The organism is Pseudomonas sp. KK18 (assembly GCF_037094675.1).
Taxonomy (GTDB): Bacteria; Pseudomonadota; Gammaproteobacteria; order Pseudomonadales; family Pseudomonadaceae; genus Aquipseudomonas.
In genome coordinates, this window is sequence record NZ_CP146605.1 from 1,602,050 (window position 1) to 1,656,345 (window position 54,296).

General features: G+C 60.4%; 57 protein-coding genes, 2 tRNA genes, 1 pseudogene and 1 riboswitch (1 of these 61 cut by a window edge). Of the genes and pseudogenes, 32 read left to right on the forward strand and 28 right to left on the reverse strand.

All coding sequences use genetic code 11. From position 1 onward, the window contains the following. Positions 1–104: 104 nt before the first annotated feature. Positions 105–917, reverse strand: a complete 813-nt coding sequence (locus V6607_RS07100; protein WP_008437810.1) for a helix-turn-helix transcriptional regulator — start codon at positions 915–917, stop codon at positions 105–107. A gap of 95 nt (positions 918–1,012) precedes the next feature. Here V6607_RS07100 and V6607_RS07105 point away from each other — a divergent pair, with 95 nt between their 5' ends. Both V6607_RS07105 and V6607_RS07110 read left to right on the forward strand, forming a co-directional pair. Continuing rightward, positions 1,013–1,903 (forward strand): SDR family oxidoreductase, encoded by an 891-nt coding sequence (locus tag V6607_RS07105; protein ID WP_102604154.1) that lies wholly within the window; start codon positions 1,013–1,015, stop codon positions 1,901–1,903. Positions 1,904–1,930: 27 nt separating this feature from the next. Continuing rightward, a pseudogene (locus V6607_RS07110) lies at positions 1,931–2,178 on the forward strand (GNAT family N-acetyltransferase); the annotation flags it as partial. A gap of 49 nt (positions 2,179–2,227) precedes the next feature. Here V6607_RS07110 and V6607_RS07115 read toward each other — a convergent pair. After that, positions 2,228–2,578, reverse strand: coding sequence for a BrnA antitoxin family protein (locus V6607_RS07115; RefSeq protein ID WP_134325880.1), 351 nt, complete (start codon positions 2,576–2,578; stop codon positions 2,228–2,230). 3 nt (positions 2,579–2,581) lie between these two features. Further along, on the reverse strand, positions 2,582–2,863 hold the full coding sequence (locus tag V6607_RS07120) for a BrnT family toxin (protein WP_008437813.1): 282 nt from the start codon (positions 2,861–2,863) through the stop codon (positions 2,582–2,584). Positions 2,864–3,438: 575 nt separating this feature from the next. Between V6607_RS07120 and V6607_RS07125 the strand changes: the two genes are divergently transcribed. The 4 genes from V6607_RS07125 to V6607_RS07140 all read left to right on the forward strand — a co-directional run bounded on the left by V6607_RS07125 (position 3,439) and on the right by V6607_RS07140 (position 7,325). Continuing rightward, complete coding sequence (locus V6607_RS07125; protein ID WP_008437814.1) at positions 3,439–4,245, forward strand: polysaccharide lyase family 7 protein; 807 nt, start codon at positions 3,439–3,441, stop codon at positions 4,243–4,245. Between the two features lie 222 nt (positions 4,246–4,467). Beyond that, a complete protein-coding gene (locus V6607_RS07130) occupies positions 4,468–5,241 on the forward strand; it encodes a 2OG-Fe dioxygenase family protein (protein ID WP_134325881.1) in 774 nt (257 codons plus the stop codon). After that, positions 5,238–6,161, forward strand: coding sequence for a lysine exporter LysO family protein (locus tag V6607_RS07135; protein ID WP_134325882.1), 924 nt, complete (start codon positions 5,238–5,240; stop codon positions 6,159–6,161). The genes V6607_RS07130 and V6607_RS07135 overlap by 4 nt, the downstream gene beginning before the upstream one ends. 24 nt (positions 6,162–6,185) lie before the next feature. Then, the gene (locus tag V6607_RS07140) at positions 6,186–7,325 is read left to right on the forward strand and encodes an amidohydrolase family protein (protein WP_256662394.1); all 1,140 of its coding nucleotides are present in this window, start codon (positions 6,186–6,188) and stop codon (positions 7,323–7,325) included. Positions 7,326–7,421: 96 nt separating this feature from the next. On the opposite strand, the gene V6607_RS07145 is transcribed toward V6607_RS07140, so the two are convergent. The 10 genes from V6607_RS07145 to V6607_RS07190 all read right to left on the reverse strand — a co-directional run bounded on the left by V6607_RS07145 (position 7,422) and on the right by V6607_RS07190 (position 17,756). Then, positions 7,422–7,495: transfer RNA gene (locus V6607_RS07145), tRNA-Gly, on the reverse strand. A gap of 137 nt (positions 7,496–7,632) precedes the next feature. Continuing rightward, positions 7,633–8,517 (reverse strand): alpha/beta hydrolase, encoded by an 885-nt coding sequence (locus V6607_RS07150; RefSeq protein WP_134325883.1) that lies wholly within the window; start codon positions 8,515–8,517, stop codon positions 7,633–7,635. 305 nt (positions 8,518–8,822) lie between these two features. After that, entirely contained in the window at positions 8,823–9,515 is a 693-nt protein-coding gene (locus V6607_RS07155; RefSeq protein ID WP_003212044.1) for a pseudouridine synthase, read from the reverse strand. Further along, positions 9,515–9,727 (reverse strand): cysteine-rich CWC family protein, encoded by a 213-nt coding sequence (locus V6607_RS07160; protein WP_003212042.1) that lies wholly within the window; start codon positions 9,725–9,727, stop codon positions 9,515–9,517. The genes V6607_RS07155 and V6607_RS07160 overlap by 1 nt, the downstream gene beginning before the upstream one ends. Before the next feature lie 73 nt (positions 9,728–9,800). Continuing rightward, on the reverse strand, positions 9,801–13,430 hold the full coding sequence (gene uca, locus V6607_RS07165; protein ID WP_134325884.1) for an urea carboxylase: 3,630 nt from the start codon (positions 13,428–13,430) through the stop codon (positions 9,801–9,803). Positions 13,431–13,735: 305 nt separating this feature from the next. Continuing rightward, complete coding sequence (locus tag V6607_RS07170; RefSeq protein ID WP_003212037.1) at positions 13,736–14,368, reverse strand: urea amidolyase associated protein UAAP2; 633 nt, start codon at positions 14,366–14,368, stop codon at positions 13,736–13,738. Between the two features lie 9 nt (positions 14,369–14,377). Beyond that, positions 14,378–15,103, reverse strand: a complete 726-nt coding sequence (locus tag V6607_RS07175) for an urea amidolyase associated protein UAAP1 (RefSeq protein ID WP_003212035.1) — start codon at positions 15,101–15,103, stop codon at positions 14,378–14,380. Continuing rightward, positions 15,100–15,864 carry an ABC transporter ATP-binding protein gene (locus V6607_RS07180; RefSeq protein WP_003212032.1) on the reverse strand — a complete coding sequence of 255 codons (765 nt, stop codon included), beginning with the start codon at positions 15,862–15,864 and terminating at the stop codon, positions 15,100–15,102. The genes V6607_RS07175 and V6607_RS07180 overlap by 4 nt, the downstream gene beginning before the upstream one ends. After that, entirely contained in the window at positions 15,861–16,676 is an 816-nt protein-coding gene (locus V6607_RS07185) for an ABC transporter permease (protein WP_134325885.1), read from the reverse strand. Before V6607_RS07185 ends, V6607_RS07180 begins: the two co-directional genes overlap by 4 nt. A 12-nt stretch (positions 16,677–16,688) precedes the next feature. After that, positions 16,689–17,756 (reverse strand): putative urea ABC transporter substrate-binding protein, encoded by a 1,068-nt coding sequence (locus tag V6607_RS07190; protein ID WP_134325886.1) that lies wholly within the window; start codon positions 17,754–17,756, stop codon positions 16,689–16,691. 61 nt (positions 17,757–17,817) lie between these two features. Next, positions 17,818–17,918: riboswitch (guanidine-I (ykkC/yxkD leader) on the reverse strand. Between the two features lie 302 nt (positions 17,919–18,220). On the opposite strand from V6607_RS07190, the gene V6607_RS07195 reads away from it, so the two are divergent. After that, positions 18,221–18,577, forward strand: coding sequence for a hypothetical protein (locus tag V6607_RS07195; protein WP_003212026.1), 357 nt, complete (start codon positions 18,221–18,223; stop codon positions 18,575–18,577). A 160-nt stretch (positions 18,578–18,737) separates the two neighbouring features. Next, positions 18,738–19,187, forward strand: coding sequence for a DUF3757 domain-containing protein (locus V6607_RS07200; protein WP_134325887.1), 450 nt, complete (start codon positions 18,738–18,740; stop codon positions 19,185–19,187). Here V6607_RS07200 and V6607_RS07205 read toward each other — a convergent pair. Further along, positions 19,181–20,293 carry an enoyl-CoA hydratase/isomerase family protein gene (locus tag V6607_RS07205; protein ID WP_102368292.1) on the reverse strand — a complete coding sequence of 371 codons (1,113 nt, stop codon included), beginning with the start codon at positions 20,291–20,293 and terminating at the stop codon, positions 19,181–19,183. The genes V6607_RS07200 and V6607_RS07205 overlap by 7 nt on opposite strands. 135 nt (positions 20,294–20,428) lie before the next feature. Here V6607_RS07205 and ung point away from each other — a divergent pair, with 135 nt between their 5' ends. Beyond that, entirely contained in the window at positions 20,429–21,121 is a 693-nt protein-coding gene (ung, locus tag V6607_RS07210) for a uracil-DNA glycosylase (protein WP_003212020.1), read from the forward strand. A gap of 68 nt (positions 21,122–21,189) precedes the next feature. On the opposite strand, the gene V6607_RS07215 is transcribed toward ung, so the two are convergent. From V6607_RS07215 to V6607_RS07235, 5 genes are all read right to left on the reverse strand, one after another. Next, the gene (locus V6607_RS07215) at positions 21,190–22,227 is read right to left on the reverse strand and encodes an AbrB family transcriptional regulator (RefSeq protein WP_003212018.1); all 1,038 of its coding nucleotides are present in this window, start codon (positions 22,225–22,227) and stop codon (positions 21,190–21,192) included. After that, entirely contained in the window at positions 22,220–23,734 is a 1,515-nt protein-coding gene (locus tag V6607_RS07220; protein ID WP_003212016.1) for a tripartite tricarboxylate transporter permease, read from the reverse strand. Before V6607_RS07220 ends, V6607_RS07215 begins: the two co-directional genes overlap by 8 nt. Position 23,735: 1 nt before the next feature. Further along, the gene (locus V6607_RS07225) at positions 23,736–24,194 is read right to left on the reverse strand and encodes a tripartite tricarboxylate transporter TctB family protein (protein ID WP_008437838.1); all 459 of its coding nucleotides are present in this window, start codon (positions 24,192–24,194) and stop codon (positions 23,736–23,738) included. Between the two features lie 130 nt (positions 24,195–24,324). Next, complete coding sequence (locus V6607_RS07230) at positions 24,325–25,311, reverse strand: tripartite tricarboxylate transporter substrate binding protein (RefSeq protein WP_166742143.1); 987 nt, start codon at positions 25,309–25,311, stop codon at positions 24,325–24,327. A 28-nt stretch (positions 25,312–25,339) separates the two neighbouring features. Beyond that, complete coding sequence (locus V6607_RS07235) at positions 25,340–26,620, reverse strand: OprD family porin (RefSeq protein ID WP_008437839.1); 1,281 nt, start codon at positions 26,618–26,620, stop codon at positions 25,340–25,342. 236 nt (positions 26,621–26,856) lie between these two features. Between V6607_RS07235 and V6607_RS07240 the strand changes: the two genes are divergently transcribed. Together V6607_RS07240 and V6607_RS07245 are read left to right on the forward strand one after the other, a co-directional pair. Further along, the gene (locus V6607_RS07240) at positions 26,857–27,528 is read left to right on the forward strand and encodes a response regulator (protein ID WP_003212008.1); all 672 of its coding nucleotides are present in this window, start codon (positions 26,857–26,859) and stop codon (positions 27,526–27,528) included. Then, the gene (locus V6607_RS07245; protein ID WP_003212006.1) at positions 27,521–28,906 is read left to right on the forward strand and encodes a sensor histidine kinase; all 1,386 of its coding nucleotides are present in this window, start codon (positions 27,521–27,523) and stop codon (positions 28,904–28,906) included. Before V6607_RS07240 ends, V6607_RS07245 begins: the two co-directional genes overlap by 8 nt. On the opposite strand, the gene V6607_RS07250 is transcribed toward V6607_RS07245, so the two are convergent. Together V6607_RS07250 and V6607_RS07255 are read right to left on the reverse strand one after the other, a co-directional pair. Then, positions 28,907–29,728 (reverse strand): HDOD domain-containing protein, encoded by an 822-nt coding sequence (locus tag V6607_RS07250; RefSeq protein WP_134325888.1) that lies wholly within the window; start codon positions 29,726–29,728, stop codon positions 28,907–28,909. A 36-nt stretch (positions 29,729–29,764) separates the two neighbouring features. Continuing rightward, on the reverse strand, positions 29,765–30,706 hold the full coding sequence (locus V6607_RS07255) for a folate-binding protein YgfZ (RefSeq protein WP_134325889.1): 942 nt from the start codon (positions 30,704–30,706) through the stop codon (positions 29,765–29,767). 139 nt (positions 30,707–30,845) lie between these two features. Between V6607_RS07255 and V6607_RS07260 the strand changes: the two genes are divergently transcribed. Both V6607_RS07260 and V6607_RS07265 read left to right on the forward strand, forming a co-directional pair. Further along, positions 30,846–31,100, forward strand: coding sequence for a succinate dehydrogenase assembly factor 2 (locus V6607_RS07260; protein WP_003212000.1), 255 nt, complete (start codon positions 30,846–30,848; stop codon positions 31,098–31,100). Continuing rightward, positions 31,084–31,536 (forward strand): protein YgfX, encoded by a 453-nt coding sequence (locus V6607_RS07265; protein WP_008437845.1) that lies wholly within the window; start codon positions 31,084–31,086, stop codon positions 31,534–31,536. The genes V6607_RS07260 and V6607_RS07265 overlap by 17 nt, the downstream gene beginning before the upstream one ends. Here V6607_RS07265 and nadB read toward each other — a convergent pair. Next, positions 31,505–33,121 (reverse strand): L-aspartate oxidase, encoded by a 1,617-nt coding sequence (gene nadB / locus V6607_RS07270; protein ID WP_003211997.1) that lies wholly within the window; start codon positions 33,119–33,121, stop codon positions 31,505–31,507. The two genes, V6607_RS07265 and nadB, sit on opposite strands and share 32 nt — an antisense overlap. Positions 33,122–33,588: 467 nt before the next feature. On the opposite strand from nadB, the gene rpoE reads away from it, so the two are divergent. The 4 genes from rpoE to V6607_RS07290 all read left to right on the forward strand — a co-directional run bounded on the left by rpoE (position 33,589) and on the right by V6607_RS07290 (position 37,446). Beyond that, on the forward strand, positions 33,589–34,170 hold the full coding sequence (rpoE, locus tag V6607_RS07275; RefSeq protein ID WP_003172477.1) for an RNA polymerase sigma factor RpoE: 582 nt from the start codon (positions 33,589–33,591) through the stop codon (positions 34,168–34,170). Positions 34,171–34,201: 31 nt separating this feature from the next. Further along, on the forward strand, positions 34,202–34,789 hold the full coding sequence (locus V6607_RS07280) for an RseA family anti-sigma factor (protein WP_003172479.1): 588 nt from the start codon (positions 34,202–34,204) through the stop codon (positions 34,787–34,789). A 16-nt stretch (positions 34,790–34,805) separates the two neighbouring features. Further along, a complete protein-coding gene (locus V6607_RS07285) occupies positions 34,806–35,762 on the forward strand; it encodes a MucB/RseB C-terminal domain-containing protein (protein WP_087692606.1) in 957 nt (318 codons plus the stop codon). A gap of 244 nt (positions 35,763–36,006) precedes the next feature. Next, complete coding sequence (locus V6607_RS07290) at positions 36,007–37,446, forward strand: DegQ family serine endoprotease (protein WP_003211993.1); 1,440 nt, start codon at positions 36,007–36,009, stop codon at positions 37,444–37,446. A gap of 67 nt (positions 37,447–37,513) precedes the next feature. On the opposite strand, the gene V6607_RS07295 is transcribed toward V6607_RS07290, so the two are convergent. After that, positions 37,514–38,947: a M48 family metalloprotease gene (locus tag V6607_RS07295; RefSeq protein WP_087692605.1), complete on the reverse strand. Its 1,434-nt coding sequence runs from the start codon at positions 38,945–38,947 to the stop codon at positions 37,514–37,516. 95 nt (positions 38,948–39,042) lie between these two features. Between V6607_RS07295 and V6607_RS07300 the strand changes: the two genes are divergently transcribed. Together V6607_RS07300 and V6607_RS07305 are read left to right on the forward strand one after the other, a co-directional pair. Beyond that, positions 39,043–39,282, forward strand: coding sequence for a sulfurtransferase TusA family protein (locus V6607_RS07300; protein ID WP_003211989.1), 240 nt, complete (start codon positions 39,043–39,045; stop codon positions 39,280–39,282). A 40-nt stretch (positions 39,283–39,322) separates the two neighbouring features. Then, on the forward strand, positions 39,323–40,393 hold the full coding sequence (locus V6607_RS07305) for an AI-2E family transporter (RefSeq protein ID WP_003211986.1): 1,071 nt from the start codon (positions 39,323–39,325) through the stop codon (positions 40,391–40,393). A 132-nt stretch (positions 40,394–40,525) separates the two neighbouring features. Here the strand turns inward: V6607_RS07305 and V6607_RS07310 are convergent, their stop codons facing one another. Both V6607_RS07310 and V6607_RS07315 read right to left on the reverse strand, forming a co-directional pair. Beyond that, positions 40,526–40,999, reverse strand: a complete 474-nt coding sequence (locus V6607_RS07310; protein ID WP_003211984.1) for a peroxiredoxin — start codon at positions 40,997–40,999, stop codon at positions 40,526–40,528. 10 nt (positions 41,000–41,009) lie between these two features. Then, on the reverse strand, positions 41,010–41,570 hold the full coding sequence (locus tag V6607_RS07315) for a glycine cleavage system protein R (RefSeq protein ID WP_003172487.1): 561 nt from the start codon (positions 41,568–41,570) through the stop codon (positions 41,010–41,012). A 261-nt stretch (positions 41,571–41,831) separates the two neighbouring features. Here V6607_RS07315 and dapA point away from each other — a divergent pair, with 261 nt between their 5' ends. The 11 genes from dapA (at position 41,832) to V6607_RS07370 (ending at position 49,011) form a co-directional block, all read left to right on the forward strand. Further along, positions 41,832–42,710, forward strand: a complete 879-nt coding sequence (dapA, locus tag V6607_RS07320) for a 4-hydroxy-tetrahydrodipicolinate synthase (RefSeq protein ID WP_003211981.1) — start codon at positions 41,832–41,834, stop codon at positions 42,708–42,710. A 17-nt stretch (positions 42,711–42,727) separates the two neighbouring features. Continuing rightward, positions 42,728–43,843 (forward strand): outer membrane protein assembly factor BamC, encoded by a 1,116-nt coding sequence (bamC, locus tag V6607_RS07325; RefSeq protein WP_134325890.1) that lies wholly within the window; start codon positions 42,728–42,730, stop codon positions 43,841–43,843. Positions 43,844–43,847: 4 nt separating this feature from the next. Next, positions 43,848–44,606: an MBL fold metallo-hydrolase gene (locus tag V6607_RS07330; protein WP_003211977.1), complete on the forward strand. Its 759-nt coding sequence runs from the start codon at positions 43,848–43,850 to the stop codon at positions 44,604–44,606. Positions 44,607–44,634: 28 nt separating this feature from the next. Beyond that, on the forward strand, positions 44,635–45,348 hold the full coding sequence (purC, locus tag V6607_RS07335) for a phosphoribosylaminoimidazolesuccinocarboxamide synthase (protein WP_003211975.1): 714 nt from the start codon (positions 44,635–44,637) through the stop codon (positions 45,346–45,348). An 83-nt stretch (positions 45,349–45,431) separates the two neighbouring features. Beyond that, positions 45,432–45,521, forward strand: a tRNA-Ser gene (locus V6607_RS07340). A gap of 121 nt (positions 45,522–45,642) precedes the next feature. Then, positions 45,643–46,038 carry a nucleotidyltransferase domain-containing protein gene (locus V6607_RS07345; RefSeq protein WP_087692601.1) on the forward strand — a complete coding sequence of 132 codons (396 nt, stop codon included), beginning with the start codon at positions 45,643–45,645 and terminating at the stop codon, positions 46,036–46,038. Next, positions 46,028–46,462: a DUF86 domain-containing protein gene (locus V6607_RS07350; RefSeq protein WP_008437859.1), complete on the forward strand. Its 435-nt coding sequence runs from the start codon at positions 46,028–46,030 to the stop codon at positions 46,460–46,462. Before V6607_RS07345 ends, V6607_RS07350 begins: the two co-directional genes overlap by 11 nt. 75 nt (positions 46,463–46,537) lie before the next feature. Beyond that, a complete protein-coding gene (locus V6607_RS07355) occupies positions 46,538–47,095 on the forward strand; it encodes a cytochrome b (RefSeq protein ID WP_087692600.1) in 558 nt (185 codons plus the stop codon). A gap of 43 nt (positions 47,096–47,138) precedes the next feature. Next, the gene (locus tag V6607_RS07360) at positions 47,139–47,690 is read left to right on the forward strand and encodes a tetratricopeptide repeat protein (protein ID WP_003211945.1); all 552 of its coding nucleotides are present in this window, start codon (positions 47,139–47,141) and stop codon (positions 47,688–47,690) included. A gap of 59 nt (positions 47,691–47,749) precedes the next feature. Next, positions 47,750–48,247: an RNA polymerase sigma factor gene (locus V6607_RS07365; RefSeq protein ID WP_003211943.1), complete on the forward strand. Its 498-nt coding sequence runs from the start codon at positions 47,750–47,752 to the stop codon at positions 48,245–48,247. Beyond that, a complete protein-coding gene (locus tag V6607_RS07370) occupies positions 48,244–49,011 on the forward strand; it encodes a transcriptional regulator (RefSeq protein ID WP_134325891.1) in 768 nt (255 codons plus the stop codon). Before V6607_RS07365 ends, V6607_RS07370 begins: the two co-directional genes overlap by 4 nt. 2 nt (positions 49,012–49,013) lie before the next feature. Here V6607_RS07370 and V6607_RS07375 read toward each other — a convergent pair whose 3' ends face one another. The 3 genes from V6607_RS07375 to V6607_RS07385 form a co-directional block, all read right to left on the reverse strand. Continuing rightward, positions 49,014–50,042 (reverse strand): AraC family transcriptional regulator, encoded by a 1,029-nt coding sequence (locus tag V6607_RS07375; RefSeq protein WP_134325892.1) that lies wholly within the window; start codon positions 50,040–50,042, stop codon positions 49,014–49,016. A 26-nt stretch (positions 50,043–50,068) separates the two neighbouring features. Further along, complete coding sequence (locus tag V6607_RS07380; protein ID WP_134325893.1) at positions 50,069–50,890, reverse strand: SDR family NAD(P)-dependent oxidoreductase; 822 nt, start codon at positions 50,888–50,890, stop codon at positions 50,069–50,071. Between the two features lie 112 nt (positions 50,891–51,002). Then, the gene (locus tag V6607_RS07385; RefSeq protein ID WP_003211934.1) at positions 51,003–51,944 is read right to left on the reverse strand and encodes a LysR family transcriptional regulator; all 942 of its coding nucleotides are present in this window, start codon (positions 51,942–51,944) and stop codon (positions 51,003–51,005) included. A gap of 159 nt (positions 51,945–52,103) precedes the next feature. Here V6607_RS07385 and V6607_RS07390 point away from each other — a divergent pair, with 159 nt between their 5' ends. Both V6607_RS07390 and V6607_RS07395 read left to right on the forward strand, forming a co-directional pair. Then, entirely contained in the window at positions 52,104–53,414 is a 1,311-nt protein-coding gene (locus tag V6607_RS07390) for an MFS transporter (protein ID WP_003211933.1), read from the forward strand. 22 nt (positions 53,415–53,436) lie between these two features. Beyond that, positions 53,437–54,296, forward strand: partial view of a Zn-dependent hydrolase gene (locus V6607_RS07395; protein WP_134325894.1) — the 5' portion only. Its footprint extends 370 nt past the window's final position; 860 of the gene's 1,230 nt are visible here — the first part of the coding sequence; the start codon lies at positions 53,437–53,439; its stop codon lies beyond the right edge, outside the window.

A 54,296-nucleotide genomic window follows, 5' to 3' on the forward strand; every position in this document is an offset into this window, starting at 1 on the left:
CGGCGCGGTTAGGCGCAGGAGAATGATGTGAGTAAGGCTAAGGATTCAAATGGTCTCTTGTTGCGAGCGATTGCAGTGTCGAAGTCTCTTGCAGTTGCTGGCGCCTAATCCATCAAGGATGCGATCCGCTGCGCATCCTCCGGCGTCGCCGGGTTGTACACCACCATATTCAGATCCTTGCGCCCATCGACCGCAAACACCGAATACTCAAATTCGATCGGCCCCAACACCGAATGGCGTATCCGCTTGATGCGATCACCATGGGCGCCCTGAACATCGTTTTCGCTCCACATCGCCTTAAATTCAGGGCTGCGTCGACACAGTTCATCCACCAGCGGCTGCACCTGCTCCGCCGCGCCTGAGCGCGCCGTATCAATCCTGAAAGCCCCCAACACAAACCGCGCCACGCTTTCCCAGTCGTATTGGGCCGCGCGGGAATTGGGATCAAGGAACATGAACCGCAGGATATTTCGCTGTTCCGGCGCCTGGGATCCGTAGTCCATCAACATCACCGTCGCCGCCTGGTTCCAGGCCACCACGTCCCAGGTCGCCGTACGCAGGATCGCGGCGCTGGGGTTCAAGGCATCCAGTACCCGTTGCAGGCGTGGCGTCACCGTTTCGTTTTGCTGATAGCGCACTTCGGGTGGGCGTCCGAAGGCCAGCAGGAACAGATGCTCGCGTTCGATATCGGTCAACATCAGCGCATGGGCAATCCGCTCCAGCACTTCCACCGACGGCGCGCCGCCACGGCCCTGTTCGAGCCAGGTGTACCAGGTGGGGCTGATGTTCGCGCGTTGGGCCACCTCTTCGCGGCGCAAACCTGGCGTACGCCGTCGTGCCGATGAGAAGCCGAATGCCGCCGGATCAAGCCGGGTACGTCGGTCTTTCAGATAGCTGCCCAACTGGTTTGCGCTCATAGCCTGTTAGCCTCTATACCCTGATAACTTCACTACTTTACCCGTATAGGGCAAGCGCACAGATTAGTCTCTGAATACACACGGAGATACGGTTCATGCGCATATTTATAACGGGTGCCAGCGGATTTATCGGATCGGCTGTCGTCAAGGAACTGATCGCGGCGGGCCATCAGGTGCTGGGGTTGTGCCGCTCGGATGACAAGGTGGCAGCGCTGGAGGCCGCCGGGGCTCAGGTACATCGTGGGTCGCTTGAGGACCTGGGAAGCCTCAAGTCTGGTGTTACCCAGGCGGATGGCGTGATTCACTTGGCGTTCAATCACGACTTCTCGAAATTCGTCGCGAACTGCGAGGACGACCGCCGGGTTATCCAGGCGCTGGGAGAGGCACTTGCCGGGTCGGATCGACCGCTGATCATTACCTCCGGTGTCGGAATTGCGAGCACCGTGCCGGGGCAGTTGGCGACGGAGGATGGTGCGGTGGTTACCTCAGCGCAAATTCCTCGTGCAGCGTCGGAAGAAGCGGCTAACGCTGTAGCCGCGACGGGGGTGAATGTGTCGGTGATGCGTTTGCCTCAAGTACACGACACCGTCAGGCAGGGGCTGGTTAGCCCGGTGATCGAGTTGTATCGCGAGAAGGGCGTTTGCGCTTACATCGCCGACGGGAAAAACCGTTGGCCGGCGGCACATATTCTGGATGTGGCTCGGCTCTACAGGCTGGCGATTGAAAAGGCCGAGCCGGGCACGAGGTATCACGCGGTGGCGGAGGAGGGTGTGTCGCAAAGGGAGATTGCCGAGGTATTGGGGACGCGGCTAGGGTTGCCGGTTAAATCCATTTCGGCGCAAGAGGCTCAGGGGTTTTTTGGTTGGTTGGCAAGGTTTACCGCTCACGATATGCCTGCATCCAGTGCGATCACGCGCAAGAAGTTGGGATGGGAACCGGTGGGGCCGGGGTTGCTTGCGGATCTTGCGCAGTTGGAGGGCTTTTAAGGTCGAATTGCTGGAGGGCAGATTACTAATGTTTTCGAGAACGGGTTTGTTTCATTAGTCGTTGTTTCTCCAGCATTCCAACGTCAAGGAATAGCGCTTCGGCTGCTTGCTGCGTCTGAGACCGCCTGCAAGACGATGAAGCTTTTTACCTCGGCAAATACGTCCAACGTCGCTTCCCAGAGACTCATCGCCAAGGCTGGTTTTTTCCAAGCGGGGTTATCGAGAACCCGAATGAGGATGATCCGGAGCTGGTTTATTTCAAACGTATTCGGTGAATGAGACGGGCCGTTTGATCATTGTGAAACACCACGCTTGAGGCCTGGCTTAGTGTTTGCCGGAGTTGTGTGCTCCTAACACACGATGCAACTCCCCCGCGACAGCAAGCAGTTGCTGTTCCAAGGCTTCCACATCGGATGCGTTGATCCTGTCATTGATGACAGGCAAGGTTTTCGCCCGCTTTTTCGGGGCGGTTACTAGGTTATGTGCATCCTGGGAGACCAGAGCCTGGCGCAGAATGTTATTGATCACCGTCTGATAGCCCGTACCGACGTTTTCGGCGCACGTGCGTGCTGCATCGATCACGACGTCATCCAGCATGATGGTGATGCGTGTCTTGCCTTTGTTGCCTGCAATAGCACCGCGCTTCCCTGAGCTGAAATCGTATTCGTCTTTCATGGTTCAAACCTCCAGATACTGGCGTCGTTCACTTTTGGATGCGAGCCTTGCACTGATGATGCGTACGAAATTCGGATCACGGTAGGTGTAGGCCACCACCAATATTCGATCCTTTGCATCTTTGCCCACGACTACCCAGCGTTCTTCATCGTGGTCGCGGTCTTCTATCATCAATGCTTTAGCGTCGTGAAATACCGGTTCAGCATCGGCCAGGCTTACACCTCTGTGCTTTAGCTGATTCAGTGTGTTCTTGGTGTAGTCATACTGGATTCTGAAGGTTTTCATTATGCATATTTTATATGTATAAAAAAGCGATTGATTGGGGGATGGATCTTGAGGGAAGGGATGACGGATTTCCGTCGGTCGACGCTGATGCGCCCGGTATGAGGGGGATGCTTAGTGTGTAGGGAAGGTGAGGAACCAAGGGGGGGATTGTTGAGCGCAGCTATCTGGAAGAGAGATCTTGCGGCTTTGCCTACACAACCATCAGAATCGTCCCGGTTGTACGCCTTGGGCGACGTCTTTAAGGTTCGTCAGCCGCTGCCCATCAGCGGTCGGGTTTAGTAGCCCGATTTGATCAACGGCGTATGGCTGTGCCATTTTTCAGACGTTTGAATGTCTGGTCTTTATGGTGGCTGTACGCGGGGCGCCTTTGGGCGCGCCGGTTTCGTTGATCAACCGGTCTACTAACCCGCGTATAGCCGCCACCCTTTGTTTAGTATCTCCGGAAGGTGGTCCTAACCGAGGATCAACAGATGTGTACTGGCTCGTATAACTCACCCACATTGATTCGACGCCCCCAATCGCTGTCGGATTGCTGGCGTTGCAGTTGGCGCTTTGACGAATGATCGGTGACGGTGATGCACGCATTTAAAGTGTTTGGCGCTGGATTTAGCGTGGTGTCGGTCTTGGCCATCGGAGTGATTTTTAACGGTGGAAATGCCTTTGCCCTGGATGCCACAAAAACCCCAGGCGACAACCTGCCCAACCTGAGCCGTGCGTACGTTCTTCAGGATTTCAATGCGCAAGGTCAGCCAGAAGAAATAGCGCTAGGCGAAAATCTTCAGAACGCCTATTTCTACACAAACTGTTATCGCTCATCGGGATGCCATCAAGGTGTGCCGGAAGGAGCGCTGGTATTCAACACACCCTCGGGTTTTAACGCGACGCCCAACAGTCACTATCCCCGGGTTGAACTGCGGGCAAAAAGAGAGTTCACCGCAGGTGATGTGTTTGATAACACCCAGTCCGGCGAGCTTTATGTGGTGCAAAATCCAAGCACAAAATCGATCATATTTGCCCAGATACATGGCGACAAGGCGGGAGGTTCGGAGCTGCTGAAGCTTCGCTGGGAAGGTGGCTCGATCATCGCCGGGACCAAAACGCGCTATGGGCAGAAGGAGCAACGGACAGTATTGCTGAAGGGGCTCGAGCTTAACGACAAGCTGAATTACAAGATTGAGGTCAAGGGCTCCGAGGGTGGCATGGTGCTGCTGGTTTCGGCTGCGGCGAATGGCAGGCAGGCCAGCCGGGAATTCGATATTCCGCCATCGGGTTGGCAGGGCATCAATCTGTATTTCAAGGCCGGGAATTACAACCAGACCGCTGAGCAGGACGGCGGGGCAGCTATTGTTGCGTACACCTCCCTGGATGTGGGTTACCAGTAGCAGTGTGCGCCGGTTCAGAGACTCCCCGGCCCAGCAACCTGCGTACAGTCTCACCCTATCTGCGTAGTACTGCGTCAGTAATGCCGAGTAAAAAGATTCGTTCCCCCTCGCTCCATTAGCGTCCGACGTCGTTGTAAGACACTTCTCGTTGTTCGCGCCTCCATTGAAGTTCTCCACGGTGATTGCCTATGTTTGATGGCATCAAACCAAGGAGGAATGACCATGCCTCGAAGTGCCTTAGCAGAAGATGGATATCTGCATTACATGCCTCGTGTGAGCCAGACTCATTGCGTCGAAGAGCTCGCAGAATTACGTCGAGAGTTTGAACAGTTGGAGCCGGATGAGTACGCCCCGCCTGGAGTAAACAGGTTTCGACGGTATGGCAACGGAGTCATTCTTCCCTGGCAAGACACGCATGAAGGCCACTGGTTGCCAATCGTCAAAGATGGGGCAGGCCACGGACGCGCAGGTTACGACCAAGGCGGTAACAATCCGGATCACGCAAATATTCGCTACTTTCACGCGTTGAGTGATGCGGTAAAAAACAATCGCGTACTACTCGACCTGATCGATGAAGATTTTTCCCTGACGTTCTGGCAGCATCCTGGCCAGCCCCTTCCTATCTATTTTGGGGTGCATTTTGTAAAACTCACGTCCGCGAGTTCGGATCAGCCAGGTATAAGCTCACCGAACTTTTTTCACCAGGATGGAGAGCCCGTCACGTTTGCGCACTTGATCTACCGTTCTTCGAACATGACGGGTGGCATCAATTTTATTGGGCATCCGGAAATTCGAAACATGCTATTTGAGGACGCGCGGGCAAGTCAGATTTGGGCGGAGTTTACCCTTTCGGAGCCTCTCGATAGTTTTGCCGTTCATGATCCGAAGGTTTCGCACTATATAAGCCCGATCAAGAAACTTGACGACGCCTCTCCCGGAGTCTGTGAGCGCTGTATTGTTTTGGTTGATTTCTCGCCAACCATTCAGAGGATATGACGGTGCAGGCGTTGAGCTCGGTATTGCCCATCTTGATTGCGTTGGGAATAGGCTATCTATCGAGCAAACTCTTGCTCCCGGATAAAGTTGTTGTCCGATTGGTCAGTCTGATCAGCCCTTTGGTTTGGGGGCTACTTTTTCTGATAGGCACTGAGTTCGGCGAAGTGGTTTCTTCGCCGGATGCGGTTGGGTATGTACTCAAGACATCTTCGCTTGTCGCGGTCGCAACAACAGTGGTGCCTTGCATGCTGCTGCTGGGCTTGGCGGCTTTGAGAGGGGCTGGACGAGAACCAGGCAGGGTTGCCAGTTTCGATATGCATGGCGCTGCTGCTCCTCTGAAAGGGTGCTTTATTGCGCTGCTGATGGTGGCCTTGGGCGTGTTGTTCACATATGCAGAATCAACCGTTGCAAGCTTGTGGCTTCCGCCCAGCAACGTGATGTTAATGGTACTGATCTTCTTGGTGGGACTCGACTTGTCGAGCATCAAGTTAGGTCGTGACTGGATCTCATGGGGCGTTCTATGCGTTCCGATTGCCGTGGTCATTGGCTCAATATTGGGAGCCTATGCGGTTCATTTCATCACTGGCGAAGATATCCGTTTGCTCCTGGCACTCTCGACGGGATTTGGATGGTTCACGCTATCCAGCGTCCTGGTCGGAGGGCTGTCCGGAGAAGTTCATGGCGCTACGGCATTGCTCGCAGACCTGGGGCGCGAACTGATCGCGATCGCTTTACTGTACCTGGTCGGTGGCTTCCACCCAAGGGTCGGTATTGCCGCCGCTGGGGCAACCGCTCTGGACTCGACGTTACCGATCGTGCGCCAAACCTGCCACTGCGACACGCTGCCTACTGCTCTCATGAGTGGTTTGATTCTGACGGTGTTAGCGCCCTTTTTTATAACCTTCTTTCTGACCGCATGACGTGACCTCTTACTGGAGGAAATCATGACTCCACGATTTTCAGAAGAAAAACCGAGTCTGCAACCATCAGCATTTAAAAGTCTCACGCTCGGCCCGATGCTTGCCGCGTTTGAACAGCTGCTGATGTGTATCAAAACTCAGCCCAAGGCGTTGATCCCGGTGGCTATGTTCCTGTCGCTGGCGGGGCCTGTCCGGGCGGAGCCGACGATTATGGAAAATGTGCGTGGTTATACCGTGAGTGGAGGCGGTCTGATGCGTTTTGATGCGTTGGCCTTTGATGCGTCGGGCAAAGTGATTTGCGTCGGTATGGCGGCCGATCTTGCTGGCAAGCATGCATTGGCGACGCGCATCGATGGTAAGGGTGCGTCCCTCTTGCCTGGGTTGACCGATGCGCACGGCCATATCAAATGGCTTGGAGAGTCCCTTCGAAGCATTGCTTTACGGGGCTCTCCAACACTGGTTGATACGCAGGAGAGGCTTCGGGTATTCGCTGCAGCGCGCCCCGGCGCCCGTTGGCTGACCGGCTCAGGCTGGAACCACGTTACCTGGAAGTTGGGGCGGTTTCCGACGGCTGCCGAAATTGATAAGGTCGTTGTCGATCGACCAGTGTGGCTAATTCGGGTGGATGCCCATGCCGGATGGGCTAATACCAAGGCGATGCAACTGGCGGGTATTACTAAGGACACGCCTGATCCGAAAGGCGGACGTATCGAACGGGATGCAGAAGGTAACCCGACAGGTGTATTTATCGACGCCGCTATGGGGCTGGTCGCGGATATTATTCCGCTGCCTGACGAGCAGGAGCGAGAGGTCGCGTTGCAGGCTGCATTGGAGCATCTCAATGCACAAGGCCTGACATCTGTGCACGATGCAGGTGCTGATAGGCAGATGATCAAGACGATGCGCGGTTTTGCCGATCGCGGCCGGCTTCCGTTACGTGTCTACTCGATGATCAACGGTGCGGGGGATGATTTCGCGGTGTTGTCCCAGGACGGCCCTTTGATCGGCTACGGCGATGATCGTCTTACCATTCGTAGCGTCAAGCTTTATGCCGATGGCGCTTTGGGAAGCCGTGGTGCGGCGCTGTTTGAGCCATCCTGCAGACTTGGGTTGGCGGGAAGAAGGTCTATCAGGCGATTGAATGAGCCCGGTTCGACCGTTTAATTTCCAAATCCCACCCATAAAAAAACCGGACACCAAGGACCGGTTTTTTTACACATCCCCCGTCAAAACCAGCCTGACGCAGGAGCAAAATCTGAGTGGAGCGGGTAGAGGGAATCGAACCCTCATCTAAAGCTTGGGAAGCTTTCGTTCTACCACTAAACTATACCCGCTCAGAGCGGCTGACTTTGTACCAGATGTGCTCGCGGATTTGAAGTTTTTCTTCGAAAATTCTGTGTTTTACGTGCCAACGGTCGATCGTGGGCAGGCGGCCCCCCTGGGAAATCCGGCCCGCCCACAACCCCACCGCTCATATGGCAAACGCATGCTGTGGCTGTGACGCGTGGTACCGCAACCGGCTTGGCTGCTGCTCCGGTCTCAAAAAGCCCATCAACGCCTCCCGGCTATCCCGGCACGCGGCCTTGTGCTCCATATCCAGAAAGTGCCCGGTCGCCTGAATCGTGCCGAAGCTGCTTTTCGCAATATGTTGCCCAAACAGCTTGGCATCCTGGGCACTGGTGTACTCGTCCCATTCGCCGTTCAAGAACAACACCGGTATATCAATCTGCTTAGCGGCCTTGAGGTAGCACAACCGGTCGCTGTTGAGCACGTGGCTGATGTGAAAGTGCATCTGCCCATACTCGTGCTCGGCCAGGCTGCTCACGTGTTTGTGATTGAAGCGTTTGAACAGCGACGGCAGGTGTTTGCCGATGGTGCTGTTGACCAGGTGGCCCACGCGGTCGCGGTCGAGGTTGCCGAGGTAGTCGACACCGCGCTCCAGGTAGTCGCGCATCGGGGCGTTGATCACCGGGGAGAACGAGCTGATCACGGCCTTTTCCACACGGCGCGGGCGGTGGGCGAGGGCGACGAGGGTCGCGGCGCCGCCCCAGGAAAAGGACAGCACGTGTTCGGCGGCGAAGTGGTCGATGAGTTCCAGAAGGATCTGGCCCTCGACTTCTTTCGTCAGCATATGCTCGTGGCGGTTGTGGATTTTGGAGCGGCCAGCGTAGGGCTGGTCGTACAAAACCACGTTGAACGTCGGGTGCAGGCTTTTCACGGTCTGGGCGAAAGACGCAGTGGTGGCCATTGAGCCGTTGACCAGGATGATGGTCTTGGCTGCTGCGTCCGCGCGATAGAACTCCGTGTAAACCCGATACTGACCCTGTATATCCAGCACAGCGATTTCTGGCCTCATGTCGTAAGACTCCTGGCAAGCGGGTAATGCGCGCAGATCACTCTGCACGAGCTTTGTGACAGGTAGGCATACGCCTGGAAGTGAGGGCCCATGTCGATCCGGTACTGGCTGGCCGACGGGTGTTGTTATGGCGGGCAATTTGCCGTGAGAGGCCCGCAGGTCAAGCGTGCGGACGGGCAAAGTGTTTCTTGTAGGTAGGGGTGACTCGCCAGTCAGATTGCGGCTGGCTGGGTTGATTCAAGCATCAGGGATGCCAGTTCGCCAGTCGATGGCGTGGGTTTTTGCCATCATCGGCTGAACGGTCATCAGACCTGTTGGATTTCAGCCTCTGTAAGCGCCCGGTAATGGCCTGGCGCAAGGGCTGCGTCCAACTCCAGCGGTCCCATGCGTTCGCGGTGCAGGCGTATCACTTTGTTGTCGAAGTGCCCGAACATGCGCTTCACCTGGTGATAACGCCCTTCAATGATGCTCAGGCGCGCCGTTCTGGGGCCCAATAGTTCCAGTTCCGCCGGTTGGGTGGTGAGGTCTTCAAAGGCGAAGTACAGGCCGGCGGCGAAGGTGGCCGCGTATTGCGGGCCGATGTCCTGCTCGGTCTCGACGTAGTAGACCTTGGGCAGTTTGGTTTGCGGCTGGGTCAGGCGGCGCGACCACTGGCCGTCGTTGGTGATCAGCATCAGGCCGGTGGTGTTGAAATCCAGACGACCGGCGATGTGCAGCTCGTGCTTGTCCGGTTCATCCAGCAGGTCGAGCACCGTGGGGTGTTGCGGGTCGGACGTGGCGCTGACGCAGCCCTGGGGTTTGTGCAGCATGAAGTAACGCGCGGGTTTGCCGGCTTGCAGCACTTCGTCATCCAGCAACACACGGCTGAACTCGCTTACCGGGTGGTGCGGATCGCTGGTGGCCTGGCCGTCGACGCTGATCCGCCGCTCCACCAGCAACAGGCGAACCTGTTTACGGTTGAAACGCGGCAGGTTGCTGAGGAAACGATCTACGCGCATTACGACCGCTCGTTGCCGCGCAGTTGTTCGTCCACCTGGGCACAACGCGGGCACAGGCAGGCTTTATTGCGCAGTTCCGCCGGCAAGGCTTCGAGCACTGCGGGGTCGATGCTGACGGAATAGCACCAGCACGCCTGGTCGGCAGTGCGCGGGTCGGCCAGGGCGCAATCGTTGCGGGCGCCGCAGGCGGGGCAGAGGGTTGGCGTGGTCATCGGTCGGTTCAGGCTGTATCGGACAAGGTCCCGGTGAAACCCGGTGTGCCTTGCACGATACAGCCCCGCCGCGTTATTGCAAATCACGCTCCAGCACCACCACCCGTTGGCCTGCGCCAATGCCGCTGCCGGGCTGCACCGGAATTTCCCGCACGGTGCCGGCGAACGGTGCGACTACCGGGATTTCCATTTTCATCGACTCCAGGATCACCAGCACATCTCCCGCCGCCACGCGTTCGCCAGCGCTGACCTGCACTTGCCAGAGATTGCCGGCGATGTGGCTGTCGATGCTGTATTCGTTGGCCTGCAAGGGCGTGTCTGCGCCCTGTGGTGCGGCGAGTTCCTCGCTGTCGAAATGCGCCTGGCCGCTGGCGATCCAGCGTTCGCGTTCGGCGTTGAACGCGCGCTGCTGTTGCCCGCGAAACGCGCCGATGCTTTCGGCTTCCTGCGCGAGAAAGGCCTGGTAATCCGTCAGGTTCAACTGGCTGTGTTCGATGCTCAGTTCAAACCGCCCAAGGGGGAAATCCCGGCGTATCTGCACCAGCTCATCGGCGCTCACCGGGTAAAAGCGGATCTGGTCGAAGAAGCGCAGCAACCACGGTTTGCCATCGAACGCGGCGACTTCCCGGTAGCGGTTCCACATCTGCAAGGTACGCCCGACGAACTGATAACCGCCGGGGCCTTCCATGCCGTACACGCACAGGTAGGCGCCACCGATGCCCACGGAGTTTTCGGCGGTCCAGGTGCGTGCCGGGTTGTACTTGGTGGTGACCAGGCGGTGACGCGGGTCCAGCGGCGTGGCCACGGGCGCGCCGAGGTAGACGTCGCCCAGGCCCATCACCAGGTAGCTGGCATCGAACACGGTGTGGCGCACTTCGTCGAGGTTGGCCAGGTCGTTGATGCGGCGGATGAACTCCAGGTTGCTCGGGCACCACGGGGCATCCTTGCGCACGGTGGTCATGTATTTTTCGATCGCCAGTTGGCAGGCCGGGTCGTCCCAGGACAGTGGCAGGTGGACGATGCGCGACGGCACTTGCAGGTTTTGGCTGGCGCAGACGGCGTGCCATTCGGCGGTGATCAGCGCCAGGAGGTCGGCGAGGGTAAGTTGTTCGGGCTGGTAGTGGATTTGCAGGGAGCGGATGCCGGGTGTCAGGTCGATGACGCCGTGCAGGGCTTGTGCTTCGAGGGCTTGCATCAGGGCGTGGGCGCGAAAGCGCAGCACCAGGTCGAGTTCCGGGGCGCCGATTTCCAGGAGCAGGTGGGTGTCGCCGGCGAGGCGGGCGACGAGGCGGGTGTCGGCCTGGCCGATGTCCAGAACAACAGGCGACTCAATCAAATGTGGGAGCGGGCTTGCTCGCGAAAGCATCGCCTCGGTTTGCCTGTCGGACCGAGTTGCCTGCATCGCGAGCAAGCCCGGCTCCCACACTTGATCCCAGTTCAAGGCGAGGTCGCGGGCAGTCTTGATGTCGACGGGGGTGAAGCAGATTTTGTCACCCGCCTTGAGCTGGCCCAACTGCCACAAGTCCGCCTCGATCACCGTCACCGGGCATACAAACCCACCCAGGCTCGGGCCGTCGGGGCCGAGGATCACCGGCATGTCCCCGGTAAAATCCACCGCACCGATCGCATACGGATTGTCGTGAATATTCGACGGATGCAACCCCGCCTCACCGCCATCCGTACGCGCCCACAGAGGCTTCGGCCCGATCAACCTCACACCCGTGCGGCTGGAGTTGAAATGCACTTCCCACTGGGTGGCAAAGAACGTCTCGATGTACTCGGGCTTGAAGTATTCCGGCGCGCCGTGGGGGCCGTAGATCACCCGCAGTGTTCGCACCTCGCCAAGCGGTTCAGGCACTAGCGTATTGCCGCAACTGACATCCTCCAACGGCAGTAAGTGCAACACATCACCCGCCCGCAAAGCCCGCCCGCCATGCCCACCAAACTGGCCAAGGGTGAAGGTACTTTTGCTTCCCAGATAATCCGGAACCTGCAGCCCGCCGCGCACGCAAAGGTAGCTGCGAGCACCGGCCCCGGCGATGGTGCCCAGGTTCAAGGTTGCGCCAGCCGGGATCAGCAACGCGGTGTTCATCGGTACCGCTTCATCATTCAAGCGCAGCACAATGTTTGCACCCGTCACCGCCACCACCGCCGCACAATTGAAGCGCAGCAACGGCCCGCTCATGGTGATTTCCAGCGCAGCGGTGCCCTCGGCATTGCCCAGCAGGCGATTGCCCAGGCGCAGCGCGCGACTGTCCATCGGCCCCGACGGCGGCACGCCTACGGCCCAGTAACCGAGGCGCCCCGGATAGTCCTGCACACTGGTTTGCGTGCCGGCGCTGAGCACTTCAAACGTGTTGGCGTGGTACACCAAATCTTCAAGGCAGCGCGTCCACGGATGGCCACTGGCGAACGGTGTAGCGAGCAGAATCTGGCGCAGATAATCGCGGTTGGTTTCCACGCCGTACAGTTGGCTGTTGCTCAGGGCTTGATGCAAATCCAGGCGTGCCTGTTCGCGGGTCGGCGCCCAGGTGATGAGCTTGGCGATCATCGGGTCGAAGTAGGGCGGAATCTCGCAACCGGCCTCCACCCACGTGTCGATGCGCAGGCCTTCAGCGACCGGGAAGTCCACATACGTCAAAAGCCCCGGGCTTGGCTGAAACTCCCGGCCCGGATCTTCGGCGTACAGGCGTGCCTGAATCGCGTGGCCGTGAGGCTTCAGTTGCAGTTCCCGCAATGGCGGCATTTCCCCGGCGGCCAATTGCACCATCCAGCGCACCAGGTCCACGCCCCACACTTGCTCGGTGACGCCATGTTCCACCTGCAACCGGGTGTTCACTTCCAGAAAATAGAAGCGGCCATCGGCGCTATCAAAGATAAATTCCACGGTGCCGGCGCTGCGGTAATCCACTGCCTTGGCCAGGGTGATGGCGGCACGGCACAGCTCATCCGCCATGCCGTCGGGCAGGTTCGGCGCCGGGGTTTCTTCAAGCACTTTCTGGTTGCGCCGCTGCACCGAACAGTCGCGCACGCCGAGGGCGATGACCTCGCCGCAGCCGTCACCAAACACCTGCACTTCCAGGTGCCGGGCGTGTTGGATGTACTTCTCGATAAACACACCGGCATCGCTGAAATTGTTCTGGCCCAGGCGTTTCACCGCCTCGAAACAGTCGCGCAATTCATCGGCGCTGTGGCACACGCGCATGCCGATCCCGCCACCACCGGCGGTGCTTTTAAGCATGATCGGATAGCCCACGGTTTCCCCGGCCAGTAGTGCGGCGTCGAGGCTGTTGAGCAGCTCGGTGCCTTCCAGCAGCGGGATGTTGTGCTGCCTGGCCAACGCGCGCGCGGTGTGCTTGAGGCCGAACACCCGCAGCTGCTCCGGCGTCGGGCCGACGAAGGCGATGCCTGCTGTTTCGCAGGCTTCGGCGAAGGCGGCGTTTTCCGATAGAAAGCCATAGCCGGGATGAATCGCGGTGGCGCCACAGGCCTTGGCCGTGGCGAGGATTTTCTCCACCGACAAATAGGTGCCGGCCGCCGCGCCTTCGCCCAGGCTGTAGGCCTCATCCGCTTGCTGGATATGCAGGCTGGCGGCATCGGCTTCGGAATACACCGCCACGCCCTTGACCGAAAGCTCACGCAAGGTGCGCAGGATGCGGCAGGCGATGGCGCCACGGTTGGCGATCAACAGTTTTTCGAACATGGCAAAACCCCGCAGGCCGATGAGTGCTCGGCCTTGTCCTGGGATGCGGGCCGTCCCGCAAATGTGGATGGCGCTGCGGTCGTCCGCAGCGCAAATTTCAACACCAATGGAGATCAACTGTGGGAGCCGGGCTTGCCCGCGATGGCGGTGGATCAGTCACCCCATATGTTGGCTGATCCACCGCTATCGCAGGCAAGCCAGCTCCTACAGGTCATCTTCCACAGTTGATCTTCAGCGTTTTCGCAGGCACTGCCCGGCGCGGGCCTGGCACAGGGCGAACAACCACTGGCGCAACCGCTTGATCTTCAGTTCCATACCAGTAACTCCGCAGGGGTTGGGTTGTAGCCGTTGCACGGGTTGTTCAGTTGCGGGCAGTTGGAGATCAGTACGATCACGTCCATCTCGGCCCGCAGGTCGACGTACTTGCCGGGGGCGGAAATCCCGTCCTCGAAGGTCAACCCGCCATCGGCGGTCACCGGCACGTTCATGAAGAAATTGATGTTCGGCCCGATGTCGCTTTTACCCAGCCGGCCATCGTGGGCGCAGGCCCGCAGGTAGTTGTCGCGGCAGCTGTGCATGTAGCGTTTTTCCAGGGCGTAGCGCACGGTGTTGCTCTCTTGGGCGCAGGCGCCGCCAAGGGTGTCGTGGCGTCCGCAGGTGTCGTCGACGATGGTCAGCATCGGCTGGCCGAGGTTGGAATACAGCACGCTGCCGGTGCTCAGGTACACGCTGTTTTGCCGACGCAGGGTGCGCTGCACGTCGTAGCGTTCCCTGGGGTTTTTCAGGCTGTAGAACAGCGTGTCGACCGCCTGGTTGCCCTCAAGGTCGAGGATGCGCAGGGTCTGGCCGGCCTTGACTTCCATCAGCCAGGGTTCGCCGGCGGGAATGGTCGCGCGGTACACGGCCGCGTCCGGTTGTTTGGCGAGTGCGATAGACATGGCAGGTCCTCAGGCGAACAGACGGTCGGTGTTGATAAAGCCGCGCTCGTTTTCCGGGCGCGAGGTACGGCAGTGTTCGGCGACGCTTGGGTCGGCGTTCATCCAGCTGAGTTTCAGCGGCTGCGGCGCGTACTCGGGGTTGGGGTCCATGGGATGTTGCAGCGCGGTGAGCACCACCAGTGTGTCCATCGGTGCGTAGAGTTCGATGTAGTCGCCGGCCTTGGAGTGACCGGGGACAAAGTGCAGGCTGCCAGCTTCATCTACCGTGACTTTGCTGAACAGGTTGAGGGTCATCAGCAGGTCGGACAGCCCCAGGCCCCACTTGCCCAGTTCCACCAGCAGGTTGTCGGTGCCGTTGCGGTAGAAGCCGTTGCGCAGCTCTTGATAGCGGCCTTTGCCGTATTTTTCCGCGACCTCGGAGGCGCATGACACGCCGCCGATACTGTCACTCCAGCCGCAGGTGTCGGCGGTGATGGCAGCCAGCACGCGGCCCATGTCCGAGTACAGGCAATGGCCGTTGGTGAGCTTGGCGGTGTGTTGGCATTTGAGGCTGTCGGGCAGGTTCAGGCGCTCGGTTTTTTCATTGGCATTGAGCAGGGTCAAACTGACGTTGGCGCCGCCGCGAATGTCGGTGAGGCGCAGCAGTTGGCCGCGCTTGAGCACAAAGGAACGGTGGCCGCCGCCGGGGAGCATTTCCTCGGCGAAAGGTGGGAACAATTGAGTTGAGTCGGTCATTTGGAAGTGGCTCCAAGTTCGGCGGCGATCGCCTTGCGGCGCTCGCTGTTCAAAGGGATGTCGTAGGTGATGCGGGCGCCGTAGGCGCCGGGGGCGTGGGGGTCGAGGCGCACCTTGTCGAACACCAGCAAGCGGGTGCCGAGGCTGAAGCCTTCGCTGAGGTCGTGGGTGACCATGAACACCGTCAGCCTGGTTTCGCGCCACAGCTCCAGCAACAGCAGGTGCATGTCTTTGCGAATGCCCGGGTCGAGGGCGCCGAAGGGTTCGTCCAGCAGCAACACGCGGGGCTTCATGATCAGCGCCTGGGCGATGGCCAGCCGCTGCTGCATACCGCCGGAAAGCTGCGCCGGGTACTTGTCCAGGGCATGGCCCAAACCGACTTTATGCAGCAGGGCTGCGGCCTGTTCCCGGGCCTGTTTTTTCGCGCTGCCGAACAGTCGGCCGAGCAACGCTGAACGTGGCAACTCAAGGCCCAGCGCAACGTTGTCCAGCACCGTCAGATGCGGGAACACCGAGTAGCGCTGGAACACCACGCCACGACTGGCATCGGGTTCGGCGGCGAGCGGTTTACCGTCCAGCAGGATCTCGCCATGGCTGGCGGTCTCCTGCCCCAGCAGCAGGCGCAGGAAGGTCGATTTGCCGCAACCGGAGGTGCCGACCAGGGTGCAGAATTCGCCTTCGGCCACGTGCAGGTTCAGGCGCTCCAATACCACCTGGTCGCCATAGCGCTGCCACACATTGTTGACGCTGATAAAACTCATGCCCGCGCTCCTTCGTACCAGGGGAACGCGCGCCGGGTCAGGGCCTTGAGGCCCCAGTCCATCAGCCAGGCCAGCAGGGTGATCCACACCACGTAGGGCAGGATCACGTCCATCGCCAGGTAGCGGCGCACCAGGAAGATCCGGTAACCCAAACCGTCGGTGGAGGCGATGGCTTCGGCTGCAATCAGGAACAGCCACGCCGAGCCGAGCATCAAGCGCAGGGAGATCAGCAAACGTGGCAGCAATTGCGGCAGCACCACCCGCAGCATCAGGGTCCAGGTGGAGGCGCCGAGGGTCTGTGCCTTCACCAGCAACTCCACGGGAATCTCCCGTGCCCGCTGTTCCAGGTCCCGCGCCAGGGCCGGGGTGATACCGATCACGATCAGCATCACTTTCGACAATTCCCCCAGCCCGAACACGATGAACAGGATCGGCAGGATCGCCAGCGGCGGCACCATCGACAGCACCGTCAGTAACGGCGACAACGGTGCGCCAACCAGCGGCAAGGTGCCGGCTGCAATGCCCAGGCACAGGCCGGCGAGGGCGCTGATGCCCAGGCCGATCGCCAGGCGGCGCAGGCTTGAGGCGCTGTCTTGCCACAGTACGTATTCACCGGTGCGAGTGTCGGCGCTGAAGGCCAGGCGTTTCACTGCGTCGCCCATTTGTGCGGCGCTGGGCAGCAGCTTGTCGTTGGGGTTGTCTGCCAGGCGCTCGGCCGAGCCCACGAAGTAGGCGAACAGCAGCAGGGCGAAGGGCAGCAGCACCAACAGCAGGCGACTGGAGCGTTCCGGGTGACGGTTGATCAGGCGCATGGCCGGGTCCTCTTACAGCGTGCCGTCGGCGGCCATCTGTACGTAGCTGGGGTCGAAATGCAGCTTGAGGTTGGCGGTGTCGCCGCGGGTCACGCCATTGGCGAAGCTCATGCCCACGGCGTTGGTGTCCTTGGCACCTTCACCCAGCAGGCCGTGTTTAAACGAGAACTCGGCGACTTTGCCCATGGTGGCGGGCAACTGCGCGCTGGTGGCGAAGGCCAGGGCTTCCTTGGGCGTGGCGAACAGCTTGGTGGTGTCCAGTTGCGACTGGAAGCCCTTGAGGTCGGTGCCGGAGGCCTTGGCCATGTGTTCCAGGGCGTCGGTGCTGGCGGCGTTTTTCGCGTTCATCAGCGCCACCACTTCAAACCAGGCGCCGGTCAACGCTTTGCCCAGCTTGGGGTTGTCCTTGAGGGTCTGGGTGTTGACCACCATCATGTCCATGATTTCGCCGGGCACTTTGCTGGAGTCGAACACTTCGGTGACACCGGGCTTGGCCTTGATCTCCGAGAGCATCGGGTTCCAGGTGGTGACGGCCTTGACCTGGTCGGTGTTGAAGGCGGCGGCGATGTCGGCGTCGGAGGTGTTGACCACTTTCAGGTCTTTTTCGCTGAGGTTGGCCGACTCCAGGGCGCGGGCCAGCAGGTAGTGGGACACGGAAAGTTCCACCAGGTTGACGTTCATGCCCTTGAGGTCGGCGACGGTCTTGCCTTCACCTTTGATGACCACGCCATCGTTGCCATTGGAGAAGTCGCTGACCACCAGCGCGGTGCTGTCCACGCCGCCGGCGGCGGGAATGGTCAGGGCGTCCATGTTGGTCATGGTGCAGCCGTCGAACTGGCCGGCGGTGTACTGGTTGATGGATTCGACGTAGTCATTGAGCTGCACCATGTCGATCTTGATGCCGTACTTCTTGGCCCACTTGTCGAGGATGCCTTGGCTGCCGGCGTATTCCCACGGCATCCAGCCGGCATAGATCGTCCAGCACACGCTGAAATGGTCTTTGGGGGCGGCTTGGGCGGAAGAACTCACCACGACGGCGAAGGCGGCGGCGAGCAGGGCGGGTAAACGTATCGAGGGCATGGATGCTTCTCCAGTTGATCAAGGGCGAGCAGGAGCAACGCGGCACCGTGAACGGTGGCTTGTCTCCCGGGCTTTTATCCCGCCGTGTAACCTCAACTGGAGGTCGCCGACTCTCGGACCAGCCACTCGCCTTAGCGAGCCGGAACCCTAGTCAGCCATTGCAAATTGTGGTGCCGCGAACCTGTGATGACTCCTGCACGGGAGAGGTAAAGCGAGAGTCGTGCCAAGTGGCACGGGTGCAGTAATGGCGCGGGTTGGCGCGAGGAGGGGGGCGCAACGTGCGGTGAATATGCGTCGTGGTGGTGCGGGATTGCACTGCAATGAGGCGACCGGCAGATGTATCAATCTATGTCTAAATCGCACCAGATTCCGTTTTTGATGTCAGATATTTCGTCAGGCAGTGAAAGCTGTTTGCCGCCCCCCAGCGTCGCTGGGTGTGCTCTTCCGCGGTCCAGGAGGCCGCCATGTATCGTCGACTGCTTCTCATCGCTTTGCTCGGCTTGACCCTTTCTGCGTGCGCGCCTTATTACGGTGGCGGCCAGGCCTACTACGGTTCCGAGGTCTACACGGCGCCCGCGCCGGCGTATTACTACGGCGGCGGCCCGTATTACCATTACCGCCAGGGTTACTACCCGCCACCGCAGCGTTATTACCCGTCGCCGCGTTATTACCAGCCGGCGCCTCGCTATTATCCTGCGGGGCCGCGCGCGGGTTATCGGCCTTACCCAAACCAGGGTTGGGGCAACAGTCACTGGGGTAATGGTGGCGGACATGGCCAGGGTGGTGGTCAGGGTGGAGGCCGTGGCGGCGGTCATCGCTGATAGGAATAATTGGAAAAACGGCGCTCAGGCGCCGTTTTTGTTTACCGTTGGTCGGCACTGTCATATTTGACAGCTATCCTGTGGGTTACGCCTGTAGTTAATTGGGAGCAGTCGCCTGTTTGGCGTATCGCTTCCAGCATCGACTGATGGAACCCATGACATGAACGTCAGCCCGCTCTACCTGTTATTTTTTGCTTTTCTTGGCGTCAGTACGTTGGCAGCAGCGCAATCCTGTCCTTACCCGAGTGCTGTACGCTACGTTGACGGTCACTTTCAGGGAACTGACAGCGACTCGCCATGGATAAGCCAGGCAATGAGCGGCGGGGAATTCGTGGAAACCTTTGTCGGCGCGCTTTTTACTCCTAGCGAGCAGGACGAGCGCAAGCATGGCTATCTGGAAAAGTGCATTTATAAAACCCTGAGGGGTAAGACAGTCACCCTGAGGTACGGCACGGCCCAAGCCGGGGGGGCGATGTCGCTGGCAGATACCACGCATTGGGTACCGGGCACCGATGCTTTCGGGCAACAGGTTTTCCAGTGCGACGACCACCAACCCGATAATTGTGCCTTCACGTTCGAGGGCAAAAAAGCGCCGGCGGACGCTCAATAGTCAGACAGGTCCGCCAGCGGATGCCGCCCTTCCCAGACCTTGTGGAAGTGCGCCTGCACCACGGCCTCGGGGATCAAGTTGATGTCCGGCCAGTGCCAGTGTGGCTGCTGGTCCTTGTCGATCAACCGCGCCCGCACACCTTCGCTGAATTCCGGGTGACGGCAGCAGTTCAGGCTCAAGGTGTATTCCATCTGGAACACCTGGGCCAGGGACAGGTGCCGCGCGCGCTGGATCTGTTCCCACACCAGGTGCGCGGTCAGCGGGCAGCCTTCGTTCAGGGTCTTGCCTGCGCGGCGGAGCAGCGGGTCGGTGTGATCGCGTAACTGGCTCAAGGCTCGCCACGCACAGCGCACATCCCCCACGTCCAGCCACTCGTCGATCTGCCCACGGCGCGGCAGCCATTGGGCTTCGGGCAACTGGCCGGCGGCTTCCTGGGCCAGGGCCTTGAGCAGGCTGTTGAGCTGCATGTCGGTCTGTTCCTGCCAGTTCAGTTGCAGCAGGCCTTCAAGCAGTTCGTCTTGTTGTTCATCCAGCAGGAAGCGGTCGGCCAGGCCCAGGTCCAGGGCGTCGCGGCCATTCATATGGGCGCCGGTCAGGCCGAGGAACAACCCCAACTTGCCGGGCAGGCGAGACAGGAACCAACTGGCGCCCACGTCCGGGTACAGGCCGATGCTGATTTCCGGCATGGCCAGGCGGCTGCTTGGCGTGACGATGCGCACGGCGGCGCTTTGCAGCAAGCCCATGCCACCGCCCAGCACATAGCCGTGGCCCCAGCAGATCAGCGGTTTGGGGTAGGTGTGCAGGCGGTAGTCGAGGCGGTATTCCGCGGCGAAAAATTGCGCGGCCAGCGCCGGTACTTCGCCGGGATGTTCACGGCAGGCCTGGGCCAGGCTGCGTACTTCGCCACCGGCGCAAAAGGCCTTGGGGCCATTGCCGCGCAGCAGCACGCAGACGATTTGCGGGTCTTTGGCCCAGGCGTCCAGGCGTTCGCTCAGGGCCAGGATCATCGGCAACGACAAGGCATTGAGGGATTTTTCCGCGTCCAGACTGGCGATGCCAACGCGGGCGCCGCCGGTGCCAATCAGCTCTTCGAAGTGCAGGTTCATCATGACCTCAATCGATAAAGTGAAGGTTCAGTATGATCGCTTCGCAGGAAAGTGCGGTATCTGCGTCAGATCAATTGACAAGCAAGGTCGGCTTTCCTAGGGTTCGCCTCATTCTTTTGACTAGACAGCGTAACCATGACCACCGACGACCGTATCAAACTCGAACCCAGCTGGAAACACGCCCTGCGTGACGAGTTCGACCAGCCGTACATGGCCCAGTTGCGGGAATTCCTGCGCCAGGAGCACGCGGCAGGCAAGGAGATCTATCCACCCGGCCCGATGATCTTCAACGCACTCAACTCAACGCCCCTGGACAAGGTCAAGGTGGTGATCCTCGGCCAGGACCCGTATCACGGCCCGGGCCAGGCCCACGGCTTGTGCTTCTCGGTGCAACCGGGCGTGCCGGCACCGCCGTCGCTGGTCAATATCTACAAAGAACTCAAGCGTGACCTGAACATCGACATTCCCAACCACGGCTACCTGCAAAGCTGGGCCGACCAGGGCGTGCTGATGATCAACACCACCATGACCGTGGAGCGCGCGAATGCCAACGCCCATGCGGGCAAGGGCTGGCAGTTCTTTACCGATCGGATTATTGAAGTGGTGAGCGAGCATCAGCCGCACTTGGTGTTCTTGCTGTGGGGCGCCCATGCGCAGGGCAAGCAGAAGCTGATCGACGCCACCAAGCACCTGGTGCTGACGTCGGTGCATCCGTCGCCGTTGTCGGCCTATAGAGGGTTTATTGGCTGCGGGCATTTCAGCCGCACCAACAAGTTTCTTGAGCAGAATGGCGAGACGCCGATCGAGTGGCGATTGCCGCCGGTTTGACATAGCTCCAATGTAGGAGCTGTCTCGCTAAAGCTCGACAGCTCCTACAATTGAATGTCTCTTGGGCTTCAGATTTTGTCTGGCTGCCGGTTCCAGTGCCGAAACAACGGCTCCGCCAGAAACAGCACAAACAACAAACGCATCACCTGCATCGCCGTCACCAACGGCACCGATAATTGCAGGGTTTCCGCCGTCAGGCTCATTTCCGCAATTCCGCCTGGCATCATGCCCAGTGTCAGCGAACGCAGGTCCAGATGTGTGAGTGCACTCAAGCCCACAGCCGCCAGCGTCGCAATCAACATGGTCAACGCCGTACCGATCAACGTACGTCCCATGAACAACGGCGCGCGCCGGAAGAACTGCCGGTTGAAGTGGCAGCCCAGGCCGCTGCCGATCAGCCACTGGCCGATCTGGCTGCCGCCGTCGGGCAGCCCGATGTGCAAGTCCCAGGTAATGCTGGCGGCGGCACTGACCAGCAGCGGCCCGAACAGCCAGGGGTTTGGCTGACGCAAGCGTTGCCAGCCCCAGGCCACCAGGGCGCCGACGGGAAACAGCAGCGCCAGCCAGGTCCAATCCACCGTCGCCGGATGAAACTGCGGGGCACCTTCCCCCAGCAAATACTTGAACGCCGCCGGCACGCAGAGCACCACCACCAATACCCGCAAACTCTGGCCCGCCGCGACGCGGCTGAGCACTGCGCCATTGCGTGCGCCGAGGTTGACCATCTCCCCCGATCCACCTGGCATGCTCGAGAAAAACGCCGTGGCGCGGTCTTCACCGCTGCGGCGCATCAACCACACACCCACAATGCTGGAGAGGCTGGTGACCAGCGCGCCGAAGAAGATCAGGCCGAAGTGGCTCATCACCTGCTCGATCACCACCGGGGTGAAGTGCAGGCCGATGCCGATGCCCACCACCCATTGGCCGCATTTGCGGCCGCCGGGAATTTCCGCGAGCTGCCAGGGTGTCAGGCAGCGCACCAGGATGATCGCCAGCAACGAGCCGACCATGTACGGCAGTGGCCAGCCGATCTGGCTGGCGAGATACCCGCCCAGCAGACCGACCAGCGGTGTTGCCCACCAGTTTCTGAACGTGGCCTCAGACATCGGCCACGGCACGACGCTGCAGGGAACGCTTGCGCCAGATGCGCAGGAGCGGGAACAACAGCATCAAGGCCGTCAGTACCCACACGCCGAAGGTGATCGGGCTCGACCAGAGGATCTGCAATTCGCCGTTGGAAATCGACAGCGCACGACGCAGGTTCTGCTCCATCAACCCGCCGAGGATAAAGCCCAGCAGCACCGGCGAGAGCGGGAAATCCAGCTTGCGCAGGATGTAGCCGAAGATGCCGATGCCGACCATCAGGAACAGGTCGAAGGTGGTGGCGTGAACCGCGTACACACCGATCGCAGTGATGATGGCGATCACCGGCACCAGTGCCCAGTTCGGCACGGCAAGGATGCGGGTGAAGATGCGGATCATCGGGATGTTGAGGATCACCAGCATGATGTTGGCGATAAACAACGAGGCGATCAGGCCCCAGACGATGTCCGGTTGCTGTTGGAACAGCAGCGGGCCGGGGGTGATGTTGTACAGCGACAGGGCGCCGATCATCACCGCCGTGGTGCCCGAGCCGGGTACGCCGAGGGTCAGCATCGGCACCAGGGCGCCGCAGGCGGAAGCGCCGATCGCGGTTTCCGGAGCCGCGAGGCCGCGCATGTCGCCCTGGCCGAATTTACCGCTGGCACCGGCCAGGCGTTTTTCGGTCATGTAGGCCACGGCCGAGGCCAGTGTGGCACCCGCGCCCGGCAATACACCCATGATGAAACCCAGCAGGCCGCAGCGAATATTCACGACGAATACCGCGGAAGCTTCCTTCAGGTTGAACATCATGCGTCCGGTGGCTTTCACGGCTTCCTGGCCACGGTGGGTTTTTTCCAGCAGCAACAGGATCTCGCTGATGGAGAACAGGCCCAATACAAGCACCACGAACTGGATGCCGTCGGTCAGGTGGATGTTATCGCCGGTGAAGCGGTATACGCCGCTGTTGGCATCGATACCCACTGCTGACAGAAACAGGCCGATCAATGCCGCGACAAAGGTCTTCAGCGGCTTGTCACCGGCCATGCCGCCCAGGCAGACGATGGCAAACACCATCAGTACGAAATATTCCGCCGGGCCGAAGGCAATCGCCCATTTGGCCAGCAGCGGGGCGAACAGCACCATGCCGCAGGTGGCGATAAACGCACCGATGAACGAACTCCACGCCGACAGCGACAACGCCACGCCCGCCAGGCCTTTGCGAGCCATCGGGTAGCCGTCGAGGGTGGTCATCACGGTGGAAGCTTCACCCGGGATGTTCAACAGGATCGAGCTGATGCGCCCGCCGTATTCGCAGCCCAGGTACACGGCCGCCAACAGGATCAAGGCCGACTCAGGCGGCAGCCCCAGGGCAAATGCGATGGGGATCAACAGCGCTACGCCGTTGATCGGCCCAAGGCCCGGCAACAGGCCGACCACGGTGCCGATCAAGGTGCCGCACAGTGCGGTGATCAGGTTGTAAGGGGTCAGTGCAACGCCGAAGCCCTGGCCCAAATAGCTGAACGTATCCATATCAGTTCTCCAGAACTTCAAGCAGGCCGAGCGGCAGCGGTACATCCATGGCCTTGTCGAACAGCAGGTAAAGACCGATGCTCATCAAGGTCACGATCACCACGCTGGGCATCCAGCGGCCGCCATACAGGCGCGCCATCGGAATGCCGATCAGCATGCTGCTGAGGATGAAACCCAAGGGTTCGAAGGTGCCGGCAAACACCAGCAGCAACCCGACGCAGATGCCGATCTTGATCAGGGTCTGGCGGTCCAGCGCGGGCTCTTCTTCTGTGTGCTTGGTGGGCTGTGGACGAAACAGCATGTAGATCAGGCCCAGGCCCATCAGCCCGAGCATCAGCAGCGGGTAGGCCCGAGGCCCTACCGGCTCGTAGGAAAACGACGCCTGATATGGCCAGGCCATCAGTGCGAGGCCGGCACATACCAGCAACATCACTGAGGCGAAAATGCGTTGTAAGAGCATGGGAAACTCCTTGGAGACTCTTGTAGGCGCGAGCTTGCTCACGAAGAACGCCAGGACGTCGCGTTTATACAGGCAGCACGCGTCATCGTTGAAGTTTTTCGCGAGCAAGCCCGCTCCCACAGAGGGGCGATTACTGGATCAGGCCGAACTCTTTGGCCAGCACTTTGTAGTCAGCCACCTGTTTCTTCACGTAGGTGTCCAGCTCCGGGCCGGTCATGGCGAACGGGAACAGCTCGCGCTGGTCACGCAGCTTGGCGAACTCTTCGGAAGCCAGCAGTTTGTCGAAGGCGTCTTTCCACCAGGCATAGTCTTCGTCGCTGACTTTTGGCCCGAGGTAGAAGCCACGCACCACCGGCCAGACGATGTCGTAGCCTTGTTCCTTGGCGGTCGGGATGTTCTTCATTTCCGGCTCGTCCAGGCGTTCGTCGGAGAACACCGCCAGCAGGCGCATGTCACCACTGAGGATGTGCGGCATGGAGTCGGAGATGTCGGTACTGCCTACCTGGATATGGCCGCCGAGCAGGGCGGTGGCGATCTCGCCGCCGCCTTCCAGTGCCACGTAACGCAGGTCACGCGGGTTGATGCCGGCGGCCTTGGCGATCAGGGCGGTTTGCATCCAGTCCTGGCTGCCGACGGTGCCGCCGGAACCGATGACCACGCTGCCCGGATCTTTCTTCAGGGCCTTGACCAGATCGTCGAGGTTTTTGTAGGGCGAATCGTTTTTCACCGCGATGGCGCCGTAGCTGGTGCCGACGGCCGCGAGCCAGCGCACGGCGCTTTCATCGAAGCGGCCAAATTTGCCCTGGGCCAGGTTCAACAGCGAGCCGCTGGACCACGCCACCAGCGTGCCAGCGTCGGCCGGACGCTGCGCCACGACGGCGTTGTAGGCCACCGCGCCCACGCCGCCGGGCATGTAGGTCACGCGCATCGGCTTGCTCAACAGTTTCTCGTTGACCAGCGCGCTCTGCGCCAGTTTGCAGGTCAGATCGAAACCACCGCCAGGGGACGCCGGGGCGATGCACTCCGGGCGCTTGGGCTCGGCGGCCAGCAGTTGGCTGGCGAACAGCATGCAGCTGGCCGTCAGGGCAAATTTACGCAGTGAAAGGGTCATGTTCATCTCCATCATTGTTGTTATGAGGTTGCTGTTACCAGAGTGCGACGCTGTAGCTCACCAGCAGGCGCACTTCATCCGCATCACGGGCCGAATAGTTGGAACGGTAGGTGGCATTGCGCAGACGCACGGCCACGTCCTTGAACGTGCCGCTTTGCACCACGTAGCGGATCTCGCTGTTGCGTTCCCACTCCTTGCCGGTCTCGCCGTTCTTGAGCTTGATGTTGTCACCCGACAGGTAACGGCTCATGAAACTCAGGCCGGGAATCCCCAGCTTGGCGAAGTCGTAGTCGTAGCGGGCCTGCCAGGAGCGTTCTTCGGCGCCGGCAAAGTCGTTGATCTGCACGAAGTTGACAAGGTAAGGATCGCTACCGTCCACGTAGGGAAAGGCGCTGTCGCCGGACATGTGCTGGTAACCGGCGCTGAGCTTATGGCCATTGAGGGCATAGCTGAAGAGGCCGTTGAGGGAGGTGTTGTCGATCTTGCCGCCGCGCGCCGCGCCGGTGTCGTCACTGACGGCCAGGCGCAGGTCGGCGCCGAAGGTGCCGGGGCCCATCGGGCGCGAGGCCACGAGGCCGAGGAAATGCTGGCGGTACACGTCGTCGAGTTGCGCGAAGTGGTAGCTGCCGGTGATCTTGTCGGCGAATTTATAGTCCACGCCGCCGAAGTCGAAATGCTTGCCGGTGGCGCCGCTGAGGAAGCGGCTGTTCTTGTTGTTGAGGCCGATGTCTTCGTAGTTGGTGTCGTCGCGGTCCTTGGCCTTGTTCAGGCGGCCGCCGGTGAACACCAGGTTCTTGAATTCCCTGGAACTGAGCAGGCCGCCTTCAAACGTCTGCGGCAGGATGCGCCCGTCGTTGGGCTTGAGGATCGGCAATTCGGGGATCAGCGCGCCGATCTTCAGCTCGGTGGCGGAGATCTTCACTTTGCCGGTCAGGCCGAGTTTGGAATATTCGTTGGCGGCGCGGCCGTCGTCGTGTGTCGGCAACAGCCCGGTGCCGGTGCGGTCGGGGCTGGAGTCGAGCTTGACCCCGAGCATGCCCAGCGCATCCACGCCGAAGCCGACGGTACCGTCGGTATAGCCCGACTGCAGGTTGAGCATGAAGCCCTGGGCCCACTCGTCGCGCTTGGATTGTTGTGCGCTGGTGCCGTCGCGAAAGTCGCGGTTGAAGTACATGTTGCGGGTTTCGAGGGTGGCGGTGCTGTCCTCGAAAAAGGCGGCCTGGCCTGCGGGCGAAAAGCCGGCGAGGGCGGCGGCACTGGCAAGGGCGGTCTGGGTGATACGAGAAGAACGAGCAGGCGGCTGTGTGCGCAGCATCGTGGGTGTACTCCGTTATTGTTCTTATTTTGGCGAAAACGCTTCGAGGCGTTTTTCGGGCGCTATGGGTGAAATAGCTCGGCAGGCGAAACCCACCGTGGCTGGATGCTAAAGGGCGAAGCTTTCACTAACCTTTCAGTCGCCTTTCAATGTTTTCGGGCTTCACAGCGCAGGCCGCGCCTGTAAACTCCCCGGCAAAGCGTGGCGCCGACCACCCCCGAACGAGGTAAAAACCCATGCGTGTCCTTCTGGTCGAAGACCATCTGCAGCTAGCCGAAAGTGTCGCCCAGGCGCTCAAGAGCACGGGTTTGACCGTCGACGTGTTGCACGACGGAGTGGCGGCGGACCTGGCCTTGAGCAGCGAGGAATACGCGGTGGCGATTCTCGATGTGGGCCTGCCGCGCATGGACGGTTTTGAAGTATTGGCGCGCCTGCGGGCCCGTGGGAAAAATCTGCCGGTGTTGATGTTGACCGCACGCAGTGATGTGAAAGACCGCGTGCATGGCCTTAACCTGGGTGCGGATGACTACCTGGCCAAGCCGTTCGAACTGACGGAGCTGGAAGCCCGGGTCAAGGCGCTGCTGCGCCGTAGCGTGCTGGGCGGTGAGCGGCAACAGGCGTGTGGTGTGCTGATTTACGACCTGGACACGCGGCGCTTCACCCTGGGCGGCGAATTGCTGACGTTGACCTCCCGCGAGCAGGCGGTGCTTGAGGCGCTGATCGCGCGTCCTGGCCGGGTGATGAGCAAGGAGCAACTGGCCTCCCAGGTGTTTGGCCTGGATGAAGAGGCCAGCCCCGATGCCATCGAAATCTACGTGCACCGCCTGCGCAAGAAACTCGATGGCCAGCCTGTGGCCATCGTCACCTTCCGTGGCCTGGGGTACCTGCTGGAAGCCCGCGATGCATAAGCCCAGCAGCCTGCGCTGGCGCCTGCTGTGGAACCTGGCGCTGTTGCTGGTGGTGTTGATGATTGCCAGCGGCTTGAGCGCTTACTGGAATGGGCGCGAGGCGGCGGACACGGCTTACGACCGAACGCTGTTGGCCTCGGCGCGGACCATTGCGGCCGGCCTGTCCCACCGCGACGGTACCTTGAGTGCCGATGTGCCCTACGTCGCCCTGGATACGTTCGCCTACGACAGCGCCGGGCGGATCTACTACCAGGTCAACGATATTCACCAGAAGCTGATCTCCGGCTACGAAAACCTGCCGGGCCCGCCGCCGGGAACTCCACGCACCGATGACTATCCGGCGTTGGCGCGCTTTTATAACGCCAGGTATCAGGGCCAGAACGTGAGAGTGGTCAGCCTGCTCAAGGCAGTCTCCGAACCGAACATGAACGGCATGGCGGAAATCCGCGTGGCCGAAACCGACGAAGCGCGGGTGGCGATGGCGCGCAGCCTGATGGCCGATACCTTGCTGCGCCTGGGGATGCTGGCCATCGGTGCATTGTTGTTGGTGTTCTTTGCCGTGAGTGCGGCGCTGCGGCCGTTGGAGCGCTTGCGCACGGCCGTGGAAGAGCGTCAGCCCGATGACCTGCGGCCATTGCCGCTGGTGGAGGTGCAGCATGAATTGGGCCCGCTGGTACATGCGCTCAACCATTTCACCGAACGCCTGCGCGGGCAGTTCGAGCGCCAGGCACAGTTTATTGCCGATGCCGCCCATGAGCTGCGCACTCCGTTGGCAGCGCTCAAGGCACGCTTGGAGCTTGGCCTGCGTGCCGAAGATCCGGCTACCTGGCGCACCACCCTGGAAACCGCAGCCCAGGGCACTGATCGCCTGACTCACCTGGCCAATCAATTGCTCTCGCTGGCGCGCATCGAAAACGGCGCCCGGGCGATTGCCGAAGGCGGGGCCCAGTTGCTGGACCTGAGCCAGTTGGCTCGCGAGCTGGGCATGGCCATGGCGCCGCTGGCCCATGCGCGTGGCGTGGCCCTGGCGCTGGAGGCGGATGAACCGGTGTGGCTGCGGGGCGAGCCCACCTTGTTGAACGAGTTGTTGAGCAACCTGGTGGACAACGCCCTGGCCCACACGCCCCCGGGCGGCAACGTGATCTTGCGGGTCACGGCGCCGGCGGTACTTGAGGTGGAAGATGACGGCCCGGGCATCCCGCTGGATGAGCGGGACCGAGTGTTCGAGCGCTTCTATCGGCGCAGCCAGCAGGGCTTGGGGGCGGGCTTGGGGTTGGCGATTGTTGGCGAGATCTGCCGGGCACACCTGGCGCAGATCAGCTTGCATGACGGAGAGTTGGCGGGGTTGAAAGTGCGGGTCAGTTTTATCGCGGGGTAATCAGTAGAACATCGACCGTGCTTCATCCAGCTCGGCGCGCAAGGTGTCGCTGTAGGGGTCGAGTCGCAGCTTCTTGATCGCAGGTACCGTCAATATCGGCACGCTGGCCAGCGGGTGGTCAGTGTCGCGGTGGCAATACAACACGGCGACCTGCACCAGGTCGATATAGTCCAGGCGCTCGGAGTCGCGCTCAAGGTTCATGTACTGCGCCGGCAGGTTCACCAGCATTTCCGGGAAGTCCCAGCGCCGCAGCAGCTTGTCCCCCAGCAACGGGTGGATGCTTTCAATCACGTGATCGAGGCTGACCGGATCGGACAGCAGTTCATAGTGATCTTCGGCGTAGGTCAGGATCGGCAGCACGCCAATCTGGTGCACCAGCCCACCCAGCGCCGCCTGGTCAGGCTTCAACTGGCTGTGGTTGCGGCACAACGCATAGCTCACGCCGGCCACTTCCAGGCTGCGCCGCCAGACATCGCGCATCTTCTGTTCGACCACCTCGGAACGGGCGTGGAAGATCTGTTCCATCACCAGGCCGATCGCCAGGTTGCTGCTGTAGTTGGTGCCCAGGCGGGTGATGGCGGTGTGCAGGTCGGTGACTTCCTGGGTCGCGCGCAACAGCGGGCTGTTGACCACTTTGATCAGCCGTGCCGACAAGGCAGTGTCACGGCCGATCACTTTGCTCAGGTGGCTGATGCTGATGTCCGGGTCTTCGGCGGCCTGACGAATGTTCAGGGCCACTTCCGGCAGCGTTGGCAGAACCAGGTCATCGTTATCGATGGCCACAACCAACGCCTGTTGGACTTTTTCCGCCAGCTTGTTCATTCAAGATCTCTAGGGTGTAGCAAAAAGGTACGACGATCAGCGCTGGATCTCGCGATCACGGTCCAGCTGGTAGGGCAGGTCGAGCAGCTGAAGGCCGGGGCCTTCCAGCGTGCCTACATGCACATCGCCACTCTCTGCTGCTTCGGCTTGCAGCACCGCTAGAAGTTCAATCGCCTGATCGGCACGGGCGGCAAGCACCACCTCGCCGATGGCACTATTGTGATTCGGGGAAAACAGTGGGGTGCCGGGCTCAGGCAGCTCGCCGGCATTCAGGCTCAGGCGATACAGGCGACGCTTGAGTTTGCCCAAATACTGCATGCGCGCGACGATTTCCTGGCCGGTGTAGCAGCCTTTCTTGAAGCTGACGCCGCCGACGGCTTGCAGGTTGAGCATCTGCGGGATGAACAGTTCGCGGGTCTGGGGCATGACCTGGCCGATACCGGCACGGATCTGGCCCAGCAGCCATTGGTTCAGTTCACCTTCGTTCAATTGTGCGGCGAGTTGGCCGTGCAGGGTTTGAGCTTGGGCGGCGGGGGCCCAGAGTTCGGCACGGCCCGGCGATACGCGGATGGCGATCAGGTCGTCGCTGCGCACCACGCTGTCGGTCTCGGCGGGTAGTTGGAGGCCGAGGCCGGCCAGTACCTGATCGGCATCCGACACACCGAAACGCGCCCAGGCAGCACTTTCGTCGGTGAGTTTGGATTTGGAGAACACGGCGTACTTTTTCAGGTCCGCCAGTTGTGGCTCCAGCAGTTCGGTGGCCATGGCCAGCAGCACGCCATCGCCTTGCAGCAGGATGCGGAAGCTCGACTGCATGCGCCCTTTCTGGGTGCAGCGCGCGCCCAGGCTGGCCTGGGTGTCACTCAGGTAGTTAAGGTTGCAGGTCAGTTGTCCCTGGAGGAACTTGGCAGCGTCGAAACCGCGGACGGCGAGAACGCCTTCGTGGGACAGGGGGCAGAAAAAAGCAGAGTCAGCCATGGGTCATCGCAGGTTAAAAAGTCATGAGTGCATCATAGAGGGGCGCCCGGCAAATGGATAGTTTCCGTATGGCCGACCAAAGCCGACTGTTCCAGGCAGCTTCGGCCTGTATACTTGCGCTCTATTTGAGGAGCGCTCCATGGTCGAAGATGTAGAACTCAATCGCCTCTACTGGCACAGCCGCCGCGGCATGCTTGAACTGGACGTGTTGCTGGTACCGTTCGTCAGGGAGGTCTATCCGCACCTCAACGACGTCGACCGCGACTGCTACCGCAAGCTGCTGGAATGCGAGGATCAGGACATGTTCGGCTGGTTCATGGAACGCGCCGAATCGGAAGACCCGGAGCTGCAGCGCATGGTTCGGATGATTCTGGATCGTGTCCAGCCCAAGTAATACGTTCGAATGCCGCTGGCACGCCTCCGGGCAGTTGCTGGCGGCTTATCTTTTCGCCCAGGCGTTCGCACTGGGTGCGCTGTGGTTTCTCGATGTGTCCCCGTGGTTCGGAGCCTTTGGCGCCTTGTTGTGCCTGGCCCATGCCGGTTGGGTATTGCCGCGTCATATCCTGCTGACTCACCGTTCGTCGATCCGTGGCCTGCGCCGCGACGAGGATGGCTGGCAACTGTGGAGCGCCGCGCGTGGCTGGCACAGCGTGCAACTGCGCCCCGACAGCCTGGCGTTGCCGTTGATCGTGGTGCTGCGCTTTCGGGTGCAGGGTGACTGGCGGGTGCGTTCGATCTGCGTGCCACGGGATTCGCAGGCTACCGATGTGCATCGGCGCCTGCGGGTGCGCTTGAAGTTCAGCCGCCGTAGGTGGTTGGCACCAGAATAGTGTCGCGCGCTTCGGGCAGCATTTGCGGGTAGTCGAGGGTGTAATGCAATCCCCGGCTTTCCTTGCGCTCCATGGCCGAGCGGATCATCAGTTCCGCCACCTGGGCCAGGTTGCGCAGCTCAATCAGGTCGCGGCTGACTTTATAGTTGCTGTAGAACTCGTCGATCTCATCCAGCAACAGTCGAACCCGGTGCTGCGCCCGCGCCAGGCGCTTGTTGGTGCGCACGATGCCCACGTAGTCCCACATGAAGCGCCGCAACTCGTCCCAGTTGTGGGCGATGATCACGTCTTCGTCCGAATCGGTCACCTGGCTGGCGTCCCAGCGGGGCAGGGCGGCCGGCACCGGGATGCGCGGCAGCTGTTCAAGGATGTCGGCGGCGGCGGAGCGGGCGTACACGAAACACTCCAGCAACGAATTGCTGGCCATGCGGTTGGCGCCGTGCAGGCCGGTGAAGCTGGTTTCGCCAATGGCGTACAGGCCGGGCACGTCGGTGCGGCCGTTCTGGTCGACCATCACGCCGCCGCAGGTGTAGTGCGCCGCCGGGACGACCGGGATCGGGCCCTTGGTGATGTCGATATTGAACGCCAGGCAGCGCTCGTAGACCGTCGGGAAATGGGTCTTGATGAAGGCTTCGGGCTTGTGGCTGATGTCCAGGTAGACGCAGTCGATGCCCAGGCGCTTCATTTCATGGTCGATGGCCCGGGCGACGATGTCCCGCGGGGCCAGTTCTGCTCGTGGGTCGAAGCGCTGCATGAAACGTTCGCCGTTGGGCAGCTTCAGGTGTGCGCCTTCGCCGCGCAGGGCTTCGGTGATCAGGAAACTCTTGGCCTGCGGGTGATACAGGCAAGTGGGGTGGAACTGATTGAATTCCAGGTTCGCCACCCGGCAGCCCGAACGCCAGGCCATGGCGATGCCGTCACCGCAGGCGCCGTCGGGGTTGCTGGTATAGAGGTAGACCTTCGCTGCGCCGCCCGAGGCGAGAATGGTGAAGCGCGCGCCGTAGGTGTCGACTTCGCCGCTGGCCCGGTTGAGCACGTAGGCGCCGAGGCAGCGTTCGCCCGGCAGGCCAAGGCGCTTTTCGGTGATCAGGTCGACGGCGACCCGCTGTTCCAGCAGTTCGATGTTGGGGCGTTGCCGGGCCTGGGCGAGCAGGGTCTTGAAGATCGCGGCGCCGGTGGCGTCGGCGGCATGGATGATCCGCCGATGGCTGTGGCCGCCTTCGCGGGTCAGGTGGAACTCGAAGCCGCCGTCGTCGGTGCCGGAATGTTCGTCGCGGGTGAAGGGCACGCCCTGGTCGATCAGCCACTGGATGGCTTCGCGGCTATGCTCGACGGTGAAGCGCACCGCCTCTTCATTGCACAGGCCGCCGCCGGCATTCAGGGTGTCTTCGACGTGGGATTGCACCGTGTCGGTGTCATCGAGCACCGCGGCGACACCGCCCTGGGCCCAGAACGTCGAGCCATTGGCGAGGTCGCCCTTGCTCAGTACGGCTATGCGCAGGTGGCCCGGCAAGGTCAGTGCAAGGCTCAAGCCCGCGGCGCCGCTGCCAATCACCAGGACATCGTGTTGAAACTGTTGGCTCATTTGAAGGATTCCGCAAAAAGCGATCCGTAGGGGGCGCAAACAGGACGCCTGGATCGGCGAATCAAAGGGTGACACGGCCCACTAGTATATAGAGGGGGGGAGCGGCACAATAGCCGGGCATTCGTGGCATTGTGAGACTACGGGCAACGAACTGCACGGCTTTCATGAAACGGACAGCGATTGGGATGGGAACTTTTTGCATAGGCCCCGACTCAATAGCAGGATGCCCGAAAGCTGGGAACACGCTGGATTTGCTGAGCCGCGTCTGTGTCAGGCGCGTCAGGAAACTGGCGACAGATTATTCGCGCAGCCGGCATTGCCCGCGCTGCGTTTTTCGTGTGTGCCAAATCAGTGCGCGCCGGAAACTTGCTTGGAGGGGGAGAACTTTTGCGAAAAGTCCGAGTCTATGTTTGCAAGCCTGATCGATTAGTTATGCAAGCCTCCTTCAAGTACAACGAGGAGTGTTCATGCTAACCCAGGAAGAGGATCAGCAGCTGGTCGAGCGCGTTCAACGCGGCGACAAGCGGGCATTTGATCTGCTAGTGCTGAAATACCAGCACAAAATTCTCGGGTTGATCGTGCGGTTTGTGCACGACACCCATGAAGCGCAGGACGTTGCACAGGAAGCCTTTATCAAGGCGTACCGTGCACTCGGTAATTTCCGCGGTGACAGTGCGTTTTACACGTGGCTGTATCGCATCGCCATTAACACGGCGAAGAACTATCTGGTTTCTCGCGGTCGCCGCCCGCCGGATAGTGATGTTAGTTCGGAAGATGCTGAATTTTATGATGGTGATCACGGCCTCAAGGATCTCGAGTCGCCGGAGCGTGCATTGCTGCGCGACGAGATCGAAGGAACCGTCCATCGCACTATTCAACAACTGCCAGAAGATTTGCGTACGGCGTTAACTTTACGTGAATTCGATGGTCTGAGTTACGAAGACATTGCGAGCGTCATGCAATGTCCGGTGGGTACCGTACGCTCCCGGATCTTCCGGGCTCGGGAAGCCATCGATAAAGCCCTGCAGCCGTTGTTGCAGGAAAACTGAGACAGCGGCGACAGCCAAGAGAGGAACCGCCATGAGTCGTGATGCCCTGCAGGAATCGCTGTCCGCAGTGATGGATAACGAAGCGGATGAACTGGAACTTCGTCGAGTGCTTAATGCATTTGATGATGCCGAAACCCGTGATACCTGGTCTCGTTACCAAGTCGCTCGGGCGGTGATGCACAAGGATCTTCTAATCCCTCGTCTGGATATTGCTGCGGCCGTTTCTGCTGCACTGGCTGATGAAGCCGTTCCGGCAAAAGCTGCTCGCGGTCCTTGGCGTAGCCTGGGCCGTCTGGCAGTCGCTGCTTCGGTGACCGTCGCTGTATTGGCAGGTGTTCGCCTGTACAACCAGGACGAAATCGCCGGTGCCGAACTGGCCCAGCAGACCCAGCAACCGGTCATGGCCGGCCCGCAGGTCAAGGGTCCAGCCGTATTGGCCGGCTACAAGGAAAGCTCCGATACCACCGGGCCTATGGCCAACGGTGTACTTCAAGGGCAATCCGGCTGGCAGGATCAGCGTCTTCCAGGCTACCTGCGCCAACACGCACAGGAATCGGCCTTGAAAGGCACTGAAAGCGCTCTGCCTTACGCCCGCGCTGCAAGCCTGGAAAACCGCTAGTCCGCCAAGGAGCTTTATGCGCGCCATACCGCTCCTTGCGCTTTTGCTCAGTGGCTGGTTTGCAGTCCCCGCCCATGCCGATGAAGCCCAAGACTGGCTGACGCGTCTTGGGCGGGCGGAGCAGCAGCAAAGCTTTCAGGGCACCTTCATCTACGAGCGTAACGGTAGTTTTTCTACCCATGACATCTGGCATCGTGTCCAGAATGGTCAGGTCCGTGAGCGGCTTTTGCAGCTCGATGGTTCTGCTCAGGAAGTCCTGCGCGTCGATGGCCGTACCCAATGCGTGAGCGGCACGCTGGTTGCCGGGCTTGGGGGTTCTCCCAATGCCACTGCGCGTACCCTTGATCCGCAAAAACTCAAAGCGTTCTACGATCTTGCCGTCATCGGCAAATCGCGCGTGGCCGGTCGGAATGCGGTGATCGTCTCCGTGACCCCCCGCGATCAATACCGTTATGGTTTTGAGCTGCATCTGGATCGTGAAACTGCGCTGCCATTGAAGTCATTGTTGCTTAACGACCAGGGCCAGTTGCTGGAGCGTTTCCAGTTCACCCAGCTCAATACATCGGTGCCTGACGATCGTGATTTGCAGCCCAGTGGCGAATGCACGCCGGTGGCGGTGACCAACGCCAAGGCCCCGGAGGTCGAGATCCCTCAGGATTGGCGCCTCGACTGGTTGCCACCAGGCTTTCAGCTGGTCAACAGCAGTGCCCATAAAGACTCCCACACCAAGGTAACCGTCAGCAGTCTGATGTATGACGATGGTCTGGCGCGTTTTTCGGTATTCCTGGAGCCGCTTAACGGTGCGACCGTAAACGAGACCCGCACCCAGTTGGGCCCGACAGTCGCCGTTTCACGGCGGTTGAATACCCTGGAAGGCGAGGTGATGGTGACCGTCGTCGGCGAGATCCCGATTGGCACCGCCGAGCGAATTGCGCTGTCACTACGCAGTGGCACCGTGCCCGCCAAGCCTTGAGTTGTTAATCCTATGTTCATCCTGATATTTCAATGTTGCGCAGGAGATAGTCGATGCCTGCCTCTGCCGAGAGCATGAAATGTCTGGATCATTTTTTTCACTTGCTAATATCCCCTATGTTTTTTATAGGTCAGGGCTTAACGGCCCTGGCCTTGTTTTGTTCGCGGAACAAAAATGTCGGTCGCAGTTTTTCGGCGTTTATTGAACCCTGTCGCTCAACCCTGCTCGTCGTAACGGGAGCTGTATGTCGATACCACGTTTGAAGTCTTACCTATCCATAGTCGCCACGGTGCTGGTGCTGGGTCAGGCCGTTACCGCGCAAGCGGCCGAGCTGCCTGACTTCACACAACTGGTGGAGCAGGCGTCGCCTGCCGTGGTGAACATCAGTACTACGCAGAAGCTGCCGGATCGTAAGGTCTCCAACCAGCAGATGCCCGACCTGGAAGGCCTGCCGCCGATGCTGCGGGAGTTCTTCGAACGCGGCATGCCCCAGCCGCGCACGCCGCGTGGCGGTGGTGGCGGCCAGCGTGAGGCCCAGTCCCTGGGCTCGGGCTTCATCATCTCGCCTGACGGCTACATCCTCACCAACAACCACGTGATTGCCGACGCCGACGAGATCCTGGTGCGCCTGGCGGACCGCAGTGAGCTGAAAGCCAAGCTGGTGGGCACCGACCCACGTTCCGACGTGGCCCTGCTGAAAATCGAAGGCAAGGACCTGCCGGTGCTGAAACTGGGCAAATCCCAGGACCTGAAAGCCGGCCAATGGGTCGTCGCCATCGGTTCGCCGTTTGGTTTTGACCATACTGTGACCCAGGGTATCGTCAGCGCCATCGGTCGCAGCCTGCCGAACGAAAACTACGTGCCGTTCATCCAGACCGACGTGCCGATCAACCCGGGCAACTCCGGCGGTCCGTTGTTCAACCTGGCGGGTGAAGTCGTTGGCATCAACTCGCAGATCTACACCCGCTCCGGTGGTTTCATGGGCGTTTCGTTCGCGATTCCGATCGACGTGGCCATGGACGTTTCGAACCAGCTGAAAACCGGTGGCAAAGTCAGCCGCGGCTGGCTGGGCGTGGTGATCCAGGAAGTGAACAAGGATCTTGCTGAATCCTTCGGTCTCGACAAGCCGGCCGGTGCCCTGGTCGCGCAGATCCAGGACGATGGCCCTGCTGCCAAAGGTGGCCTGCAAGTCGGTGACGTGATCCTGAGCATGAACGGCCAGCCGATCGTCATGTCTGCGGACTTGCCACACCTGGTGGGCGCGCTCAAGGCCGGCAGCAAGGCCAAGCTGGAAGTGATTCGTGACGGCAAGCGCCAGAACGTCGAACTGACCGTCGGTGCGATCCCGGAAGAAGGCGCGGCGCTGGATGCGCTGGGCAACAGCAAGCCAGGTGCCGAGCGCAGCAGCAATCGCCTGGGCATTGCTGTAGTCGAGTTGACCGACGAACAGAAAAAGAGCTTCGACCTCAAGAGCGGTGTAGTGATCAAGGAAGTCCAGGACGGTCCTGCCTCCCTGATCGGCCTGCAACCAGGTGATGTCATCACCCACCTGAACAACCAGGCTATCAACTCCACCAAAGAGTTCACCGACATCGCCAAGGCGCTGCCGAAGAACCGTTCGGTGTCGATGCGCGTCCTGCGTCAGGGGCGTGCCAGCTTCATTACCTTCAAACTGGCCGAGTAATCCGCTAGTCCAATAAAAAGCCCCGCTCTCGATGTTCGAGAGCGGGGCTTTTTTGTGGCTGAAAGGTTTAGCCCATCATGTCTTTGATCATGCGTTCCTGGTCGATCAGTTCACGCTGGCGTGCGTCGATACGTGACGAAAGCGGGAAGTTGCTGCCGGCGCGACGCTTGGCGAAATCCAATTGCTGGATGGCCTGCTTGAAATCTCCCACCAGCGCGAAGTACTCGGCCCGGGCCTGATGCAGGCCGATGATATTGCCCGACAACCCACGGGTTTCCGCAACCTGGTACCAGACGTCCGGATCGTCCGGGCGAGACTTCAACAATCCTTCCAGGGCTTTTTCCGCGTCAGCGTTGCGGTTCTGCTTGAGCAGCAGATCCACACGAACCTGGTTCAGCGGATAGTTGCCTGGATATTGCGTCAACATTCGGTCCGTACGCTGCTGGGCATCCGGCAGGCGATTGTTGGTCATGTCCAGCTCGATCTGCGCCAGGTTGTAGGTGATGTCGTTGGGCGCCTTGGCCAGCAGCGGCTTGAGGTTTTCCCGGGCCAGGTTGAACTGGGCACCCTTGATCTGAGCGATGGCGAGGCCATAACGCGCGATATCGTTCTTCGGATTTTCATCCAGCTGGGCCTGGAAACGTTTGGCGGCCAGCCCCGGGGTGTCTTCGTAATACAGTTGCACCCGAGCACGGATCAGTTGATAGCGCAGGCTGTCCTCAATGCCACCCAGCTTGGCTTGCTCCGCACGGTTGCGGGTGTCGGCGATCCGCGATTCGGTTACCGGGTGAGTCAGCAGGAATTCAGGCGGCTTGGCATCGAAACGGTACTGGCGCATCAAGCGCTCGAACATGGTTGGCATGGACCGTGGGTCGTAGCCGGCTTTCTCCAGGTTGAGAATGCCGATGCGGTCAGCCTCTTGCTCGTTTTGCCGGGAAAAGCGCCGTTGCTCCTGGATCGCGGCGGCCTGGCTGCCGGCGATCGCGGCAATGCCCGCATCGCCTGCGCCAGCGGCGGCAGCGATGATGCCGCCGAGCAGCGCAGCCATCATCGGGATCTGCATGCGCTGCTGTGCTTCCACGCCTCGTGCGAAGTGACGTTGGGACAAGTGAGCCAATTCGTGGGCCAGTACCGAGGCATATTCGCCTTCGGTCTGGGCGTTGAGGAACAGGCCGCCGTTGACCCCGACGATGCCACCCGGTGCGGCAAAGGCGTTCAACTGCGGGCTGTTGATCAGAATGAATTCCAGGCGCCGGTCATTGACCTGGCTGGTTTCCACCAGCTTATAAACGCTGGATTCGACGTAATCCTTGAGCTGCGGGTCGTTGAGTTGCGAGACCTGGCCACGCAGGTAGGCCAGCCATGCCCGACCCAGATCGTATTCCTGTTTTGGCGAGACAATGGCAGAACTGGCGTCGCCAAGTGACGGCAGGTCGTCGGCGAAGCCTGGAGAGGCAAGCAGGCAAGCCAGCGTCAGCAGGGTAGGGCGCAAAAAAGTCATGCACAAAGCCTTTCGACAAAGAGCTTACTGTAGCCGGACACTGAGCTTCGGACCAGATATTCTAAGCGCCCTCGACGCCCACCCGGAGTTAGACCATGACCGACGCTGTAGCCTTCGATGCCGAACTGGATGCCAGTGGCCTTAACTGCCCGCTGCCCTTGCTCAAGGCCAAGCTGGAGCTCAATCGGCTGGCCAGCGGCGCGGTGCTCAAGGTGATCGCCACGGACGCTGGCTCCCAGCGGGACTTTCGTACGTTTGCCAAGCTGGCCGGCCACACCCTGCTGCATGAAGAAGACGAAGCGGGCGTCTATCGTTACTGGTTGCGCAAGGCCTGAATCGCTTGAATATGCTGTCCTTATAGCCTGAGGTTTATTGATGTTCAAAGTGTTACGTGACTGGATTCAGCGCTACTTCTCCGACGAAGAAGCCGTGGTGCTGGCCGTCCTGCTGTTTCTTGCCTTTACGGCCGTGCTCACTTTGGGCGGCATGCTGGCGCCGGTACTGGCGGGGATGGTGCTGGCATACCTGATGCAAGGCCTGGTCTCCATCCTGGAGCGTCTGCGCTTGCCGGGTGGGGCAGCGGTGGGTCTGGTGTTTGCCTTGTTCATGGGGCTGTTGCTGGTATTTATCGTGATCGTGGTGCCTTTGCTGTGGCACCAGTTGATCACCTTGTTCAACGAGCTACCGGGCATGCTCGCCAAGTGGCAGTCATTGCTGCTGCTGTTGCCTGAGCGCTATCCGCACCTGGTGTCGGACGAGCAGGTCCTGCAGGCCATTGAGGTGGCTCGCGGCGAAATCGGAAAGTTCGGACAGTGGGCGCTGACCTTTTCCCTTTCGAGCTTGCCGCTGCTGGTCAACATCATGATCTACCTGGTACTGGTGCCGATCCTGGTGTTTTTCTTCCTCAAGGACCGCGAGATGATCGGTCGCTGGGTGCGTGGCTATCTGCCCCGTGAGCGTGCGCTGATTACCCGGGTCGCCGAAGAAATGAACCGGCAGATTGCCAACTACATCCGCGGCAAGGTTATCGAGATTTTTATCTGCGGTGGCGTCACTTACATCGGTTTTGTCGCGCTGGGGCTTAACTACGCTGCCCTGTTGGCGCTGCTGGTGGGTGTTTCAGTGGTGGTGCCATATGTTGGCGCGGTGGTGGTGACGGTGCCGGTGATGTTGATCGCGCTGTTCCAGTGGGGCTGGAGTGATCAGTTCATCTACCTGATGGCGGTGTACGGCATCATCCAGGTGCTGGACGGCAACGTGCTGGTGCCGCTGCTGTTCTCCGAGGCGGTGAACCTGCATCCGGTGGCGATCATCTGTGCGGTGTTGTTGTTTGGCGGGTTGTGGGGCTTCTGGGGGGTGTTCTTTGCGATTCCCCTGGCGACGCTGTTCAAGGCGGTGCTGGATGCCTGGCCTCGGCAGGAGCCGGTGGTGGCGCCGTTACTCTGATATTTGTGGTGCCGGTGCAGGCCTCATCGCGGGCAAGCCCGGCTCCCACATTGACTGAGTTGTCCTGTCGAACAATGATCACAGGTGGGAGCTGGCTTGGCTGCGATAGCTATTTCAAAGCCAGCAGGTGAATCAAGCCTGGTTCAGCGCCTGTGCCGCTTCGAGCACTGCATCCACATGGCCTGGCACTTTCACACCGCGCCATTCCTGGCGCAGTACGCCATTCTTGTCGATCAGGAAGGTGCTGCGATCAACACCCAGGTATTCCTTGCCATACAGCTTCTTCAGCTTGATCACATCAAACAGCTGGCAAACCGCTTCGTCCTTGTCGCTGATCAGCTCAAAGGGGAATTCCTGCTTGGCCTTGAAGTTCTCGTGGGACTTCACGCTGTCCCGGGACACGCCAAACACCTCGGTGTTGGCCGCCTTGAACGCAGCATGCTGGTCACGGAAGCCCTGGCCTTCAGTGGTGCAGCCCGGGGTGCTGTCTTTCGGGTAGAAGTAGATCACCACTTGCTTGCCCTTGAGCCCGGCGAGGCTGAAGGTTTGCCCGCTGGTGGCCTGGGCTTCGAAGTCGGCTACCGGTTGGTCGATCACTACAGACATGAAGACTTCCTTACATAGGGTTCTGTGGGCGCCAAGGCTCGATCAGTGCGTCGAGGTTCAGGGCATCGGCGAAATCCAGGAACTGGTCGCGCAGCCAACTGATCTGCACGCCGGCCGGCAAGGTCACGGTAAAGGTGGCGTTGAGCATGGTGCCGCCGGTCTGCGGAGCCTGATAGGTGTCGCAGGTCAGGTTTTCCAGCTCGACGTTGTGGTCGATAAAGAACTGGCACAGCTCGTTGACGATGTCCGAGCGGTAGGCCGAACTGACATAGGCCACGTAGGGCAGGGCCTGCGGACGGTTTTCCAGGGCGGCGCTGCGCACCACGTTGACCGTGAAGTCATGCTTCTTCGCCAAACCCGGTAAACCGGTTTCAAGGCGGGCCAGGGCATCCCAGGTCCCGGAAATCTGCAGGACCAGCGCACTGCACTCGCCATGGCGGGTCAGGCGGGAGGTCACGACGGCGCAGCGGTTTTCATGGCTGGCGCGGCACAGGACGTTAGTCAGCTCCATGGGGTTGGCGCCGAGGGCACTGATGACAAGGAATTGTTCGCGGACTGTGGGGGTGGACATGCAGCCTTCCTAAAGCGATGAGCGGTCGATACGATGCAAGCGGTATCAATCAAAGGATGAAGGGTAGCGAAAACCATCGCCAAGGGCTAGGAGGTGGCGTTTTCATTACGTAATCAGCTTCATCAAACCCCGCTTTGGCAGAATGATGGCGCTGCCGCGAACTAAGTTGATCCAGAACGCATCCTCAGGCGGTACTTCGCTTGTACAAGCATCTTGGCGCCAGTACCATTACCGCTCTCTTTTTCCGGCAGGAGCGGTTGCATGATTGCGGGCAGTATGGTGGCACTGGTCACACCCATGGATGCACAAGGTAATCTCGACTGGGACAGCCTGGGCAAACTGGTGGACTTCCACCTGCAAGAGGGCACCAACGCCATCGTGGCGGTCGGCACCACAGGTGAATCGGCCACACTGGATGTGGAAGAACACATCGAAGTGATCGAGTTCGTGGTCAAGCGCGTTGCAGGGCGCATTGCTGTCATCGCCGGCACGGGCGCCAATTCGACCCGCGAAGCGATCGAATTGACCAGCAACGCCAAGAAAGCCGGCGCCGATGCCTGCCTGCTGGTGACGCCGTACTACAACAAGCCGACCCAGGAAGGCCTGTACCTGCACTTCCGCGCCGTTGCCGAAGCGGTCGATATCCCGCAGATCCTCTACAACGTACCCGGTCGCACCGCCTGCGACATGAAGGCCGAGACCGTGATCCGCCTGTCCACCGTACCGAACATCATCGGTATCAAGGAAGCCACCGGTGACCTGCAGCGCGCCAAGGACATCCTGGCCGGCGTCAGCAGCGACTTCCTGGTGTATTCCGGTGACGACGCCACGGCGGTCGAGCTGATCCTGCTGGGCGGTAAAGGCAACATCTCGGTGACTGCCAACGTCGCACCGCGCGCCATGAGCGAGCTGTGTGCCGCGGCCATTGCCGGTGATGCGGTCAAGGCCCGGGCGATCCACGAACAATTGGCACCGCTCAACAAAACCCTGTTTATCGAATCCAACCCTATCCCCGTGAAATGGGCGCTGCATGAGATGGGCCTGATGCCGGACGGTATCCGTCTGCCGCTCACCTGGCTCAGCGAAGCCTGTCACGAACCGCTGCGACAGGCCCTGCGCCAGTCCGGCGTCCTGGTTTAATTGAGGAAGCACTACGCATGAAGCGATTGGCCGGACTTTCCGCACTTGCCTTGATTATCTCCAGCACCAGTGGCTGCGGTTGGATCTGGGGCCCGGAAGGCTACTTCCGCGACCGCGGTAGCGATTACCTGGAAGCCCAACAAACCGCCCCGATGAAATTGCCGTCGGACGTCAATGTCGCCAAGCGCCTTGACCCGTTGCTGCCGATTCCGCGCAACGTGGCCGACGACACCTTCAAGGGTGAATACGAAGTGCCGCGTCCACAGCCGCTGTCGGCCGTGGCCGATGCCAGCGACTACAGCCTGCAGAAGAGCGGCGACACCCGTTGGGTCATGGCCCAGCGCCCACCTGCCGAAGTCTGGCCGGTGGCGGTCCAGTTCTTCCAGGACAACGGTTTCCGCATTGACGAACAACGCCCGCAGACCGGTGAGTTCACCACCGCGTGGCAGCACACCAGCGAACTGTCGGCATCCATGGCCAAGCGCCTGCAGGCCGGTGGCGTAGCCAATGACAGCGAAGCCCGCATCCGCGTGCGTATCGAGCCAGGCGTGCAACGCAACACCAGTGAAGTCTACGTAGTCAGCGCCGAGCGTCCTGCCGGCAGCACCGCCAACGTCGACTTCACCCCACGTTCGGTCAACACCGGCGTGGACGCTGCCCTGGTCGACGAAATGCTCGCCAGCATGAGCCGTATTTCCGAGAAGGGCGGTTCCGTCTCCCTGCTCGCCGCCGGTAGCTTTGACACACCTAGCCGCGTCAGCCTCAGCGAAGACGGCAGCGGCAACGTGGTGCTCAACCTGGGTGAAGACCTGGACCGCGCCTGGTCGAGTGTCGGCCGCGCGCTGGAGCACGGCGAATGGCGCGTTGAAGACATCAACCGCAGCCTGGGCCTGTACTACATCAACCTGGCCGAAAAAGCCGAGAAGAAAGACGACGAGCCAGGTTTCTTCAGCAAGTTGTTCGGCAGCAAGCCGACCAAGGAAGAGATCGAGACCCGCGCCGAGCGTTACCAGGTTCGTTTGAGCAAGGTAGGCGAAAGCGTGCAAGTCACCGTCGAGAAAAACATCAACACCGTGGCGCCGGCAGAAGTGGCACGCAAAGTGTTGGGCGTGATTCAGGACAACCTGGGCTGATCCGATGCGTTTTGCCGTTCTCGGCAGCGGTAGCCAAGGGAACGGCACGCTTGTAGCCCATGACGACACGTACGTCCTGGTTGATTGTGGTTTCTCCCTGCGGGAAACCGAGCGGCGCCTGCTGCGCCTGGGGGTTCACCCCGCGCAGCTGAGCGCGATTCTGGTGACCCACGAACATGCCGACCACGTGCATGGCGTGGGTTTGCTGTCTCGGCGCTACAATCTTCCGGTGTACCTGAGTCGCGGTACCTTGCGCGGGATGCGCAAACCGATCGAACCTGCAGGTTTGCTGGCCGGTGGTGAGCAATTGCAGATCGGTGCCTTGAGCATCGATGTGATTGAAGTGGCCCACGATGCCCAGGAACCGACGCAATACGTATTCAGTGACGGTGAGCGGCGCTTCGGCCTGCTCACCGACCTGGGTTCGTACTGCGCCAAGGTGCTGGACGGTTATCGCGACCTCGACGCATTGATGATCGAGTCCAACCACTGCCGTGACCTGCTTGCGCGTGGCCACTACCCGGCCTTTCTCAAGCAGCGGGTCGGCGGGCAGTTTGGACATTTGAACAACCACCAGGCGGCGTACCTGGTGTATGAGTTGGGCTGGCAAGACCTGCAACACCTGGTCCTGGCCCACCTGAGCAGCAAGAACAACCTGCCGCAGCTGGCCCGGCAATGTTTTGTCGATACCCTTGGGTGCGACCCGGACTGGCTGCAACTGGCCGATCAAGATTCAGGGCTCGACTGGCGACACATCGCCTAGCCCACCTACTTAGCAAGCGGAGCCCATCATGGAAAAACGTGAAGAACTCTACCGCGGCAAAGCCAAATCGGTTTACAAGACCGACGACGCCAACCGCTTGATCCTGCTGTTTCGTAACGACACCTCGGCGTTCGACGGCAAGCGCATCGAACAGCTCGACCGCAAAGGCATGGTGAACAACAAGTTCAACGCCTTCATCATGCAGAAACTCGAAGCGGCCGGCATTCCGACCCAATTCGACAAACTGCTGGGCGACAACGAATGCCTGGTGAAAAAACTCGACATGATCCCGGTCGAGTGCGTCGTGCGTAACTATGCGGCCGGCAGCCTGGTGAAGCGTTTGGGCGTGGAGGAGGGCCTCAAGCTCAACCCCTACACCTTCGAGCTGTTCCTGAAAGACGACGCCAAGGGTGACCCGTTCATCAACGAATCCCACGTGGTGGCATTTGGTTGGGGCACCGCTGAGCAACTGGCTCGCATGAAGGAGCTGTCGCTGAAGGTCAACGACGTCCTGAGCAAACTGTTCGACGACGCCGGCCTGCTGCTGGTGGACTTCAAACTGGAATTCGGCGTGTTCCACGACGGCTCCATCGTCCTGGGCGACGAATTCAGCCCGGACGGCTGCCGCCTGTGGGACAAAGACACTCGCAAGAAGATGGATAAAGACCGCTTCCGCCAGGGCCTCGGTGATGTCATCGAAGCCTACGAAGAAGTCGCCAATCGTCTCGGCGTACCGCTGTAACCGACGCAAGCATCTGATAGCACGGAAAAAAATCGCTTTGGCGCTTTGCTTCCAGGAAACAGGCTGTTATGATGCGCGCCGTTGGAGAGATGCCAGAGTGGCCGAATGGGACGGATTCGAAATCCGTTGTACCTTCACCGGTACCTAGGGTTCGAATCCCTATCTCTCCGCCATTATTGAAAAATGAAAAACCCCCGATAACTTCAATGTTGTCGGGGGTTTTTTGCTTTCAGTCAGAAACTGCATAATGAATTCTGCTACGGTCTTCGTTAATTGGCGCTTCGGACATCGGTCATGAATTTTAAAAAAGTACTGGCGCATTTGCAGGCTGAAGTTCCCGAGCTATTGGCTGTGTATGTGTTCGGTAGCCAAGTGACGGGTGAGGCAGGTAGTGAGAGTGATCTGGATGTTGCGGTCCTTTCTGCGGGAGTGGTCGAGCCTTTATTGCTATGGCAGCTTTCTGGGGAGTTGGCCGATATCGTTGGAGTTCCCGTCGACTTGCTTGATTTGCGCGCAGCCTCAACGGTAATGCAATACCAAGTATTGACCACTGGGCGTCGGCTCTGGTCCGGGAACGTCCAGGCGGGTCTATTCGAGAGCTACGTCCTGAGCGAAAAAACCGCGCTGGACACGGCAAGGGCTGAGTTGTTGGCGGATATCCAGAAGGAAGGGAAAGTTTATGGTCGATGATGTTCTCATCAATAAAGCAGCCAGCATTGAGCGGTGCGTTGCTCGCGCCCGTCAGGAATACGATAAGGATCCCACCAGCTTCGCCACAGATTTCACGCGCCAGGATGCGGCGATTTTTAATATTCAGCGTGCCTGTGAGGCAGCGCTGGACATGGGCCAACACTTGATTCGTCGTGAGCGCCTGGGTGTTCCACAAGGAGCTCGTGACGTGTTTGAGTTGTTATGTCAGGGCGGTTGGGTCAATCCTGCGTTGCTGACCAACCTGAAGAACATGGTCGGGTTCCGTAACATTGCTGTTCACGAGTACCAGACGCTTCAATTGCCGATTACTGTAGCGATCATTACAAAACACCTGGATGAGTTTCTAGCATTTAGTTCGCATATTTTGACCAAGGATGCGGGGTTGGAAAATAAACAAGTCTAATCTGTAAATTTTCCATCCCTCTGAATAAGTTTTCCTGCTGCGGTGTTCACCACACAGACCACTCAGGAAGCGCCCATGAACAATCCCGCCGACCGCTACGACCGCCTGACCCGCACCTTCCACTGGCTGACCGCCGCCCTGGTGATCTTCATGTTCGCCAGCGCCCACGTCTGGGAAAACCTGGAAAAAGGCACGCCACTGCGCAAGGGCCTGCAATCGGTCCATATCTCCCTGGGCATCGCCATGGCGGTGCTGATCGCTGCACGTATCCTCTGGCGTGTGTTCGGCGGCAATCACCCAAAGGCCGACAATCACCCTGCGCTTAACGTGGCCGCCAAAATCGCCCACGGCTGTCTATACCTGTTGTTACTGACGCAGGTGACCCTGGGCTTCCTGTTCCGCTGGGCTCAGGGCGAGCCCTTCAACTTTTTCGGACTGTTCCCGGTGCCAGCACCTTTTGTGATTGATCACGAATTGCGAGGCACCCTGGGTGGCCTGCACAACAATGTCGCCTGGGCGATCATCGTACTCGCCGGGCTGCATGCCTGCGCCGCGCTGTGGCATCACTACATCCAGCGCGACAGCACGTTGCGCCGCATGCTGCCGGCCCCTCGTGGCGATCTTCCCTACTGAGTTTGCTGCTGTACTTTCCCTATCGTTACGGAGCATGAATGCCATGAAGAATCGTCCCGAGCACGCCGTTGGTTACCGCACCGCTTTGTTCTTTGGCGCCTGTATGGCCGCCGCGCTATTGGCCGGCCAGGCCCATGCCTCCGGTGACGAATCGGCGCCGCCCAAGCCCAACTGCCCCAAAGGCCAGGTCTGGGATACCAAGACTGGCAAGTGCGTGCTGCAAACCAGCAAGGCCACGTCGGACGCCGACCGCACCGACTACGCCTACCGCCTGGCCAAGGACGGGCGTTACGAAGAAGCCCTGTCACTGCTCGACACCCTGCACAACCCGAACACCGCCAAGGCCCTGAACTACCGCGGCTACGCCACCCGCAAACTGGGGCGCACCGATGAAGGCATCAGCTACTACCTGAAGTCCGTGGCACTGGACCCCAACTACGCACAAGTCCGTGAGTACCTGGGGGAGGCCTACGTCATCAAGGGCCGTGTGGACCTGGCCCAGGAGCAACTGGTGAAGATCAAGGCGTTGTGCAGCACCACCTGCGAAGAGTACGAAGACCTGGCTGAAGCCATCGCCGCCGCGCCTCAGGCTTGAAGCTGTGAGCGAACAGCGGGGAGAGCGCCATCACCACAGACGCTGAGTTGCGCCGAGAGTTGAGCCAGCTGTTGCCACGTTTATGGCGATACGGGCTGGTGCTGTCGCGACAAAAGCATGTGGCTGATGACCTGGTGCAAGCCACCTGCGTGCGGGCGTTGGAGCGTGCAGGCCAGTTCGTGGCTGGCACGCGGCTGGACCGCTGGTTGCTGACGATCATGCATTCGATCTGGCTTAACGAATTGCGCGCCCAGCGAGTACGGCAAGGGCAGGGGTTTGTCGACGCCGAGCAGGCGTTGTCGTTCGACGGTGAAGCCCTGGCTCAGGACCAGGTCCTGGCCGCACAGGTGATCAAGCGCGTCAATGCATTGCCCGAAGCGCAGCGGGAGACTGTTTTTCTGGCCTACGTCGAAGGCCTCTCATACAAGGAAATTGCCGAAGTCCTGCATATTCCCGTAGGAACGGTGATGAGCCGGTTGGCCGCTGCGCGCATGAAGCTGGCTGAAACTGCGCACTCAAGCGGCTTGTTGGATAAATCGAGCGGAGAACGACGATGACTCAAAATACACCACCGTCGGATGAACTGCTGGTGGCTTACCTGGACGGTGAGTTAGACCCTCAGCAGCGTCAGGTTATCGATAACCTGCTGGGGATCGATCCTGCCGTGACCGCCCGCTTGGAGCTGCTCAAGCGCGGCCACTTGCCGTTCAAATCAGCCTTCGATTCGGTTCTCGATCAAGCCCCTACAGAGCGTTTGCAGGTGATGCTCGATGCCTTGCCGCCGACACAAACACCCACCCTGAGTCGACGCAAATTTCTCGCGGTAGCAGCAAGCTTTGCGGTGGCCGGTGTGGTCGCTGATCGCTTGTTCATGACCTGGCCCCGGCCTGAGCCCGGTTCGGGCTGGCGTGCCTCGGTTGCCGAATACATGGCGCTGTATACGCCCCAGACCCTGGAAAACCTCAGCGCCGATCCCGACGCCCATATCGCCCAGCTGAGTTCGGTCGGGACCCAGCTCGGCCTGCCGTTGAACCCGGATGCAGTACACCTGCCTGGCGCCGAATTTCGCCGCGCACAAATCCTCGATTATGACGGCGTACTGATCGGCCAACTGACCTACCTCGACGCGCGCCACGGCCCGCTGGCGCTGTGCATTACGGCGGCGAAAAAAGGTGCGGTGGCCATGGCCACCGAACAGCGCCGGGGCATGAACGTGGTGTTTTGGTCCAGCCCGTCCCATGCGTTCATGTTGATTGGCAGAAACCCGTTCGAGGATTTGCAGATCATGGCGCGCAGTGCCGAGAAGGCTTTGTCGGCATAGCTTCAATGAGACGATGAGGGCGTCTGCAACGCCCGCCACCGAGCCGGCGTCGTCCCCTCCCAGGAACGAAACGCACGATAAAACGAGTTGGTATCTTCATAGCCCACCAGGCACGCGATCTCGTCTATCTCAATCGACGGCTCGGTGAGCAGATGCCGCACCACTTCCTGGCGGGTTTCCAGCATCAGTTGCCTGAAACTGGTGCCTGCCTCGGTAATGCGCCGTTGCAACGTGCGTTCGCTCATGCCCAGCTCCCGCGCTACCTCGACCATCTCGGGGCGGCCACTGGCCAGGAAGCGCTTGAGGGTGATCTTGACCTGATGGCTGATGCTGGCCGGTGTCGAGGCCTCGGCAAGCGCTGCCACCAGGCCCGGGTTCAGCATTTCGAGCATTTGCGGGTTGTACCCCGGAAAAGGTCGGTCCAGATCGGCTGCGTCCAGTATCAGCGCGTTGCGCCCGGCACCAAAATGCACGGGGCAGCCGAAAAACTCGGCCAGTGCACGGCTGCCATCGTCCGGGCGAACCAGTTCGACCTGCAGGGGAGTGATCTGCGTCCGTGCTCCCCGTCGCCCCAATTCAACAAACGTCGCAAACGCCGCATCCACCAGCAGCGCAGGCGGTAATTCTGGCGTGTGCAACCAGTCGATGGTCACCGTACAGGCACGGCCATCCTCGCAAACCAGCAGGCGCTCGGGTGTGCACAATTGCTTGAAGCGGGCGAGGCGGTGCAGGCCATCGCGATAATCCCGGGCGATAAAAGCGGCAAAGCTGGAGGGTGGAAGCGCGGTGATATCCAGCCGCGTCACCAGTAATATCCCGACAGCCGGATCAGGATTAAGTATGCGCACCGCCTCCCACAAGCGAAAGAACTCCAGCGTCGTCACCTGCCGCCGGTCTCGCCGCTCGCGGATATGCAGGGTCATGGGCAAGCGTGCCTGACGCAACACCACCGACGGCTCCAGCCCGACGCTCTGCAGCGCCAGCCAGAACACATCCGGTATGTTGAAACGGGGTTGGGTCACGTCAGGCATGCGGCACCTTTTTCAAAAGCGTGAGATTAATCCGAGGCTGACACGCTGAGGTCATGCCACTTCTTATCCGACTCGGCCAAGTCTGCCGCTGCCCGGGCGGCGTATTGCACGGCATCGCTGCCGATCAGCAAGCGTAGCGGGGCGTCTTTGTTCAGTGCCAGCTCCAGCACGATTTCGGCAACCCGGTCCGGACCCGTCGGCAGGATGCCGGGGGAGTTGAGCAATTCAACCAGGGCGCCGACCGTTTGTTGGTAGGGCTCACTGATGGCCGGAATCGTCATGGAACTGCCCGACCAGTCCGTGCGCATGCCGCCCGGCTCCAGCACGGTCACCTGGATGCCCAGTGGTGTGACTTCCTGTGCCAGTACTGTGGAAAATCCACCGACTGCCCATTTCGCACTCTGATACGCGGCCAGGCCGGCCATGCCGATGCGGCCACCCAACGACGATACCTGGAAGATATGCCCACGGCCCTGGGCGCGCAGCACCGGCACCACCGCCTTGCTCACGTGCACCACACCATAGAAGTTGGTGTTGATCTGCGCGGAAAAATCCTCCAGCGTCACATCTTCCACCGACGCCAGGTCACCGTAGCCGGCGTTATTGACCACCACATCCAGGCGACCAAAATGTTTCACCGCGGCATCCACCGCTTCCAGCACCTGCTGGTTATTGGTCACGTCCAGCGTGACCGGATAAATCGCCTCGCCGTATTCGGCCACCAAGTCATCCAACTGCTTGGGATTGCGCGCGGTGGCAACCACACGATCACCGGCGCGCAGGGCGGCTACGGTAATCGAGCGGCCGAGGCCGCGGGAACTGCCGGTGATAAACCATATCCTGGACATTCGAACACCTCTTCGTTTGAGACTGCGGGAGTAACTTGTGAACGAATGATGGTCGACGGGCCTCTCTCATACACTAGCAAGAGGCCGCCAAGTGACTTGCATATCACGCCATTTATTCTGCGGCCAACCGTGCCGACAGGCTTTCGATAAACACCGTCTCCGCCCGGCTCATCTTCTGCTCACGGTTCCACAGCAGGTGGATATCCACGTCGGTAATCCCTTCGTCTGGCGGCAAGCGCCAGAGCAACCCATGCTTCACATCCTCGGCCACCACATGAATCGGCAGGCAGCCCAGGCCAAACCCGGCAATCACCAGGCGCCGCACTTCCTCCAGGCTGGAGGACGACGCCACGATGCGCCCGCTGAAGCCCTGCTGGTCGCGAAAGATCGTCAACGGCGAGAGCATCCCGCCGATCTGGTCGCTGGTAAAACTCACGAAGTTCTCCGACTGCAAATCTCCCTCCGCCAGCCCGGTGCGTCCGAACAACGGGTGATGCCGCCCGCAAAAAAATGCATAACGCTGACGCAGGAACAGGTGCTGCTCCAGCCGTGGTTGCGGCCGGCGATTGAGGCTCAGGCCCAGCGTCGCGGTTTTCTCCAGCAGGGCGGCGACGATGTCAGAGCTGCGCATCACCTCAACGTCCAGGTCGACCCGGGGATGCTGGCGATGGAAGTCCGCCAGGAAGTCATCAAAGGTGTCCGAACTGATCCGGCTGATCATCAGCAACCGCACTTTGCCAAGCACCTCGTCGCCAGGCTTTTGCAGGGCGTTGCTCATCTGCGAGACCTGGCCATACATCTCGCCGGCGATCGCGAAAATCTGCTCGCCGGCTTCGGTCAGCACGAAGCGCGGGCCGCGCCGGGCGATCAACTGGCAGTCGAGCTGTTCTTCCAGGCGCTTGAGCGCCTGGCTGATGGCCGGCTGGGTGAGGTGCAGGCGGGCGGCGGCGCGACTGATGCTCAACTCCTGGCCGATCACCCTGAAGGTGCGCAACAGGTTCCAGTCCAGGCGGTCATTGAGCAGCGGATGAACATCGCGGCGGTTTTCAGGCATGTCGACAGCTCGATAATAAGCAGGATTTATAATCGGAATAATAAATAGAAAATTGACTAATCATAGGGCCGAGACGAAAAATCACCCTCAACCAGCGCCATCAGAGCGCGTGCGCCAGACCTTTCTCCTGCCAAAAAAATAACCAAAGGAGCCAGCCCCATGAAGCCTTCCGCTTCGCCGCAGCCGCGCCGTGCCGCGGCCGCCGCTTTCATCGGCACCATGATCGAGTGGTACGACTTTTACATCTACGCCACCGCCGCCGCGCTGGTGTTCGGTCAATTGTTCTTCCCTTCCGACGACAAACTGTTCAGCACCATGGCCGCGTTCGGCACCTTTGCCGTGGGCTTTTTCGCCCGGCCATTGGGCGGGATAGTGTTTGGGCATATCGGTGACCGTATCGGTCGCAAGAAATCCCTGGTGATCACCTTGGTGATGATGGGCGTGGTCACCGTATGTATCGGCCTGTTGCCGACCTACGCGCAGATCGGCGTCGCGGCGCCGGTGTTGCTGGTGCTGCTGCGTATCGTGCAGGGCATCGCCGTTGGCGGCGAGTGGGGCGGGGCGGTGCTGATGGCCGGCGAACATGCACCCAAAGGCCGTCGCAATTTCTTTGCCTCCTTTGCACAGTTGGGCAGCCCGGCGGGTTTGATCCTGTCGTTGCTGGCCTTCAGTGCGGTAACCCGTTTGCCGGAGGCCGACCTGCTCAGTTGGGGCTGGCGCGTGCCGTTCCTGGCCAGTGCCTTGTTGTTGATCGTCGGTCTGGCAATCCGCCTGGGCGTCAACGAATCGCCTGAGTTCCTGGAAGACAAAGCCAAGGCAGAAAAGGCCCGGGCCATCACCCAGGATCAGGCCCCGGTGATCGAAGTGCTGAAAACGGCCTGGCGCCCGCTGCTGCTGTGCATCGGTGCCAACACCCTGGGGATTGCCGGGGTGTATTTCACCAACACCTTCATGATTGCCTACACCACCCAGCAACTTAACCTGCCGCGCTCGTTGATTCTGGAATGCCTGTTTGTCGTGGCCATCATCCAGTTCTGTGTCCAGCCGCTGGCGGCCTGGGTGGCGGAGAAGGTCGGTGCCACACGCTTTCTGTGTGCGATGAGCGTGCTTGCGATGGCCTCGCCTTATCCGATGTTCGTGCTTGTCAGCAGCGGCCAGGCGCCATTGATCATCCTCGGCATCGCCCTGGCCGTGGTGTGCATGGCCTCGTTTTATGCGGTGATTGCAGGCTTCGTCAGCGGCTTGTTCGAAACCCGCGTGCGCTACACCGCCATCTCCCTGGCCTATCAAGTGTGCGGCGCGCTGGCCGGTGGCCTCACGCCGTTGATCGGCACCTGGCTGGCCCATGAATACCAGGGCCAGTGGTGGCCGATGGCTGTGTTCTACAGCGCGATCGCGGCGGTTTCGCTGCTGTGCGTACTTGCGTTGTCCCGGCGTCACGCCACCGCCCACCGTCTTGAAATGGCTTGAAGCGTTTGATTGGAGAATGTGTATGTTGAAGATTGATGGCGAGCGCCTGTGGGCCAGCCTGATGGCCATGGCCGAGATCGGCGCCACGGCCCGCGGTGGCAGTTGCCGCCTGGCGTTGAGCGCCGAAGACCAGGCCGGCCGCGCACTGTTCAGCCGCTGGTGTGAGGATGCCGGGCTGACCCTGAGCGTCGATGCCATCGGCAACCTGTTCGCCCGCCGGGCTGGCACCGACCCTGAAGCTGCGCCGGTGATGATGGGCAGCCACCTCGACACCCAGCCGGAAGGCGGGCGTTTTGATGGCGTCTATGGTGTGCTGGCCGGACTGGAAGTGATCCGCAGCCTCGACGACCACGGCATCAAGACCCGCAAACCGCTGGAAATCGCGGTGTGGACCAACGAGGAGGGCGCCCGGTTTACCCCGGCCATGCTCGGCTCGGCCGTGTTCACCGGCACCTTGGCGTTGGATAACGCGCTGGCCACCCGGGATGTCGCCGGTGTCAGCGTGGCGGATGCGTTGCGCAGCACCGGCTACAACGGCGAGCGCCCCTTGGGTGGCGCGGTGGATGCGTATTTTGAAGCGCACATCGAGCAAGGTCCTATTCTGGAAGACAACGCCAAGAGCATTGGCGTGGTCACCGGTGGGCAGGCGATTCGCTGGCTCGACGTGCGCGTGGAAGGCATGGCCGCCCATGCCGGGACCACGCCGATGCCACTGCGCAAGGACGCCTTGTACGGCGCCGCGCAGATGATCCAGTCGCTGGAAAACCTGGCGGCTGATTTTGCGCCTGAGGGCCTCACGACCGTGGGTGAATTGAGCATCGCCAAGTCGTCGCGCAACACCATTCCCGGCCTGCTGAATTTTACCGTCGACCTGCGCCATCA

What these genes read in the sequence shown, in the direction of transcription:
- V6607_RS07345 (WP_087692601.1), top strand. Translation starts at nt 45,643, where the DNA reads ATGAATTTTAAAAAAGTACTGGCGCATTTGCAGGCTGAAGTTCCCGAG.
- V6607_RS07350 (WP_008437859.1), top strand. Translation starts at nt 46,028, where the DNA reads ATGGTCGATGATGTTCTCATCAATAAAGCAGCCAGCATTGAGCGGTGC.
- V6607_RS07115 (WP_134325880.1), bottom strand. Translation starts at nt 2,578, where the DNA reads ATGAAAGACGAATACGATTTCAGCTCAGGGAAGCGCGGTGCTATTGCA.
- V6607_RS07245 (WP_003212006.1), top strand. Translation starts at nt 27,521, where the DNA reads ATGCATAAGCCCAGCAGCCTGCGCTGGCGCCTGCTGTGGAACCTGGCG.
- V6607_RS07140 (WP_256662394.1), top strand. Translation starts at nt 6,186, where the DNA reads ATGACTCCACGATTTTCAGAAGAAAAACCGAGTCTGCAACCATCAGCA.
- V6607_RS07290 (WP_003211993.1), top strand. Translation starts at nt 36,007, where the DNA reads ATGTCGATACCACGTTTGAAGTCTTACCTATCCATAGTCGCCACGGTG.
- V6607_RS07190 (WP_134325886.1), bottom strand. Translation starts at nt 17,756, where the DNA reads ATGCCCTCGATACGTTTACCCGCCCTGCTCGCCGCCGCCTTCGCCGTC.
- V6607_RS07250 (WP_134325888.1), bottom strand. Translation starts at nt 29,728, where the DNA reads ATGAACAAGCTGGCGGAAAAAGTCCAACAGGCGTTGGTTGTGGCCATC.
- V6607_RS07125 (WP_008437814.1), top strand. Translation starts at nt 3,439, where the DNA reads ATGCACGCATTTAAAGTGTTTGGCGCTGGATTTAGCGTGGTGTCGGTC.
- V6607_RS07170 (WP_003212037.1), bottom strand. Translation starts at nt 14,368, where the DNA reads ATGTCTATCGCACTCGCCAAACAACCGGACGCGGCCGTGTACCGCGCG.
- V6607_RS07120 (WP_008437813.1), bottom strand. Translation starts at nt 2,863, where the DNA reads ATGAAAACCTTCAGAATCCAGTATGACTACACCAAGAACACACTGAAT.
- V6607_RS07380 (WP_134325893.1), bottom strand. Translation starts at nt 50,890, where the DNA reads ATGTCCAGGATATGGTTTATCACCGGCAGTTCCCGCGGCCTCGGCCGC.
- V6607_RS07375 (WP_134325892.1), bottom strand. Translation starts at nt 50,042, where the DNA reads ATGCCTGACGTGACCCAACCCCGTTTCAACATACCGGATGTGTTCTGG.
- V6607_RS07310 (WP_003211984.1), bottom strand. Translation starts at nt 40,999, where the DNA reads ATGTCTGTAGTGATCGACCAACCGGTAGCCGACTTCGAAGCCCAGGCC.
- V6607_RS07160 (WP_003212042.1), bottom strand. Translation starts at nt 9,727, where the DNA reads ATGACCACGCCAACCCTCTGCCCCGCCTGCGGCGCCCGCAACGATTGC.
- V6607_RS07255 (WP_134325889.1), bottom strand. Translation starts at nt 30,706, where the DNA reads ATGGCTGACTCTGCTTTTTTCTGCCCCCTGTCCCACGAAGGCGTTCTC.
- V6607_RS07330 (WP_003211977.1), top strand. Translation starts at nt 43,848, where the DNA reads ATGCGTTTTGCCGTTCTCGGCAGCGGTAGCCAAGGGAACGGCACGCTT.
- V6607_RS07370 (WP_134325891.1), top strand. Translation starts at nt 48,244, where the DNA reads ATGACTCAAAATACACCACCGTCGGATGAACTGCTGGTGGCTTACCTG.
- bamC (WP_134325890.1), top strand. Translation starts at nt 42,728, where the DNA reads ATGAAGCGATTGGCCGGACTTTCCGCACTTGCCTTGATTATCTCCAGC.
- V6607_RS07205 (WP_102368292.1), bottom strand. Translation starts at nt 20,293, where the DNA reads ATGAACCTGCACTTCGAAGAGCTGATTGGCACCGGCGGCGCCCGCGTT.
- V6607_RS07385 (WP_003211934.1), bottom strand. Translation starts at nt 51,944, where the DNA reads ATGCCTGAAAACCGCCGCGATGTTCATCCGCTGCTCAATGACCGCCTG.
- V6607_RS07185 (WP_134325885.1), bottom strand. Translation starts at nt 16,676, where the DNA reads ATGCGCCTGATCAACCGTCACCCGGAACGCTCCAGTCGCCTGCTGTTG.
- V6607_RS07295 (WP_087692605.1), bottom strand. Translation starts at nt 38,947, where the DNA reads ATGACTTTTTTGCGCCCTACCCTGCTGACGCTGGCTTGCCTGCTTGCC.
- V6607_RS07150 (WP_134325883.1), bottom strand. Translation starts at nt 8,517, where the DNA reads ATGAGGCCAGAAATCGCTGTGCTGGATATACAGGGTCAGTATCGGGTT.
- V6607_RS07130 (WP_134325881.1), top strand. Translation starts at nt 4,468, where the DNA reads ATGCCTCGAAGTGCCTTAGCAGAAGATGGATATCTGCATTACATGCCT.
- V6607_RS07105 (WP_102604154.1), top strand. Translation starts at nt 1,013, where the DNA reads ATGCGCATATTTATAACGGGTGCCAGCGGATTTATCGGATCGGCTGTC.
- V6607_RS07195 (WP_003212026.1), top strand. Translation starts at nt 18,221, where the DNA reads ATGTATCGTCGACTGCTTCTCATCGCTTTGCTCGGCTTGACCCTTTCT.
- V6607_RS07180 (WP_003212032.1), bottom strand. Translation starts at nt 15,864, where the DNA reads ATGAGTTTTATCAGCGTCAACAATGTGTGGCAGCGCTATGGCGACCAG.
- V6607_RS07215 (WP_003212018.1), bottom strand. Translation starts at nt 22,227, where the DNA reads ATGTCTGAGGCCACGTTCAGAAACTGGTGGGCAACACCGCTGGTCGGT.
- V6607_RS07175 (WP_003212035.1), bottom strand. Translation starts at nt 15,103, where the DNA reads ATGACCGACTCAACTCAATTGTTCCCACCTTTCGCCGAGGAAATGCTC.
- V6607_RS07240 (WP_003212008.1), top strand. Translation starts at nt 26,857, where the DNA reads ATGCGTGTCCTTCTGGTCGAAGACCATCTGCAGCTAGCCGAAAGTGTC.
- V6607_RS07355 (WP_087692600.1), top strand. Translation starts at nt 46,538, where the DNA reads ATGAACAATCCCGCCGACCGCTACGACCGCCTGACCCGCACCTTCCAC.
- V6607_RS07300 (WP_003211989.1), top strand. Translation starts at nt 39,043, where the DNA reads ATGACCGACGCTGTAGCCTTCGATGCCGAACTGGATGCCAGTGGCCTT.
- nadB (WP_003211997.1), bottom strand. Translation starts at nt 33,121, where the DNA reads ATGAGCCAACAGTTTCAACACGATGTCCTGGTGATTGGCAGCGGCGCC.
- V6607_RS07315 (WP_003172487.1), bottom strand. Translation starts at nt 41,570, where the DNA reads ATGTCCACCCCCACAGTCCGCGAACAATTCCTTGTCATCAGTGCCCTC.
- V6607_RS07100 (WP_008437810.1), bottom strand. Translation starts at nt 917, where the DNA reads ATGAGCGCAAACCAGTTGGGCAGCTATCTGAAAGACCGACGTACCCGG.
- V6607_RS07230 (WP_166742143.1), bottom strand. Translation starts at nt 25,311, where the DNA reads ATGAACATGACCCTTTCACTGCGTAAATTTGCCCTGACGGCCAGCTGC.
- V6607_RS07285 (WP_087692606.1), top strand. Translation starts at nt 34,806, where the DNA reads ATGCGCGCCATACCGCTCCTTGCGCTTTTGCTCAGTGGCTGGTTTGCA.
- V6607_RS07220 (WP_003212016.1), bottom strand. Translation starts at nt 23,734, where the DNA reads ATGGATACGTTCAGCTATTTGGGCCAGGGCTTCGGCGTTGCACTGACC.
- V6607_RS07260 (WP_003212000.1), top strand. Translation starts at nt 30,846, where the DNA reads ATGGTCGAAGATGTAGAACTCAATCGCCTCTACTGGCACAGCCGCCGC.
- V6607_RS07135 (WP_134325882.1), top strand. Translation starts at nt 5,238, where the DNA reads ATGACGGTGCAGGCGTTGAGCTCGGTATTGCCCATCTTGATTGCGTTG.
- uca (WP_134325884.1), bottom strand. Translation starts at nt 13,430, where the DNA reads ATGTTCGAAAAACTGTTGATCGCCAACCGTGGCGCCATCGCCTGCCGC.
- purC (WP_003211975.1), top strand. Translation starts at nt 44,635, where the DNA reads ATGGAAAAACGTGAAGAACTCTACCGCGGCAAAGCCAAATCGGTTTAC.
- V6607_RS07225 (WP_008437838.1), bottom strand. Translation starts at nt 24,194, where the DNA reads ATGCTCTTACAACGCATTTTCGCCTCAGTGATGTTGCTGGTATGTGCC.
- V6607_RS07235 (WP_008437839.1), bottom strand. Translation starts at nt 26,620, where the DNA reads ATGCTGCGCACACAGCCGCCTGCTCGTTCTTCTCGTATCACCCAGACC.
- V6607_RS07390 (WP_003211933.1), top strand. Translation starts at nt 52,104, where the DNA reads ATGAAGCCTTCCGCTTCGCCGCAGCCGCGCCGTGCCGCGGCCGCCGCT.
- V6607_RS07280 (WP_003172479.1), top strand. Translation starts at nt 34,202, where the DNA reads ATGAGTCGTGATGCCCTGCAGGAATCGCTGTCCGCAGTGATGGATAAC.
- V6607_RS07360 (WP_003211945.1), top strand. Translation starts at nt 47,139, where the DNA reads ATGAAGAATCGTCCCGAGCACGCCGTTGGTTACCGCACCGCTTTGTTC.
- rpoE (WP_003172477.1), top strand. Translation starts at nt 33,589, where the DNA reads ATGCTAACCCAGGAAGAGGATCAGCAGCTGGTCGAGCGCGTTCAACGC.
- V6607_RS07305 (WP_003211986.1), top strand. Translation starts at nt 39,323, where the DNA reads ATGTTCAAAGTGTTACGTGACTGGATTCAGCGCTACTTCTCCGACGAA.
- V6607_RS07155 (WP_003212044.1), bottom strand. Translation starts at nt 9,515, where the DNA reads ATGCGCGTAGATCGTTTCCTCAGCAACCTGCCGCGTTTCAACCGTAAA.
- V6607_RS07200 (WP_134325887.1), top strand. Translation starts at nt 18,738, where the DNA reads ATGAACGTCAGCCCGCTCTACCTGTTATTTTTTGCTTTTCTTGGCGTC.
- dapA (WP_003211981.1), top strand. Translation starts at nt 41,832, where the DNA reads ATGATTGCGGGCAGTATGGTGGCACTGGTCACACCCATGGATGCACAA.
- ung (WP_003212020.1), top strand. Translation starts at nt 20,429, where the DNA reads ATGACCACCGACGACCGTATCAAACTCGAACCCAGCTGGAAACACGCC.